Here is a 55,573-nt window from a genome sequence, read left to right as displayed (position 1 = left end):
GCACTGGCAACCGCGTCGAACAGGTCGGTCGCTTCGGGCTTCATCGGCAGCGCGCCCGCCTCGACGCGGGCCATGTCGAGCAGGTTGGCGACGAAGCGGTTGAGGCGCTGCGCCTCGGCATCGATGGTCTCGACGAGGTCGGGCGACGGGTGCGTCCTGAACTCCCGCGCCGCCGTCAGGATCGTGGTGAGCGGCGTGCGCAAGTCATGGCTGACCGACGAGAGCAACGCCGCGCGTAGCCGGTCGCGCTCGCCCACGGCTTGCGCCTTGAGGTTCTCCTCCTCCAGCGCCATGCGGTCAAAGGCGATCGAGGCCTGATCGAGCAGGCTCATCAGCAGCGGCACTTCGTCCGATCGCACCGGGTCGCCGGCATCCGCGCGCGCGATGCCGAGGACCGCCATCACGCCCCGGCCGGATGCGGCGGACGCACGCAGCGGGTGAAATAGCCAGTCGGAGGCGGTCAGCGTCGCCGAGCCGCGCCCGGCGGGCTGCTCATTATCGATCGCCCATTGTGCGGCGGCCAGTTCGATCTGATCCATCCGGTCCTCGGGCGGATAGGCGGCGGCAAGGTCCGGGCCTGCCAGCGAGGGCAGCAGCAGCACCGCGCGCACGTCGAGCAGACGGGCGACTTCGGCGCAGATCGCCTGCATCAGCTCGTCCTGCGTGGCCGCCGCCGTCAACTGGCGCGAGAAGCTGGCAAGCGCGGCGTTCTGGCGTGCGCTGGCGCCCGCGAGGTCGGCCTGCGCGCGGACCCGCGCGGCGAACTGGCTGGTGACCACCGCCACGCCCAGCAGCACCAGGATCGAGATCACGTTCTCGGGATTGGCGACGGTCAGCGTGCCGGTCGGCGGCAGGAAGAAGAAGTTGTAGGCGAGGCTGGAGGCCAGCCCCGCGAACAGCCCCGCCCGCAGCGAGAACGAGGCCGCCGCGAACATCACCGGGATCAGGTAGAGCAGCGCGATGTTGCCAAGGTCGATCACCTCGACCAGCAGACGGCCGAGCACGGTCATTGCCGCGACCATCAGCAGCGCCCCCAGGTAATGCGCCGGATGGCCCCATTGCCCCCATCGTTGACCTCGCCTCCTTTCGGGCTTGCGGCCACTGGCAACCGGCTCGCCCGAAGGCAGGACGTGCACGGCGACGTCGCCGATCGTGCGCACCAGCCGGTCCACCACCGAGCCGTGCCGCGCCTCGAACCACCATGAGCGGTGCGACTTGCCGATGACGATCTGCGTCGCGCGCGCATCCTTCGCAAAGCCGCCCAGCCCCTCGACCACGCCCGCCGCCGGAATGCTGGCGGTGGAGGCGCCGAGGCGCGAGGCCAGCGCGAGGGTATCGGCCAGCTGTCGGCGCTCGCGATCGGAGAAGTGCTGGTCGCGCCGCGTTTCGATGTGCACGGCGGTCCAAGGCGCGCGCAGGGCGTCGGCCATGCGCTTGCCCGCCCGCACCAGTCCGGCGGCATGGGGGTGCTCGCTGACGGCGACGACGATGCGTTCGCCCACCGCGAAGCTGCCCGCCAGCGCATGGGCGCGCACGTGCTCCAGCATCTGCGCGTCCACCGCCTGCGCCGCACGGCGCAGCGCCAGTTCGCGCAGCGCGGTGAGGTTGGACTTGGAGAAGAAGTGCCCCAGCGCGCGCGTCGCCTCGTGCGGCACGTAGACCTTGCCGTCCCTGAGCCGCTCGATCAGTTCGTCGGGCGGAATGTCGACGACTTCGATCTCGGCCTGTTCGAGTATCGAATCGGGCACCGTCTCGCGCACGCGAACGCGGGTGAAGGAGGCGACCACATCGTTCAGGCTCTCGACGTGCTGGATGTTGAGCGTGGAACAGACGTCGATCCCGGCGTCGAGCAATTCCTCGACGTCCTGATAGCGCTTGGGATGGCGGCTGCCGGGTACGTTGGTATGCGCGAGTTCATCGACCAGCACCAGGGCAGGCGCGCGGGCGAGGATGGCGTCGATGTCCATCTCGCCCAGCGAGTGACCGACGTGGTCCACCGTGCGGCGGGGGATCACCTCGTGCCCCTCCACCAGCGCCCCGGTCTCTCGCCGCCCGTGCGTTTCCACGACACCGACGACCACGTCCACCCCCGCCGCGCGGCGCTGGTGGCCTTCGGTCAACATCTCCCAGGTCTTGCCGACGCCGGGCGCGGCGCCGAGGAAGATCTTGAGACGGCCGCGACCCTCCCGCGCGGCGGCGCGCAGGAGGGCTTCGGGCGATGGGCGTTCAGGCTCGTTCACCGGACCGGCTTAGCGCGCAATGCATCCAGTCGTCGATTGAGTTCGAACACGTTGACGCGGCGTTCGCCGATGAAGCCGAGCACCGGCTCCTCGATGCTGCCCGCGACGAGGCGGCGCAGCGCTTCGGATTCGAGCCCACGCGCGCGGGCCACGCGGTCCACCTGATACAAGGCCGCCTCGGGGCTGATATCGGGGTCGAGCCCCGAGGCGGAGGTGGTCACCAGGTCGGACGGAACGGGACGCCCTGGTGTCGCAGCCTGCATGCGTTGAAGATCGGCCTGCACCCGGTCGTGCAGCGCCCGTGAGGCGGGGCCGAGGTTGGACCCGGAGGAGGCAAGGCCGTCGTAGCCCCCCTGATCGGAAGCGCCCGCCGCCGAGGGCCGGGTGTTGAAGTAGCGCTCCGAAGTGAAGGCCTGCCCGACCACGGTGGAGCCGATCACCCTGCCGCTTTCGGTGACGAGGCTGCCATTCGCCTGACGCGGGAACAGCGCTTGCCCGATCCCGGTCATCGCCAGCGGATAGGCAAGGCCGAGCAGAATGGCGAACAGCCCGGTCATCACGAGCGCGGGGCGCAGCGAGCTTGAAATATCGTTGGTCATTTGTCTGTCTCCTGTGAGCCTGCGCTTCGCCTCGGGGGCTTCGACAAGCTCAGCCTGAGCGGTGTTGAGAGGTTTACCCTTTTTTCCCGTCATCCCCGCGAAGGCGGGGTCCCATCTGATGGCCGTGCGATCGGCTACTTCAGGAGATGAGTTCCCGCCTTCGCGGGAATGACGGGAAAGAGAAGGTTCAGTTCGCCGTCATCCTCACGCCAGTCCCAGCCCGCCGACCGCAAGATCGATGAGCTTGATGCCGACGAACGGCGCGATCAGCCCGCCAAGGCCGTAGACCGCAAGGTTGCGCGCCAGCAGCGGTCCCGCGCTCATCGGCTTGTACGTGACGCCGCGCAGCGCCAGCGGCACGAGGCAGGGGATGATGAGCGCGTTGAAGATGATCGCCGAAAGGATCGCGCTCTGCGGGCTCGACAGCCCCATCACGTTGAGCACGCCGAGGCCGGGGTAGAGCGCCACGAACATTGCCGGGATGATCGCGAAGTACTTGGCCACGTCATTCGCCACCGAGAACGTCGTCAGCGCGCCGCGCGTCATCAGCAGTTGCTTGCCGAGGCCGACGACCTCGATCAGCTTGGTCGGATCGCTGTCGAGATCGACCATGTTGCCCGCCTCGCGCGCGGCCTGGGTGCCGGTGTTCATGGCGACGCCGACGTCCGCCTGCGCCAGCGCGGGGGCGTCGTTGGTGCCGTCGCCGCACATCGCGACGAGGCGGCCGCCCTGCTGTTCCTTGCGGATCAGCGCCAGCTTGTCCTCCGGCGTGGCTTCGGCGAGGAAGTCGTCCACCCCCGATTCCGCCGCGATCGAGGCCGCCGTCAGCGGGTTGTCGCCGGTGATCATGACAGTGCGGATGCCCATCGCGCGCAGTTCGCCGAAGCGCTCGCGAATGCCCGCCTTGACGATATCCTTGAGGAAGATCGCGCCCAGCAACCTGCCGTCGACGGCGACCGCCAGCGGCGTGCCGCCCGCGCGGCCGATCTCGTCGGCGATGCGGCGAAGTTCGGTGGCAGCGGCCGTCGCGCCCGCGCCGGGATTGGCGGCAAGGATCGCCTGCACCGCGCCCTTCTGGATCACGCGCCCGCCGGTGTTCACGCCGGAGATGCGGGTCTGCGCGGTGAAGGGGATGACCTCGGCCCCCTCGGGAAGCGCTGTCGCGGTCTGGCCGAACTTCTCGCGCGCCAGCACGACGATCGAGCGGCCCTCGGGCGTCTCGTCGGCAAGGCTGGCGACCAGCGCGGCTTCGGCAAGTTCGCTCATGCTCACGCCGCCCACCGTGCGGAATTCGCTGGCCTGACGGTCGCCGACGGTGATGGTGCCGGTCTTGTCGAGCAACAGCACGTCGATGTCGCCCGCCGCCTCCACCGCGCGGCCGGACTTCGCCAGCACGTTGAAGCGCACCAGCCGGTCCATGCCCGCGATGCCGATGGCCGAAAGCAGCGCCGCGATCGTCGTCGGGATCAGCGTGATGAGCAGCGCCGCAAGGATCGCCACCGGCACCGCGCCGCCCGCATAGCTGGCAAAGCCGGGGATGGTGGCGACGGCGATCAGGAAGATGATGGTCAGGCCCACCAGCAGCAGGGTCAGGGCGATCTCGTTGGGGGTCTTCTGGCGCTCGGCGCCTTCGACCAGCGTGATCATGCGGTCGAGGAAGCCCTGTCCCGGATTGACGGTGACGCGCACGCGGATCTCGTCGGAGATGACGCGGGTGCCCGCCGTCACAGCCGAGCGGTCGCCGCCCGCCTCGCGGATCACGGGCGCGCTCTCGCCGGTGATCGCGGCCTCGTTGACCGAGGCGACACCGGCGACGACTTCGCCGTCCGAGGGGATGAGATCGCCGGTCTGGACGAGGACGACGTCGTCCTTTTTCAGCAGGCTGGCGGGGACGGAGTCGTAGCGGCTACCGTCACCCTTCAGCCGCTTGGCAGTGAGTTCCGCCTTGGTGGCGCGCAAGCTGGCGGCCTGCGCCTTGCCGCGCCCTTCTGCCAGCGCCTCGGCGAACGTGCCGAACAGCACCGTCAACCAGAGCCACAGCACCAGCTGGATCTTGAACCCGGCGTCGAGGCCGTCGCGGCCGACGATGAGCAGCACCGTCAGCAGCACCGCGACGACGGCGGTGGTGAACATCACCGGGTTGCGGATCAGCTCCTTCGGATTGAGCTTGCGGAAGGCATCGCCGATCGCCGGAACGATCAGGTCTGCGGTGAAGAGGGATTTGGTTTGCGATCGGGACATCGTCGGGTCCTCAGAAAAGCTGGCCACGGATCATCGCGAGATGATCGGCGACAGGGCCAAGGGCGAGGCTGGGAAGAAAGGTCAGGCCGCCCACGATCAGGACGATGCCGATCAGCAGGCCCGTCCACAGCAGCCCGGTGGTGGGGAAACTGCCCGCCGTCTCCGGCGTGTACCTTTTGGCGGCGAGGCTGCCCGCGATCGCCAGCATCGGCACGATGACGAAGAACCGGCCGAGCCACATGGCGACGCCTAGCATGCCGTTGTAGAACGGCGTGCCCGCACTCAGCCCCGCGAAGGCCGAGCCGTTGTTGCCTACGGCGCTGGTGAAGGCGTAGAGGATCTCGGAGAACCCGTGCGGCCCCTTGTTGAGCGGCCCGGCAAGGCCCGCAGGCAGCACCGAGGCCACGGCGGTCATGCCCAGGATCACCAGCGGCAGCACCGCGATCGCCAGCACCGCCAGCTTGACCTCGCGGCTCTCGATCTTCTTGCCGACGTACTCGGGCGTTCGGCCCACCATCAGACCCGCGACGAAGACGGCAAGGATGGCGAACAGCAGGAAGCCGTAGATGCCTGCGCCGACCCCGCCGACGACGACTTCGCCGAGCTGCATGTTGAACAGCGGGATCATGCCGCCCAGCGCCGTAAAGCTGTCATGCATGGCATTGACCGCGCCGCAGCTCGCCGCCGTGGTGACGACCGAGAACAGCGCCGAGGCGACCACGCCGAAGCGGACTTCCTTGCCCTCCATGTTCCCCCCGCCCACGCCGAGGTGATGGAGCACCGGATTGCCCGCCGCTTCCTGCCAGTAGACCACGGCGGTGCCGATCAGGAAGATCGTCATCATCGCCGCCAGGATCGCCCAGCCCTGGCGGGTATTGCCCACCGCCTTGCCGAAGCACCAGGTCATGCCGGTGCCGATCACGAAGATCGACAGCATCTGGACGAAGTTGGTCAGCGCGTCCGGGTTCTCGAAGGGGTGAGCGGAATTGGCGTTGAAGAAGCCGCCACCATTGGTGCCCAGCATCTTGATCGCCTCCTGCGAGGCGACGGGGCCGAGCGCGAGGGTCTGCTTCACGCCTTCCAGCGTCGAGACGTCGACCGATGCCGCCAGCGTCTGCGGCACGCCCGCCGCAATCAGGTACAGCGTGTAGACCACGCAGGCGGGCAGCAGCAGGTAGAGCGTCACGCGCGTCATATCGGCCCAGTAATTGCCGATTCCGGTAGCGCTGCGGCGCGCGAACCCACGGAACAGCGCGAAGGCCAGCGCGATGCCGGTGGCCGCCGAAAGGAAGTTATGGATCGTCAGCGCGAACATCTGCGACAGGTTGCTCATCACCGCCTCGCCCACGTACCACTGCCAGTTGGTGTTGGTGGTGAAGCTGACGGCGGTGTTGAACGCCCCGTCCGCGCCAATGCCCGCATAGCCGAGGCCATTGAGCGACAGCACGCCTTGCAGGCGCAGCACTGCATAAGTCAGGAGCAGCAGCACGGCGTTGAACACCAGCATGTGCACCGCGTAGCGATGCCACGGCTGGTCCTCGTCCGGGTTAATGCCTGACAGCTTGTAGAACCCGCGCTCCACGGGTCCGAGCACACGATGAAGCGGCGTGCGGCGGCCCTCGTACAACGCGTGGAGCCACAGCCCCATCGGCTTCGTGAGCGCCAGCAGAACGCCGACGAAAGCTGCGATATACAGCCATCCCTGGAAGGTCATGACGGCGCCCCCTCAGAACCGCTCGGGCCGTGCGAGCACGGCAACGAGATAGACGAGAAGGCCGAGTGCGGTGAAACCCGCCAGCCACAGATCGATGGTCATGTCGGTCGCGCCCCTCACGCCTTGTTGCACAGGCCGACGTAGCCGAGACTGGCCGCCAGCAACGCGAGGGTCAGGCCGATCCAAAGGATGTCCTGCATGGGTAATGCTCCTGCAAGCTCGCCTCGCAAAGGCTGCGGGACGAGTCGAATGCAGCAGAGCCATTAGGATGGCGCGGCGTTGGAATTCGAGACGAACAAATCCGCGGCCGCATAGTATTTGCGTATGATCTGCGGATTTTCGCTGAAAAAGCGACGTCCGGAAGCGATAGCTCGCTCCCGGACGCCTTCCGATCATGCCATGTTCGAAGGATCAGAACCCGAAGCGCACGCGGATGCCGCCGTTGCGCTTGACCGGCATCGACAGCACCACCGCATTGCCGCCGAGCAGGCTCGTCGTCGTCTGGACGCCGGTGTAGCTCTTGTCGTTGAACACGTTGTTGACGAAGAACTGCACGTCGAGATGCTCGCTGCTAATACCGGTGCGCACGTTCACCTTGTTGGCATCGCCGATCCACGAGATGTTCTCGTACGTCGTGTAGATGCGGCTGCGGTGTGCATAGTCGCCGCGCAGGAACCAGCGGTAGCCGTCGCCGATGTCGACGCCGTATTCCGCGCCGACGTTGCTGGTGAACACCGGAGCCGCAGGGTTCTGCGCGCCCGCCGCCACCGTCGAGTTGCCGGTGATCGCCACGCACGAGGCGCAGGGGATCGAAGTGTCCAGCTCGACCTTGTTGTACCCGGCGTTGAAGTTGAGCGACAGCGCATGGGTCACCTTGAGGTTACCCTCGATCTCGGCGCCCTTCACCGTGCTCTTGCCGGTGTTCTGGGTCACGCCGACGCCGATGTCGCTGGCGCCCGGAGTGGCGTTGGGGACCTGGATGCTGTTGGTGATCGCCTGGTCCTTCCATTTGGCGTAGAAGACCGCCGCGCTGAAGGAGAACACATCCGCCACGGTGCCCTTCAGGCCCAGTTCGTAGTTGTCGATGACGGCCGGCTTGTAGATGTTGGTGACCGAGGCGCGTTCCTCAAGATAAGCGCGCTGCGCCGCCGTCAGCGGCAGGACCGAGAGGTTGAAGCCGCCCTTGTTCATCCCGCGCGAATAGGTCGCGTATCCCATGAGGTCCGGCGTGAACTTGTACTGCGCGGACACGCGGGGCACGAAGCGCTTGTACTTGCCGCTGGTGCGCAGGGTCTGCGGATCGCGGAAGTAGACTTTCAGCTCCTCCTCGATGTAGCGCCCTTCGGCGTTCAGCGTGAAGCGCGGCGAGAAGTCGTAGGACACGCTGCCGAACACGCTCTTGTCGACGAGCGTATTGAGCGAGCCGTCGCCGAACACCTGGATCGTATTGGGATAGAGCGCGACCGTATAGCTGCGGTTGCTGACCTTGAAGTAGTTGGCGCCCACCATCCAGCGCAGCGGCTGGTTCGCGCCGGAAGTGACCCGGAATTCCTGGCTGACGGCGCTTTCCTTGTACATCGCCATGGTCGGGTAGTTGATGAAGGGATCGCCCACGAAACCGGGGATCGTCGATACCGTGGTGTTGGGAATGCCGCTGGTATCGCGCCCGTCGAGGTCCTGATTGCTCTGGAAACGGGTCTTGTTGTAGCCGGTCAGCGACGAGAGCACGATGTCGGTGCCGGGGATCGTGAAGTCCACCGCAAGGTTCGTCACGATCTCGCGGCGCTCCAGACCCGCGTGGTCGTTGATCGCCTTGTAGGTCGGGTTCAGGCGTCCCAGCGAGTTGTTGACGACCTGGTCGATGAACGCGGGCGTCGCCGGGTTCTGGCCCATCTGGCTGGTTGGGAACTGCGGGATATTGCCGCAGTAGAAGTTGTTCACGTTGGTCGGCGCGGCGCCCGCGTTGCAGTTGAAGGTGTTGACCGGCAGACGGCTGGAGAAGCCCGCCGCGCCCGCGCCGTCATGGTCCTCCAGATACATGCCGAAAGCCTTGAGGCGCAGGCCGTCGAACGGCTTGATCACCAGCGTGCCGTTGATCGTCTCGGTCTGCTGCGCACCGAGGCGGCTGCCGTCGTAGGGGTTGGTGTACTGCCCGTCGAAGCCGTAGCGGCGCCCGCCGATGCGCAGGCCGATGGCGTCCTTGACGATCGGCAACTCGACGCTCGCCTTGATGTCATAGAGCGAATAGCTGCCCGCAGTGCCGTCGAAGTTCCACCGGAACGCATCGCCGGGATCGCGCGTCACCACGTTGATCGCGCCCGCGAAGGACTGGCGGCCGAAGGCGGCGCTCTGCGGACCTTTGAGCACTTCGACACGCGACACTTCGTTGCCGAGGTTGTTGATGACGTCGAAGTTTACCGGCGTGCCGTCGAGAAACACCGAGACGGTCGGGTTCAGCGGATCGGCGATGCCGCGGATGACGATCTGGCTGTAGCTGCGGTCGACGCGGCCCGAACTGGTCTGCTGCGCATAGAGGCCCGGCGTGAATGCCTGCAGGTCCAGTACGTTGTTGACGTTGAGCTTGGCGAGGTTGGCCGCCGTCATGACCGACAGCGTCACCGGGGTCTCCAGCAGCGACTCCTCGCGGCGACGGGCGGTGACCATGATCACCCCGCCGTCGGTGCCCGCTTCGGCCTGCGGAGCGGACGGCGCAACCGGGGTTTCCTGGGCCTGCGCGGCAGGCGCGGTAGCCATGACGAGCATGAGCGCGGTGCAGCATGCACCAAAGTCATAGCATTTCGATTTCGAACGCATCTTGGTATTCTCCCTGTTTTCGGAATTTGCGTCTCAATGAACTTCGATTCATCGCACGACTTCGGAACGGAATTTTTCAGGATAAAATCGGATATTCAATTGAATTTGGGTTGTCCGCCCATAACCATCAGTTATGAAACTGCAGAGGCCGGACCCCGGAGTCCCGCCGCCCGGAGAGCACGATGGACCTTCGCCAGCTGCGCCACCTGATCGCCATCATCGAGGAGCGTTCGTTCTCGGCCGCGGCCAAGGCGGTGCACCTCACCCAGCCTGCCCTGACGCGCAGCATGAACGCCCTCGAAGCGAGCGTCGGAACGCCGCTTCTGGTGCGCAGAAACAACGGAATTGAGCCGACTTCGGCAGGTTCCGTGCTCTACGAATACGCCAACCTGCTGACCGCCACAGCGGACAATGCCAGGGCCGACATCGCTCGGCTGGCGAAGGGTCTGGGGGGTGCGCTGAACGTCGGAATCGGCACACATCTGGCCGACCTCGCACTGCCGAAAATCCTCTCGGAGTTCGCGCGGCGCTATCCCCACCTGTCGATCAATCTGAAGATCGGGATGATCGAGGATCTGGTGCCGATGGTGCTGGAGGGCAGGGTCGAACTGATCGCCAGCATGGTCCCGACGGACCGCATGCAGGCAGGCATCGCCTATGAGCGACTTTTTACTACAACAACCCATCTATATGCAGCACAACTGCACCATCTATGCGCCATAGATGATGTCATTACTTTTGAACAATTGACGCGCGAGCGCTGGGTTTATTTAAACTGCCTCCACGCGGATCTCGACATGAATCGCTTCTTCGCCAATGGCGGCATGGGCTTTCCCGATCAGGTTTTCCGCACCGATTCCCCAAGGATGATGCGCGCAATGATCGAGGACGAAGGCTGCCTCGGCATCATGCCCGACGACTACATGAGCGGCGCCCGGGCGCAGGCGCTGCGAGTAGACGGCATGCCCGTCCCGCGCGCGACCGGGCTGCTCTACCGCCCCGATATTCCGCTGCGTCCGATCGTCATGGAATTCGCCAACCTGCTGCGCCGCGAACTTTCCAAACCTCCGGGATGAGTGCGCGCGCACCGGCTCAGGCGGCCAGCGCGGCGAAAGCGCGCAGGCGCGGCACCAGGTGCTCGCCAAGGTGCAGGACGTCGGCGATCGGATCGAAGCCGCTGATCAGGAAGCGGTTCACGCCAAGCCGGTGATAGGCGAGCAGGCTGGCGGCGACCGAGTCCGGCGTGCCGACGATCGTGCTGGCGGCCTTCTGGAACCCGGTGGCGCGGGCGATGCCCACCCAGAGCCGCTCGTCCAGCACGTCGCCTTCGCGGGCGCGCGCTTCGGCCAGTTCGTTCTTGCCGAGGACGCCGGGCTGACCGCCCTTTTGCGCCATGTCCTCGACGCCCCGGCGCACATCCTCCAGCACCGCCTGCGCCTTGTCCCATGCCTCGCCCTCGGTACGGCCGACGATGATCCGGGTGGACATGCAGAAATCGACTGTCCGACCGGCCTTACGCGCCTCTTGACGTACCGATGCGATCAGTGCGGCGCTGGGTTCCAGCCGGTCGATGCCGAAGGCGTAGACATCGGCGTGCTGCCCCGCGACTTCCAGTGCGCGCGGGGACTGGCCGCCGAAGAACACCGGGATGCCGCCCGCCTGCACCGGCACCACTTCGGAGCGCGCGCCGCGCAAGGTATAGAACGTGCCGTCGTGATCGAACCGCTCGCCGCTCCACGTCCTGCGCAGCAGCGGGATATATTCGGCACTGCGGGCGTGACGTTCGTCGCGAGTTAGGAAATCGCCGTCGGCCTGCGTCTCGGTGTCGCTGGGGGCGGAGATGACATGGACGCCCACCCGCCCCTCGCTCAGCCGGTCGAGCGTGGCGAACTGGCGCGCAGCCAGCGTCGGCGCGACGAAGCCGGGGCGGTGCGCGATCATGAACCTGAGCCGCCTGGTGATCCCGGCAAGGTGCGTGGCGAAGACCACGCCGTCGGGCCACGTCGCCGCCTGCGCGATCAGCACGCGGTCGAAGTCCGCCGCCTCAAACGCGGCGGCGAGGCGGGCGATGAAGTCGGGCTCGACGATGCCCATCGGACGCGGGCTCGCCTCCGAGGATTCGCGATGGTTGAAAGTCCCGATGATCTCGATCGACATGACGCGTCAGTTTTCCTCGTGCGGTGCGGGCGCCGGTTCAGCCAAATTCTCAGCAGGCATCCGGTAGAACAGGAGCAGGACGATACCGGCCACTTGCGCGACCGCCGGGATCAGCGCCATCGACAGGCGCACCGCCTCGCGCGCGGCCTCGCTCTGCACCAGCGCGGCGCCGGTCCCGGAACGGTAGCCGCTGGCCTGCAGGAACAGTCCGACGAGGAACGGCGCGAGGGCGAAGGCGGCCTTCTGGAAGAACTCGAAGAAGGCGGCGTAGAGCCCCTCCTTGCGCAGCCCGCTGCGGCGCACCCCGAAGGCGATGGTGTCCGGCAACATGGACAGCGTCATCAGCAGCGTTCCCGTCGTCGCGAAACCGGCAAAGCCGCCGCGCAGCAGGAACAGGGCATCGCCCTCGGCCGGGGAGGCCGCGAGCCAGCTCAGGCTGATCGCGGCCGAAAGCACCAGCGCCGCGGCGCAGATCACCGGCTTGGGCGCGAAGCGGGCGATCTGGCGCCAGAGGGGCACGCTCATGGTGCCGACCACGCCGCTCGCCAGCGCGAACTGCGCCATGCCGGTCTCTCCGCGCGCAAGGATGTCGCGCATGAAGAACAGCCCCGTCGCCCCCACCGCCGCCGAGGCGATGAAGCCGCAGAACTTGACGCCCAGCAGGACGATGAACGGGCGGTTGGCGAAAAGCTGCGCGAACCCGGCGAGTGCGGAGCCGCGCTCATGCTCGACAGGGTGCTCGCGCAGGCCACCGGTCGCGACGACCGCGACGGCCATGCTCACGAAGATGAAGGCGGCCATGCAATAGCCCATCCGCGCGAAGGCATCGGCGGAACTGCCGCCCCACGCGATCATCGCCGGAGCCAACGCTCCCCCCGCCAGCGCGGCAAGCTGGATGAAGAACGTCCGCCAGGCCATCAGCGAGGTCCGCTCCTGCGGGCTGTCGGTGATCTCGGCGGGCATGGCGGAAGAGGGAATCGCGAAAGCAGAATACCCGGTGAAGGTCAGCAGCAGTGCGCCCATCACCATGACCGCCTGCGAACCGCCCGCCCCGCTGCCCGAGAACAGCCAGGCCATGCCGAGGCCGCTCAGCAGCGCACCCGCCGCCATCCACGGTCGCCGCCGTCCCCAGCGGCTGCGGGTGCGGTCACTGCCCTGTCCGATCAGCAGGTCGGCGATGCCGTCGTAGATGCGCCCGGCCAGCATGAACGAGCCCGCGAGCGCGGGGTCCATCCCGGTCGCGGTCACCAGGTAATACATCAGGATGACATTGACGACGTAAAGCACGGTCGTGCTGCCCGCCGAACCGAACGCCCAGCCCACTTTGGTCGCAATCGGTATGCGCCCGGTGCGGTTAGGTACACTCTGGGTGCCGTTGAGTGCCGCTATTTCGGTCAAGAGCGCCCCCGCCTCGCAGGTCCGCCACGGACTGCCTACCAGCCGGAGACTACGGACACGGCGCTGGCCCGGGAAATCGAAAGCACGGCTTCTTCCATGCACAAAACGTATGCTCGGGGAATCGGAAGACCATGCAGATCCGGCAATTGCGCCACTTCCTGGCGGCGGTGGAGACAGGCTCGATGACCCTCGCCTCGACTGCGCAGAACATCACGCAACCCACGCTTTCGCGCAGTATCCGCACGCTGGAGGAGCAGCTCGGCGTCGACCTGTTCGAGCGCGGCCATCGCGGCGTCCTGCCCACCCGATACGGGGAATTGCTGGCGGCCCATGCCCGCTCGATCCTCCACGGCTTCGACCAGGCGATCGAGGATGTCGGCGCCATGCGGGCGGGCGGTTTGGGCCATGTCCGCCTCGGCATCGGCTCCACCGCGACCGACCCGCGCATCGCGCAGGCCTGCGCGGAAATGGCGGTTTCGGCGGAAAACATCACGCTTTCGCTGGACTTCGACGTGCCCGAGACGCAGTTCGCGCGGCTTCGGCGCGGGGAACTCGATGCGATCATCGACACTTTGCGCCCCGACCTCGACAGCGGCGACCTCAACTTCCGGCCGCTCACCCGGCTCGACCTGGTGCTCGTCGCGCGACGCAGGCACCCGATCCTCGAGTGCGGCGTGACGCCTGCGCGAGAACTCGCCCGGTGGCCCTGGGCGATCTTCAACCAGCCCAATGCCGAGGCATTCTACCGCGGACTTCTGGGGCTGGAGGACGAGGACCACAACATCCGCGTCCGCAGTTCCTCGCCCGCGATGCTGCGCCAGCTACTGCTCCACGCCGACCTCATCGGCCTGATGGCCCGTACCGAGATCGCCGACTGCCTAGCCGACGGGCGATTGCAGGAAGTCCCCGCCGACATGCGCCGCGTCGAGGCGACGCTTTGCGTCATCACCCGGCGGCGGACCTACATGAGCGGCGCCCTGCGCGTGGTGATCAAGCGGCTGCACGAGGCGCTGTGACGCCAGGCTCCCATACGGTTTGGACATGACTGCGCGCGCGCTTTCGATTGGGCGATGGCCGGTGCCCTCCGCATAGTCCGGGGCATGAAGGCGGGGAAACACGGGACATGCTGAAACGTCCGGTCATGGCCGGGATCGCGGCGCTGGCACTGCTTGCAGTGGGGTTCGGCGCCTTCGCCCTCGCTGCGCGGACCGGCGCCTTCGCTATTTCGCTGGAGGATTTGCGCCACCGCTACCAGACCGCGCATTCCCGCTACGTGACGCTGGGCGGCGTGCAACTTCACATCGACGACCGGGGCTCCGGGCCTGTCATCATGCTCATCCACGGGCACTACCAGTCGCTGCGTATCTGGGATGCCTGGGCGCAGCGGCTCGCCAGCGACCACCGCGTGATCCGCATCGACATGCCGCCTTACGGCCTCTCCGGCCCCGACCGCACCGGCCAGTACAGCCCCCGCCGCGTCGAGCAGCTGATCGCCCTCCTAGCCCGGCACGAACACCTGAAGCGCTTCAGTATCGGCGGCATCTCTACCGGCAGCGCGATCGCCATGCGCTATACGCTGGCGCATCCCGATCAGGTGGAAAGCCTTATCCTGGTGAACGCGCCGCTGGTGCCGATCCCACCCGGCTTGCAGCCGAAGACCTCGGCCATGCTGGGCTTTCTGGAGAACACCCTGTTCCGGCCGATTTACCGGCCCAAGGCGTTCTACCGCTACCTCCTGAACCGCCTGATCGCCAACAAGTCCGTCCTCACCGACGATCTGGTGCAGCAGACCTACGACATGCACCGCAAGCCCGGCAATGGGGCGACGCTGGACCAGTTCACCAGCGCCCTGCGCTTTGAAGCGAGCGATTACGGCAAGCGATCGCAGACGACCGCGCAGCAGCTGGGCTCGGTCCGCGTACCGACGCTCGTGCTTTGGGGCGGGGCCGGGTCCATGCTCCCGGTTTCGGTGGGCTGCGAGGTGACACGCACGGTCGGCGCCTCCCGCCGGCTAATGGTCAGTTTTCCCGGTGCAGGCCATTTCCTGCCGATCGAGGCCCCGCACGCCGCCGAGGACATCGCCTGGTTCCTCGATGCCGACAGCGGCAAGGCCGCCCGTCCGCCTGCCGGCACAGTACAGGACTGCACACGATGAAACACGCCGTGCTCGGCGCGTTCTGCGCGCTCTCGCTCACGATCGCCCCCGTCTGCGCGCAGGAAACCATCGCCAGCCCCGACCCGATCCCGGTCGCCGAACTGGAAAGCCGCTACCGCCTTCCGCAATCGAAGTTCATCGACCTGCTCGGCACGCGCATCCATTATGTCGATGTCGGCTCCGGCCCCGTACTGGTCCTCACGCATGGGTCGAGTTCGTCGCTGCGCACGTTCGCGCCCATGATCGAGCGTCTGAGCCGCCGCTACCGCGTGATCGCGTGGGATGAGCCGAACATGGGCCTGTCGGGCGCCCCGCCACGTGTACTCTACGACCGCCCGCTCTATCCCGTACTGGTGCTGGAGGCGCTGCTCGACACCCTCAAGGTCGAACGCGCCAACCTTGCCGGGGTATCGAGCGGCGGTGCAATCTCGTTCTACTACGCGGCGCGCAATCCGGCGCGGGTCGAGCGGCTGATCCTGTCCAACACGCCCACTGGCCGCGCGGACGGCAAAGGCATGGCGCTCAGCGCCGCGCTGGCGATGGAAATCGCCGCCTCCACTCCGGCCACCGGACGCAAGAGCAAGATCTTCCGCCCGCGCTCCTACTGGCGGGCCTACTTCGATTTCTACACCGGAGAGCCCGGCCGCGCGGACGACCGGCTCGTCGACGAATACTACGACATGAACCGCCGCCCCGCCGCGCCCGACAGGCTGGCCATCGTTGCAGCGCTCGACGATCCGGCGCTGACCGCCGACGCGTTGGCGAAGGTGACTGCGCCGGTGCTGCTTGTCTGGGGCGCCCGCGATCCGGTCCTGCCGGTCGAGAGTGCAGCGGTCCTCCGCGATGCTCTGGTCCATGCTCAGGTATCGACGCTGATCCTGCCGGACGTGGGACATTATCCGCCGCTGGAAGTGCCGGGTCGCTTCGCCGACATCCTCGACAGCTTCCTCTTCGACGTTACCCCCTACCGGCCAGTCGCGCCGGACCCTGCCAAGCGGTGAGGCGCGCACATCCATGACCGACGACACGACCGAATTCTTCGGCATCCTGCACTGGAACGACTATTCCGAAGCCAGGCCGAGGCCCTTCGACGAAGTGGATTCCGAGTTCATCGCAGCCTGCGCCCGCGCTCATGAGGACGCAGGGTTCGATCGCGTGCTCATCGCCAACTCGGCCCATCGGCCTGACAGCCTGCCCATAGCGACATGGGCAGCGGCAGCGACCTGCAGGCTCGGCTTCATGATCGCGCACCGACCCGGCTTCATCGCGCCGACAATGGCCGCGCGCATGTTCGCCATCCTCGACCGGATGAGCGGCGGGCGCTGCGGTGTCCACATCATCACCGGTGCCGACGATCAAGAACTCCACGCGGACGGCGATTACAGTACCAAGGACGACCGCTATCGCCGCAGCCACGAATACGTCGAAGTCATGCGCAAGGTCTGGTCGAGCGAGGCGCCTTTCGATCACGAGGGGGAATTCTACCAGGTGGAGGGCGCCTTCTCCCACGTTCGGCCGGACAAGGGCATCCCGGTCTTCTGGGGTGGCAGCTCGCCAGCCTCGATCGAGTACGGCACGCGCGCGGCGGACGTCTATGCGTTCCCCGGCTTCCCTGCCGCGGCCCTGAAGGAGCCCGCGCGCGACGTGCTGTCCCGCGCCCGCGCGATCGGCCGTTCACCGGCCCTGCTCACCTCCCTGCGCGTCCTCGTCGCCGACACCCCGGCGCAGGCGTGGGAACGCGCCCATGCCATTCAGGACCGGTTGATCGAGGAAGTCGTCGATAACGGCCGCTTCCCGACCAATCCGGGTGAAGGCCGCCGGGCGACAATCGACCGGGCTAGGCAAGCCGCCAACGAGAATGCGCTGGAGGGTTTGCTCTGGGCAGGCATCACCCGCGTTCCCACCGGTCGGCCGGCGTTGGGATGCCTGGTGGGCAGCCACGATCAGGTCGCGGATGCGCTGATGGAATACCGGGAAGCCGGGTTCTCCCGGTTCATCGTCAGCGGCTATGACCCGATCCCCGACGCCCGCCTGTTCGGCGCAGAACTGATCCCCCGGGTTTGCGCACGCGCAAAGGCGCGATAGCCGGAACAAAGGCCGATCCCGTCCCTTCCTCCTGCAAAGGAGACAGAAATATGCTCGGCAAGATTTTGGGTGCAGTCGCAGGCAGTCAGGTAGCGCAACACGTGCGCGGTATCGACGGCACCGGCGGTGCGGTCCTCGGCGTAGCCGCGACGAGCGTGCTGCGACGACTGGGGCCGGTCGGGCTCGTTGCCGCGGCGGTGGGCGGCTACGCGCTCAAGAAGCACATGGAAAAGCGGGAAGCCAGGAAAGCACCGGTCGCACCCAAGGCCGCACCCGGAAAATCCTAGGCCGGGCCGGCCGCGCGGTGGTACTCGCTCGCCGCCTGCGGGTCCTGCACGTCATAAGCGAACCACGCCTTCTGCCCGTAGTCATAGACCTGCACCAGCCCATCCTCGACCCGGGCTGCGAAGAACGTGGATGAGGCGCGATCGTAGCCTTTGACTTGCGCGCCATCGATCTCGACCGACACGAAATTCTTGTCCCCGGCGTCGTGGATTTCCGGCAGCGTCCCGCCGAATTTTACACTCCGGGCGCCGTCGAACCCCTGCAAACGGCCGTCGCGGAACTCGGCGGCGATCTCCAGGTCGCGGCCAAGAGAATGGTCGTAGAGTCCGGCGACTTTCTTGCCGGTCAGGACGGCGAAGGCGATCGCAGCGATCATCGAACGGGTATGTGCTAGCATGATGAATGCCTGACACGTCGCGGCTACTGAAATCAAGGTGGCCTGCGACAAGCCGATTGCGCGCCGGCGTCACCTTTGCGAAAGATCGCGCCGCTACGGCAGGAACCAGGGCCGGGCGATGCAGGAGCAAGTTGTGAAGCCGACGTCGATAGCGGGAATGCAGGTGCTGTTCGTCATGGCCATCGACCATGAGTACGGCCCGCATCTCAGGGCGCGGATGACGCCGCTGATGACCGGCGTTGGTCCCGTCGAGGCCGCCATCGCGGCGACCGCGTGCCTGCAGCGTCTGGAGGCCTCGGGGCAATTGCCCGATCTGGTCGTGACCCTGGGCTCTGCCGGATCGCGGCGCTGCCGGATGGGGGAAGTCTATCAGATCGAAAGCGTGTCATGGCGCGACATGGACGCATCACGCCTCGGCTTCGCAAGGGGCGTCACACCGTTCGCCGACCATCCGGCAGTTCTGCAGTTGCCCGTGCTGTTCCCCGACCTGCCCCGCGCCTCGCTGTCGACCGGCGGCGATGTCATAGGCGGCGAAGACTATGCGCGGATCGACGCCGACCTCGTCGACATGGAGACTTACGCAGTGCTGCGCGCATGCCAGCGGTTCGGCGTGCCGATGATCGGCCTGCGCGGTGTCTCGGACGGCGCGGACGAACTGGAGGGCATGTCGGGCTGGACCGAACTGCTCGCGCTGCTGGACGAGCGGCTGGCGATCGCGCTCGACAAGCTGGCGGAGGTGCTTGAGCGCGGATTGGCGGATAGCCTTACCCCCACCCCCTGATCGTCGCCGAACTTACCTTCGTCATTCCCGCCTTCGCGGGGATGACGAAAGTGTTTTATACGCTCAGTATCAATACGAACCCGAAGTGTCGGTCGCATCGACGACGCCGTCGCCGTTGGTGTCGAGCCGCTCGAACATCCGCTCGCCCGAGGCATTGAACTCTTCCAGCGTCAGGTTGCCGTCCTTGTCGGTATCGAGCACGCCGAAGCGCACGTGGGCCTGCTTAAGCTGGCCCTCGGGCACCTTGGCGTCCTTGCTGAAGCGGCCGGTGAACTCGCCGACGTAGTCCGCCTCGCTCACCTTGCCGTCGCCATCGAGGTCGAAGGTGCGGTACTTGGCAGCACGGGCAGCGGCGAATTCGGCGGCGGTGACGCGGCCGTCGTGATCGGCGTCGTTCTCGCGCAGGAAGGCTTCCTTGCCGTGGCCGGGCGCGGCGCGGCGCTCTTCGGTAGACTGGGCAAGCGCGCCCTGGCTGGCTGTGAGGGCGAGAACGAGCCCTGCGATAAAGTGAGTCTTGGTCATGGTCTTCTCCGTTGAACTGGAAATCGGGATCACTCTTCGACCTGGAACGTAAGCGAGGTCGTGTAGCTGCGCTCGTCGGTGCCGGAGCCGGCGGGCGCCTCGGCGCGGTGGCGGGTCATCAGGACGTACGTGCCGGGGCGGTCGAACTTGATGACGGCCTTGCCCTGCGCGTCGGTCCTGACCTGACGGTGGCTGACCGCCTCCTCATAGTCCGCGCCGCCCCGGTCCAGCTCCAGTTCCTGCGCGGCCATCGGCTTGCCGTCGAACAGTACTTTGAGCGTGAACGGGGTGTCGAGATAGAGTTCGCTGGGATGCGTCACCGGCTGGATGCGCAGGCGCCCGATCGCGACGTCGACGGGCGCGCGGGTCGGCTGCTTCTTGGAGACATAGGCGTCGGCGACGGTCTCGGTCTGGCTGGTGCGGACTTGTGCGGCCTCCTTGGGCACTTCGCCATGGACCGGCTGCCACTTGCCGCCGACCAGCGCGCTCTTGCCCACCCGGCCGAGACGCACGCCCGTGGTGAAGCGATAAGTCCCCTCGGCATCGAGCGCGCTTTCCAGCACCACCATCTGCTTGAGCGGGGTGATCGACTGGAAGCTGCCGCGCGATCCGTCCGGCAGGATGACGTGATAGTCGCTGGCATCGACCGGCACTTCGGGACGGAAGAACTTCTCGCCGAAAGCCGATTCCACCGTCACCATCTTCTCGGTATTGCCCGCGAAGAACTTGGGCAGGAGGTAGGAGGTGTGGGCGAGCGCGGCGCCGGGAGCGACGCTGACGGCGCACAACAGCGCGGCGATGCCTGGGGCAAGTCTGGTCATGGTCGAAGCAGTCCTCATCATTGTCCGGTGATCTCGAAAGTGAAGCTGTGCGCCTCGCCGTCCGGCGGGCGCGGGAAAGGCGATGCCCGGCGGACCAGAGCCATCGCCTCGTGATCGAAGCGCGAGGAGCCTGATGTGCGCGCCACGCGGATCGCGCGCGCGGCGCCGCCGGGCTCAACGGTAAACGCGATCAGTGCCTCACCCGCGCCGATGGTGTTGCCGCGCTGGTAGCGTTTCAGATGCTGGTAGACGCGGCCGCTGAAATTGCTGACGGCAGAGTTGCCCGCCTGGTCGGTATTGCCTCCGCCGCTGCCGCCCTTCCCCTGAGCCTCCGCCGCGCTTTCCGCCGCCCGCGCCTGCGGACCGGGTGCGGCGGCGGCCGGAGTGACGAACGCGGCTGCGGGGATCAGCTTGGCCACAGGCAACTGCCGCGTCGTCGTCGCGGCCGTACCTTCACCCGTGCGCCCCTGCCCGCCGCCGCCTGCCTGCGCCGCCGGTTGCGGCAGGGGCTGCGCAGCGGGCCGAGCCTCTGCGACTATCGCCGGCGACGGAACTTCGGCAGGCGGCGTCACCGCGCGTTCCTGAGGCTGTTGTGCCTCGGCCAGCGGCTGCATCTTCGGGCCTGGTCCGCCCTCGCGCATGGACAGATCGATGCTGACGAGGCGGGAGCGGGTGCCCCCTTCCACCAGCACCGTCTCACCCCAGGTGAAGACCAGCAGGGCCGCCACGATCGCGTGCGCGGTGACCGAGGCGGCCATGGCGTTCAGGTCGATCCGCGCAAACGGACCTGTCCCGAACTCGGATCTGCCCATCCAGTAAGCCATGTCCGCCTCGCCCCCCTTAGAACATTTTCGAGAGGGCAGCCTTGAAGTTGCGCCCCACCGCCGGGCGCGTGGACAGCGCCGACTGGTAATAGGTGTCGAAGATGTTCTCGACGCTCAGGCGCAGCGCGACGTTCTCGAAGATACCGCCGCTCGGCGTGATCGTGGCGCGCAGATTGTGGACGTCGAAGCCCTTGTGCTCGGTGCCGTTGATATCGAGATCTTCGGCGAGAGTCGTTTCCCAGCGCACGTCCAGCAGCTTTCCAAAGCGCTTGCCCGCCGAGAGCATGTAGGTCTTCTGCGGCAGGTTGGTCCAGTCGTCGATCACGCCGGTGGTGCGCAGGCGCTGGCCGTCCGGGATGGTGGCGTTGAAGTCGAAGTAGATCCCGCTGGCGGTGGCGTAGGACGCCTCGATCTCGAAGCCGTCGAGATAGACCTCGCGCACGCCCGAGTAGGCGGTGTTGTCGGTCAGTTCGGTGTCGTAGTAGTTGACCTTGACCGCAAGGTGATCGCCCTTGCCGAGCAGATCGGTGCGGTCGAACGAACCGCCCGCTTCCCAGGTCCGGCTCTTTTCCGGCTGGTTCATGTACGTGGCGTTGTCGAGGTCGTCGATGATCGGCAGGTTGCGCGTGCGCGCCCAGCTGCCGAACGCGGCGAGACCGAAAGGCAGCTCGTAGCGGGCGGAGACGCCGCCCATCCATGCCGTATTGTTGTAGGATACGGGCGTGCCGGTGCGGTTGGATTTGACGTTCGAGGTCTCCCAGCGGATCGCCGGGCTCAGCGTGAAGCCCTTGAACAGGCCGATCTCGTCCACCGCGAAGGCGGCCATGCGGTTGTCGGTGCCGCCCGGCGCGCTGCTGGCGTCGGCGCGCTTCTTGTGGATGTACTCGACGCCGAAGTGCAGGTTGTGATGGATCGGCCCGGTCGAGAACAGCGAGGCGTTCTTGAGCGTGATCTTCGAGGTCTCGTAGCGGTGGTCGGCATTGAGCACCGGCGAGATCGCGACGCCCACGGCGCTCTGGTCGATCTCCTGATTGGCGTACGTGTACAGCAGCTGGAGATTGACCGCGTCGTTGTCGACCGGCTTGTAGGCGTAGGACACCGTCAGCACCTGGCTCTTGGTGTCGCGGTCGACGTTGCCGAACACGCCCGCCGTAGTGCCGAAGCTGTCGTAGGGGACGTCCCGGTCGCTGGTGGTGGTCTGGTTGAAGCTGGCGGCGATGGTATGGGCGTTGTCGGCGCCGAAGTGGAATGCGCCTTTCACCAGGAAGCTGGGCAGCTTGAAGCTGCTGTTGCCGATGTCGTCGCCGTGGCCGTCCTGCTGCGTGCTCTGGGTGCGCCAGGTGTAGTTCGCGAGGAACTCGAACTGCTCGGTCGGCATTGCCGCGACGGTGGTGGAGGTCGCGAAGCCGTTGCCGTTGGTCTGGCCCGAAACCGTCTGGCTGGCGGTGATGCCGGTCTTGCCGTGGAGGACGGTGGCCGCATCGTTGGTTTCCAGCAGGACGACACCGCCGATGATGCCCGAGCCCCACTCGAAGCTGCCCACGGTGCCGCGGATCACTTGCGCGCGCTTGTAGAGCAGCGGGTCGGTGAACAGCTGGGTGCCGACGCGGTAGATTTCCTCAGATCCGGTGGTGGCGCCGTCGACGACGAAGGCGACCTTCTGGTCGGTGCCATAGGTGCCGTTGGCGCCGAAGCCGCGGATGTTGATGCCCGAGCCGATCGGGGTCGATCCGTTGATAAGCGTGACGCCGGGCACGGAGTCCAGCAGTTCGGCGATGGTGGAGGCCTGGCGGTCCTCGATCTCCTTGCGGTCGATCACGGTGATCGGCGTCGCGGTGTCGGTCTGGATGGCGCGGGTGCTCTCGCCGATATCGATGGTGCCGAGGAATTCACCGGCCTGCGTGTTCTTGTCGGTGGCGGCAGCGTCCTGCGCATGGGCCGGAGCGGCGACGAAGAAGGCAATGGCGGACACCCCGCCAAGCGCGCGGGCGGCAAAACTACGAAGCATAATTGTTTCCCCTTCGCTAATGCGACTCGTATGCATTAGCAGAAAGGCCAATTGCGCAGCTTGACTGTTACGTAAAGGACTTTTTTCGAATTTCGTCCGGCGGACCTCGAAAGATCGCGAATGACATGACGAAACCGCCCCGGAAGCGGCATGCTTCCGGGGCGGTTTGTAACAACTGCCAACTTCTCGCCGACGTGCGGCGAGAGATGGTCAGAACGGGATATCGTCGTCGAGGTCGTCGCCGAAGCCGCCGCCGGAACCGCCGGACGAGCCGCCCGAGGAACCGCCAGTGCGGCCCCATTCGCTGCCGCCCGAAGAACCACCGGAGGAACCGCCGCCCCATTCGTCACCGCCGCGCGATGCTCCGCCCGAGCGCTGGCCGCCGCCGAAGCCGCCGCCAGAGGAACCACCCTCGCTCCAGCCGCCACCGCCGCTGCGCTGGCCACCGCTGCCGCCGCCCGGCGCACCGTCGAGCATGGTCAGCACGCCGCCGACGCCGCCGACCGAGACTTCGGTGGTGTAGCGGTCGTTGCCGTTCTGGTCCTGCCACTTGCGGGTGCGCAGCTGGCCTTCGATGTAGACCTTCGAGCCCTTGCGCAGGAACCGCTCGGCGACGCCGACGAGGCCGTCGGACTGGAGTACGACCGAGTGCCATTCGGTACGCTCCTTGCGCTCGCCGGTGGCGCGGTCCTTCCAGCTTTCGGAGGTCGCGATGCGCAGATTGGCGATGCGGCCGCCGTTCTGGAACGACTTGACCTCGGGGTCGGCCCCTAGGTTGCCGACGATGATGACCTTGTTGACGCTGCCTGCCATGCGGGAATCGCTTTCCTTCGAAATCTGGCGGATGGGTTAGCCCAAGCCGGGGCACCGATGCGAGTCCGGCAGACCGCCTTTTCTACAATTGTAACCGTCATTGCGAGCGAAGCGAAGCGAAGCAATCCAAGGCGGTGTAAGGCTGCCCTGGATTGCTTCGCTCGCAATGACGCAGTGAAAGCGCGCTACAGCCCCGCCGCCACCGCGACCCAGTACGTCGCGCCCGCCGCGATGTAGGCGAGGCCGAACAGGTACGCGAGCATGAACGTCGGCCACTTCCAGCCGTTGGTCTCGCGCCGGGTCACCGCGATCGTCGACATGCACTGCGGCGCGAACACGAACCATGCCAGGAACGCCAGCGCCATCGGCAGGGTCCAGCGCCGCTTGAGCTGGTCCCCGAGTTCGAGCGCCTGCTCGTCCTCGTTATCGCCCGCATCGACCGCGTAGGTCGTCGCCAGCGAGGACACCGCCACCTCGCGCGCGGCCATTGCCGGGATCAGCGCGAGCGCCATGTCGCGATTGAAGCCGATCGGCTCGACCACGAAGGCGAGGCCGTTCGCCACCTTGCCCGCGATCGAGGCGTCGACCTGGCTCTCGCCCGGACCGGCCTTCGGGAAGTTGAGCATGACCCACAGCACGACCGTGACCATGAAGATGATCGTGCCCGCGCGGCGCAGGAAGATCCACGCGCGCTGCCACAGGCCGATCGCCATGTCCTTGAGGCGCGGCATCTGGTACTTGGGCAGCTCCATGATGAAGCCCGACGCCGCGCCCTTGGTCATCGAACTGCGCAGCGCCAGCGCCACCGCCATGGCCCCGACCACGCCCACGACATAGAGCGTGAACAGCACCAGCCCCTGCAGGCCGATCCCGCCCCACACGCTGGTATGCGGGATAAACGCGGCGATGATCACCGCATAGACCGGCAGGCGCGCCGAGCAGGTCATCAGCGGCGCGATCAGGATCGTCGTCAGCCGGTCCTTGGGGTCGGTGATCGAGCGCGTCGCCATGATGCCCGGAATGGCGCAGGCGAAGCTGGAGAGCAGCGGGATGAAGCTGCGGCCGGACAGGCCCACGCTCGCCATCATGCGGTCCATCAGGAACGCGGCGCGGGCCATGTAGCCCGATGCCTCCATGGCGAGGATGAAGGCGAAGAGGATGACGATCTGCGGCAGGAACACGATCACCGAGCCGACGCCCGCGATCACGCCGTCCGTCAGCAGATCGCGCAGCAGGCTGGGCGGAAGCGCGGCTTTGACGCCGTCGTGCAGCGCACTGACGCCCGCGTCCAGCGCGTCGGCGAACGGAGTCGCCCAGGCAAAGACCGCCTGGAACACCACGAAAAGGATCGCCAGCAGGATCACCGGCCCGACCCACGGGTTCAGCAGCAGTTGGTCCAGCTTGGCGTGAAGACGGTGGCGCTTGGATTCCGAAAGGATCGCCGCATCGGCCATGGCATGCGCGGCGACGCGGCGTTCGGTCTGTCCAAGGGCGGTCAGGCCCGGCCCCGGATGCCGCTCGCCCGCGTTCGCGATCGCCTCGCCCAGTTCGGCAAGGCCCCGGCGACGCACGGCGACGGTCGGGATGACGGGGACGCCCAGTTCTTCGGCTAGCACGGCGGCGTCGAGGACGAGACCGTCACGCTCCGCCAGATCGACCATGTTGAGCGCGACGACGGTGGGCTTGCCCAGCGCCAGCAGTTCCTGCGCGAAGACGAGATGCTGCTCGAGGTTCGATGCGTCGAGCACCACCACCAGCACGTCGGGCGCGGCCTCGCCGGGGAAGTGCCCGGCGATGACCTTGGCGGTCACTTCCTCGTCGGGACTCGTGAAATCGAGGCCGTAGGCGCCGGGAAGGTCGGTCATCTCGACCGGCTCGCCGGTGGGCAGCACGAAGCGGCCCGACTTGCGCTCAACGGTGACGCCAGGATAATTGGCGATCTTCTGGCGCGCGCCGGTCAGCGCGTTGAACAGCGCGCTCTTGCCCGCATTGGGGTTGCCGACGAGCGCGACCCGCCTGTTACCTTCAGGGCGTTGACGGCTCACAGTTCCTCGACCTCCATCGCGGCGGCATGGGCGCGACGCACGGCCACGGTCATGCGGCCCACGGTAATGGCGATGGGGTCGCGCCCGCCCAGGATGCCGCGGTGCGATACCGCGATCCTGGCGCCCTCCTCCAAGCCCAGGGCACGGAGCCGCCGCGCCTCTTCCTGGACGAGCGCGGGCCAGTGCACGGCGACGATGCGCGCGGACCGGCCGATAGGAAGCATATCGAGAGTCATGCTGGCGCGGTGCCAGATAACACCCTTAATTGCAACCGGATCGCAATAGCGAAATCAAGGGTTTTCGCGGGGGCAAGAATTTGAAACGATACCTGCAAATCCTCCCTGTCGCGAAGCGATGGGGAGGTGGCGCCGACGAAGTCGGTGACGGAGGGGGCTTTGTGTTGCCCTACCCCTCCACCACCCGCTGCGCGGGCGGTCCCCCTCCCCATCGCTGCGCGACAGGGAGGATGCAAAGGTCAGCGCGCCGGGTAGCGCATCCGGCCGAGCAGGCGGGTCATGCTGAACCGCTCGTCCGGTTTGCGCAGCAGCTGCGCCTTGGCCTTCTCGAAGCGCATGATCCCGGCGATGCGGCGGTCGAGGAAGGCGCGCGTCTCGGCCTTGTCCTCGCTGGTGTCACGCGCGAAGGCATGGAGCGTGGCCGCATAGATGCCGCCCAGGATCGCGCGCTTGGTGTAATGGTTGTAGTCGGTCGCGGTATCGCCCGCGAGCCGCCACATGGCATCGGCGCTGCGCCAGCCCAGCCGCGTCGAAGCGGCGATGTTCTGCGGCATCGCCATGATCGTCAGCGCCCGCAGCAGCGCTTCCTCGCGCCCCGCCACGGCCTCCAGCCGCGCCCAGACGAGGCGGCGGATACGCTCGCGGATCGAAAGGTTCGACAACGCGCCCCCTCCGACCGAGGCCGTCATCGTCGCATCGACATGCCCGATCCACGCCGAGATCATCGCCATCGCCCCGTCGCGGAAGGCATAGGCCGCCAGCGCCGGATCGACACCCGCCGAAGCCGCGGCCGAAGCGACCGCATCGGCAGTCCAGCCGTCGAACACGGCGGCATCGGCCACCAGCGGAGCCAGTTGCAGGCGCAGTTCGTCGAGTGAGGCGGCTTCTTGCGTCATTTCCAACGTCCTCAGAAGGTCGGGCCGTAGACCGGCTTGGCGGTCTTCGCGCCCTTCTTGCCATAAGTCTCGATGACCGACATCAGCTGCGCGCTGCCGCCTTCGATCTTGGCATAGTCCCGCGCGCTGCGGCCCGAATTGTCGGAGCGGTCGGGATTGGCGCCCGCTTCGAGCAGCGCCTTGGTCAGCTGCAGGTCCTTGCGGTGGACAGCAAAGATCAGCGGCGTCTCGCCCGCATCGTTCGAGGTGTCGGGGCTGGCCTTCTGATCAAGCAAAAGCTGCGCGCCCTCGCGCCAGCCGAGGTTCACCGCCAGTTCCAGTGCGCTGCGCCCGCGATCGTCGGTGGCATTGACGTTGGCGCCCTTGGCGATGAGGTAGTTGAGCCATGTCAGGTCGCGGCGCGCGGTGACGATGTGCAGCGCGCCCTCGCCGGTGGTGACGTCCTTGGCGTTGATGATCTGGGAGGACTTCATGATCGCCTCCTCGACCTTGTCGCCTTCCTTCTTCTTCACCGCTTCGAGGAACTTGTACCCTTCCGAGAAGTCGGCGCGGGCGGGCGAGGTCATCAGCAGGCTCATCGCGAACACGGGAACAGCCACCTTGAGGACCATGCGAGAAAGGCCCACAACGCGGCGTATCGTCATCTTCAGCACTTCTAACGTCCTTCCACCACAGGTCTTTACGCGCGCCCCGCCATCCGCGCCTTGCATGGAGGCGTCTAGCAGGTCATGAGCGTGGGCGCCATGACATACCTTGCACGTCGTCTCGCTCCCCTTGCACTCGTATTGCTGGCGGGGCTGCCGCTTTCCGCCTGCTCAAAGCAGCCTGCGGTCGAGCGTCCGCCGCTCGAAGGCGCGGCCATCGGCGGGCCGTTCACGCTGGTGGACAAGGACAACAAGCCGGTCACCTGGGACAGCTTCAAGGGCCGCTGGCGAATCGTCTACTTCGGCTACACCTTCTGCCCCGACGTCTGCCCGCTCGACATGCAGGAAACGATGCGCGGCTTCGCCGAATTTGCGAAGCGCGAACCGGCCAAGGCGGCGAAAGTGCAGCCGATCTTCATCACCGTCGATCCGCAGCGCGACACGCCCGAGATCGTCGGCCAGTGGACCTCGGCGTTCGGCCCGAAGCTGCTCGGCCTCACCGGCACGCCGCAGCAGATCGAAAGTGCTGCCAAGGCCTTCGCGATCTACTACAAGAAGGGCTCCGACACCCCCGGCGGCTACCTGATGGATCACGTTCGCATCACCTACCTGTTCGACCCCGACGGCAAGCCCATTGCAATGCTGCCCTCCGACCAGGGCCGCAAGGCGGTCGAGGCCGAGCTTGAAAAGTGGGTGAAGTGAGCGGCCAAAAGCCCTTCTGGGAACTGCCCCTCGACCGCCTGACCCGCGATGAGTGGGAGGCCCTGTGCGACGGCTGCGGCCAATGCTGCCTGCACAAGGTCGAGGATGAGGACACCGGCGAGATCTACCACACCAACGTCGCCTGCAAGCTGCTCAACCTCAAGACCGCGCAGTGCAGCGACTATGCCAACCGCCGCAGCTTCGTGCCCGACTGCCTGAAGCTGACGCCCGAGAGCGCGGGTCGCTACGCATGGCTGCCGCCGAGCTGCGCCTACCGCCTGCGTGCCGACGGCGACCCGCTGCCCGAATGGCACTACCTCGTCAGCGGCAGCCGCGACACGGTGCACGAGGCGGGCATCTCGGTCGCGGGCAAGGTGATCTCGGAGACGGTGGCCGGGCCGCTCGAACAGCACATCGTCTGGCCCTACGGCGACGAGGATGAGGAGGAGTGGGAGGTCGAGGACGGCAGCGCGCCGTGGGACGTCCTGCCGGAGCAAAAGCGCTGAATGCGATGCTCGACTGGCTGAGGCGCGATCCGCGCGAAGAGCTGGTCGTCGAGGTCGGCGACCGCGCCCTGCCGATCGTGGTCCGCCATCTCGAACGCGCCCGCCGCATGACCATGCGCCTCGCCCCGGACGGCAGCGAGGTGCGTATCTCCGTCCCCCGCTGGACCCGCACGGCCGAGGCGGTCGCTTTCGCCCAAAGCCGCCGCGACTGGCTGGCGAAGCAGCTCGCCGCCCTCCCCGCCGCCGCGCCGATGGCGGACGGAACAACGATCACCTTCCGGGGCGACGCCCTCGCCGTGGTCCACGACATCACCGCGCCGCGACGCCCGGTCATCGACGACGGCGAACTGCGCCTCGGCGGCCCTGCCGATTCGCTTGCCCCGCGCGTCCTGCGCTGGCTGCAGACGGAGGCGAAGGACCTCCTCGCCGCCGACCTCGCCGAATATTGCGAGCGCGCCGCCCAGCCCTGCCCCGCCCTCGGCCTGTCGAGCGCGCGGCGGCGCTGGGGTTCCTGTGCGCATGACGGGACGATCCGGATCAACTGGCGGCTGATCATGGCGCCCGATCCGGTGCGCCGCTCGGTAGTCGCACACGAGGTTGCCCACCTCGTCCACTTCGATCACTCGCCCGCGTTCCATCATGTCCTCAAGACGATCTTCGAGGGGTCGATTCATGAGGCCAATCGATGGCTGAAGGCGCATGGCCGGTCGCTCTATGTGCCGTTTGGGTAGCGTTGGGTGCCGTTTGGGTAGCGTTGGGTGCCGTTAGGGCCTACATGGGTGCCATGTTGAAGCGCAGTGGAATCTGGAAAGACGCAAACCCGACCGGGATGGTCGCGGATTTCAAGCTGGTCTGGAAGCAGGCCGGACACAACCGCTGGCGCATCGCGGCGGTGTCGGCCGCCTGCACTTTCGGCGTTTTCTATCTGATGTTTACGCAGGAAGGCAGCGCCCCGCACCCGCCGCCGAAGGTGACCTGGATCTCCGTCCTCAAGGAACACCGCACCGACGCCGAGATCGAGGCCGAGAACCTCGCCAACCAGAAGGCCAAGGAAGCCTACGCCCGCGAAATAGCGCGCCGCGACAAGGACGTACGCGAACTCTACAAGACGATCGGCCGCTATTCCGGCATGGACGTCGACAAGATCGCGCGCGAAGCCGACGCCGAGGAAGCCGCCAAGGCCAAGGCCGATCGCGAGCGGATCGAACAGAATCTGAAGGCAGGCGGCATCGCCAACCCCAAGCTGGCACCGGACGCCGCCCAGCAGTGAACGACAGGGGGGGGAGCGAAGACGCGCGCTGGCTCGCCGCCGCCGCGGCTCTCGCCGCGCGCGCACGCCCGCTGAGCAGGCCGAATCCGGGCGTCGGCGCGATCATCGTGAAGGCCGGCCGCGTGATTGCGCGCGGCTGGACGCAAGCCGGCGGCCGCCCTCATGCCGAAGCGATGGCGCTCGCCGCCGCCGGAGAGGCCGCGCACGGGGGCACCATCTACGTCACCCTCGAACCCTGCGCCCACAAGTCCGAGCGCGGCCCGGCCTGCGCCGACCTCGTCTCGCAATCCGGCCTCGCCCGCGTGGTGATCGGCTGCATGGACCCCGATCCGCGCACCTCGGGCGCCGGGATCGCCCGCATCCGCGCCGCTGGGATCGCGGCCGAATACCTGCCTTCGACGGCCTGCGAGCAGAGCCTTTCCGGCTATCTCACCACCAAGCGCCTCGGCCGCCCCGAAGTGACGCTCAAGCTCGCCCTGTCGCTCGACGGCTGCATCGCACTGGCGAGCGGCGAAAGCCAGTGGATCACCGGCGCCCAAGCCCGCGCCCACACCCACGCCATGCGCGCCCGTGCCGATGCGATCCTCGTCGGCGGCGGCACGTTGAGGGCCGACACCCCCCGCCTCGACGTACGCCTGCCGGGGCTGGAGGATCGCAGCCCGCAGCGCTGGGTACTGACACGCGGCTCCGCTCCCGAAGGCTGGCAGGCGCTACCCTCGCCCGAGGCCATCGCCGGGATGGAAGGCGTCTTGCACCTCTTCGTCGAGGGCGGCGCCCATGCGGCCACGGCGTTCCTTGCAGCGGGGCTCGTCGATCGCCTGCTGATCTACCGCGCACCGGTGCTGCTTGGCGGCAGGCCGGGCCTTGGCGACTTCGGCCTGTCCTCGCTGGCGCAGGCCCATGGCCGCTGGCGGATGATCGAGCGGCGGCAGCTTGGCAGCGACACGCTCGAAGTCTACGACGCGCGAAATTCTCACGAAGGCTAGCTCATGTTCACCGGAATCGTCACTGCCGTCGGCACCATCCGCGAAGCCCGCAAGACCGGCGACCTGCGCGCCGTCATCGCCTGCCCCTTTGATCCGGCGGGCATCGCGATGGGCGCCTCGATCGCCTGCTCGGGCGTATGCCTGACCGTGGTGGACAAGGGCGGCGTGGCCGGCGACGCCTGGTTCGCGGTGGATATTTCGGCCGAATCCGTGGCTCGCACCGTCTCCGACCGCTGGCAGGAAGGCCGCCACCTGAACCTCGAGCCGGCACTGAAGCTGGGCGACGAACTGGGCGGTCACATCGTCACCGGCCACGTCGACGGCGTCGGCACCGTGGTCAGCATCGAGCCGGTCGGCGATTCGCGCCGCTTCGTCATCGCCGCGCCCAGGGAACTGGCCCCTTACCTCGCCCCCAAGGGTTCGATCACCGTCGATGGCATCTCCCTCACCGTCAACGAAGTGAGCGACGAGCCGGACGGCACCTGCCACTTCGCCCTGAACATCATCCCCCACACCGCGGAAGTGACCACCATCGGCGCGATGCACGCAGGCGACGGCGTCAATCTGGAGATCGACGTGCTGGCCCGCTATCTCCAGCGCATGCAGTCGCTGCGGAGCTGATCGGCCTGCGGGTCGCTGCAAAGTCACCGCGTGTCGGTGACTTTGCGTCTTTCTCCCGATGATCCGCCGCCCTGCCCCTAGGCTGGCGGCTACGGCATCATTTGGAGACTACGGCATGCATGGAGCCGCGCCGCAAGGCGGCTTGCTTCGGACCCGGACCAAGGCGCTCTACAGCTTTGGCAACGTCGGGAACCAGTTGTTCCGCGACGCGCCGATGATCCTCCTGCTCTATTACCTCACCAGCATCGTCGGCATTCCGCCGGCGATCGCGGGCGCGGCGATCTTCGTGCCCAAGGTCATCGTCGGCGCGCTCAGCGACTTCACCGTCGGCGTCGTTTCAGACCGCAACCTCCATCGCTTCGCGCGGCGAAACTGGCTGCTGGTCGGCGCAGTGCTGGCCCCCTTCGCGATGATCGCCACGTTCTTCGTGCCCAATGCCGGGATGAGCACGCAAGTCGGCTACGTCGTCGTCGCCTTCAGCTTCTACATGGTGACCTTCGCCAGCTTCTCCGTGCCGTTCCTTGCGCATTTCTCGGAAATCAGCAGCGATCCGCAGGAGCGTACGGTGCTGATGGCGTGGAAGCACGCCTGGACCGGCGCGGGACTGCTGCTCGGCTCGGCGCTGGTGCCATGGCTCATCCACGAACTGGGTGCCGATCGCAGCGCCTACGTCACCGGCGCGGCGCTGCTGGGCGGGATCACCGCGATCAGCCTCGTCACCGCCTGGAACGCGGTGCGCAAGGTGAAGGTCGTCGCGCCTCTCGAGCGCGACCTGTCGCTGCGCGGCCTGCTGGCCACGCTGACCTTCCGCCCGTTCCGCGTCCTGTGCCTTTCCGCCGCCGCCATGACAGTGGCGGCAGGCACCTGCTCGGCGGCGATGGCGTTCTTCATCACCTACAACATGGGGCGGACCGACGCGCTGGTGCAACTCGGCATCCTTGTCGCCATTGCGGGCTGCGTCGTCATGGCCGTCTCGCCGCTCTGGGTGGCGGCGGCGAAAGTGCTGGGCAAGCGCAACGCGTACCTCGTCGGCGCGCTCGGCCATGTGATCACGCTGATCGTCTGGTCCAATGCCGGCGCCGGGCCGATCTGGGTGACCTATGTGTGCTCGGGCTGCGTCGGGCTGTTCAACTCGGGCTGGGGCCTGATCGCGCTCTCGCTCCTCACCGACGCCATGGCGCAGGCGCGAGAAGAGACCGGGCGCGATACCGCCGGCTCGTTCGCCGCGATCTGGTCGATCATCGAGAAGGCCGGGATCGCGCTCGGCGGCACGCTGATCGCGAGTTCGATCCTGGCGATCGGCGGCTTCGATTCAGCCGCCGCCAAGCGCGGCATCGCCCAGAGCGCCCAGGCCATCGACGCGATCCGCTACGCCTTCGGAATCGTCCCGGCCGCGCTGATGTGCATTGCCGCGCTGATCATCTGGCGCTGCGTCCCCGCACGCGGAGGCGCAGCGCTGGCGCGTTAGAGTATTTTGCAATCACATGGCGTTCCATGATCCGGAAGAATGCGGTAAACGCCGTGACCGCTGCAGGGCACGTGGACAAATCGAACGGCTGAGGTGGGTGGGGAGCGGACTGGTGGCTTGCAAGCGAGTTCCTGTTGAAACTAGACATTCGCAACGTAGCAGCTTCCGGGAAGTGACCGTCGTGACCACACATACTCTGTTTGTAATTGGTGGCGAGGACGACGAGACGATTTCGGTTGTTCAAACTGAGGTTGGTCGATCCTGCCGATTGGTATGCACTGTTCGTGGCGAAGCACATTTTGCCGAAGAAGCCGATTTCTTCGAAGCGCTGCGCACCATTCGTCGGCGTGCGTTAGAACCGCTGGGTCTCATCCCCTTCTGCTACGGAGCAAGCCTGAAAGTCTGGCCATCTGGCATGGCACGAGACATGGGTCAGGGGTTGAAAGCCTATAAAATCGAAAGTGGTGTTCAAGCATCTGAGCTTGTTGGAATTTTCGATAGCGGTGCGGATATCATTCCTGCGAAAGTGGACTTGCAAGAGCATTATGCTCGCGACTGGATCGCTTCTCTGCAACGCACATCGACTGAATCTCCATCATCCCCCCGTAGCTTTTGGGGGCGGCTCAGGAACGCTATTAGGATTGGACCGCAGGTCTAGCTCCATACGTCCGCTTTCCGGCAATATGAAATCTCGCAGCTACGTCAAAGTTGGGGCGCTTGCCGGAGGTCCGAATTGGTCCACGCAGCCTAGGACCTGATCGACTTCACCGGTATCATCGTCATCCCCGCCTTCGCGCGGATGACGAATGGCGTGTCAGTAGCTATCGTGTTGCGCCGCTGCCACGATCGCGCGATTGAGGCGGGTCTGGCGCAGGGCGGAGGGGTGCAGCACGCTGCGGTTCGGCAGCCCCCTCACCGCCAGAGCGAACTCGCGAACCTGCGTCGCGAAATAGTGCGTGATCCCGTCGTTGAAGAGCACATCGTCATCCACCGGCGCCCGCTCGGGCATGACGACGGGCTCGTCGTCGATCCAGAGTTCATCACCGTTCTCGACCCGCACGGTGGCGTTCTCGAAGTGCGCGACCTTGCGGTTCATCGTGCGCTTCTGGTTGTACGAAACGTGGATTGAGGCGAGCACGTCGTCAGGATAGCGCAGCAAAATCATCGCCTCGTCCTCTGCCGCCCAGTCGGGCTGGAAGCGCGCCGCCTCGACATGGATGCGCAGCGGATCGATCTCGCCGACGACGAGTTGCAGGAAATCGATCGCATGCGGGGCGAACAGGGTAAGGACTAGTCCTTCCTCGCGCGTGCGGGTCGCCCACCAGGGCGCCTGCGGGCCGTCCCAAAACACGCACATCGAGATGCTGACCGCTCGCAGACGGCCGAACCCGGCGCGGCGGTCCTGCAGGGTACGCACCGCCTCGACATGGCGAAAGGTGTGCCCGGCAGCAAGGACCAGCCCGGTTTCGTCCGCCAGTGCAGCGATCCGCTCGGCATCGGCGACGGTTTCGGAGAACGGCTTCTCGACCAGCACGTTGCGCCCGGCGCGCAGCACCTGCTCCACCTGATCCGCGTGCAATGCGTTAGGCGTGCACAGCACCGCTGCTTCGACAGCATCCAGCGCCAGCGCCTCTTCCAGCGAAGTACAGGCGTGTTCGACGCCATACTCTTGCGCGAACTCGGCGGCGCGGGCGGGATCGGGATCGACCACGGCGACCAGTCGGGCATGCTCCGGACTGCGGGCGATCGCCTTGAGATGCAGCGGCGCAATCCGGCCGCAGCCGACGAGGGCGATCCCGATGGGTCGATCGATTGTCATGCAGGCTCCACGTAACGTCAGGCGGGAAAGGCCTGACGAGGCCCATATCTTCACCCGCCGTCCATCACCGCCTGGGCGGTTGATCGACAGGCGGACGATACCCGGTCAGGCCAGCGGGCCTGCCGTGAAACTCTCGCGCGTGATTTCGAAGATGACGTGCTCGACCATCACGCCGCAGCGCTCGTAGCTGCGCGAACGGCCCTCGACCAGACGGCCGCCGATATTCGCCATCGCCTTGCGCGAGATGACGTTGTCCGCGCCCACCTGGAAGATGACACGCTCGAAATGCTGGAGTGCGTGCGCAAGCATCATGCGCTTGAATTCGGCGTTGTACCCGCCGCCCCAGTAGCGGCGTGCCAGGAACGTCCAGCCGATCTCGATTTCGCCGGGTTGCTCGACTTCGGGCGCTCCGTAGCGGGAGGAGCCGACGATTGCGCCGTTCTCCCGATCGAGGATCGCAAGGGCGCCGCCACCCGCCAACGCCTCGTCGAAGAAGGCGCGGAACACCGGCTCCTGCCAGCGATCGTGCGAGGGATGCACGGCCCAGATGTCGGGATCGGACGCGACTGCGAACAGCGCATCCCAATCCGCCTCGAGCAGGGGCCTGAGCGTCAGCCGGTCCCCCTCGAGAACCGGCTGACGGTTCATGATCAGGCCGTCACGGCCGCGACAGCGGCGATGAACTGATCGATGTTGCCGTCGGTCAGGCCCGCGACGTTGATGCGGCCGGAAGCGGCGAAGTAGATGCCGTATTCCGAACGCATCGCCTGCACCTGATCCGGGGTGAAGGGGATGATCGAGAACAGGCCGTTCTGCGAACCCACCGGAGTCAGATCGACGCCGCCGGTCTTGCCGGCCACCTGCAGCTTGGCGCGCACGCCGCGCATACGCTCACGCATCTCGTCGAGTTCGGCCAGCCACTGCGCGGTCAGGGCCTCGTCCTCGAGGATCACGCGAACCGCCGCGCCGCCGTGATCTGGCGGCTGCGACCAGTTGGCGCGCGCCAGCGAGTGACCGTTCGACATCACCTTGGCGAGATCGGCGGGGTCGGCGACCATTGCGTAGAGCGCACCGACGCGGTCACGATAGAGGCCGAAGTTCTTGTCGCACGAATAGCAGATCAGCGCTTCGGGCACCGATGCCAGAACGCGGCGCAGGCCGTAGGCATCTTCTTCCATGCCCTGGCCGAGGCCCTGGTAGGCAAGGTCGAGGACGGGCAGGATGGTCGAAGCGGCCAGCAGTCCGGCGATCTCGTCCCACTCTGCACGGGTGTAGTCGATCCCTGTCGGGTTGTGGCAGCAGCCGTGCAGCAGGATCGCGTCGCCTTCCTGCGCCGAGGCGATCACGCCGCGCAGGGCGTCCATGTCGGCGCCGGCGCCGGTCGCGTGGTTGAACTCGAGGACTTCGAGGCCGAGATCGGCGCAGATCTGGTTATGGTTCGGCCAGCTGGGCTTGCCGACTATGACGCGCTTGTAGCCCGCACGCTTCACCATCGCGAGCGCGAGGCGCAGCGAACCGGTGCCGCCGGGTGTCTGCATGCCCTCGATCCGGCCGCCCATGGTCGGGTTGGCCTTGCCGAACACGTAGGGCATCAGCTTCTCGACGAAGCCCATGTCACCCTCGGGGCCGAGGTAGGCCTTGGAGTCCTGCTCCTCGACCAGCTTCTTCTCGGCCGCCTTGATCGCGGCGAAGACCGGCGTGTCGCCGTCGGCGGTCTTGTAGACGCCGACACCGAGGTCGATCTTGTCCGCGCGCGGATCGTTGTTGTGGAGCTTGATCAGCGCAAGGAGCGCGTCAGCGGGCTGTTGCTTGAGATCGTTGAGCATGGCGGGCGGCCCTTAACCCCGCCCGCCGCTTGACGCAACCACCTAGTTGGACGGCTGCGTCGATGCGCAATATCGTTGCGTCAGAAGGGCAGCCAGCTCTGCTTTTCGGAGAACTTCATGTAGCCGATATTGGCGCCCAGACGCAGTCCCGCGCCCGCGCGTACGGGAATCAGTACGGTGTTTCCGCGGCGCAGGTAGCTGACGGTAAAGCCGCCCACGAGATAGGCCTGGCCTTCGCCCGCGCCGAACCGATGGAACAGGTCCTGGCTGTCGTAGAGGTTGTAGACCAGCACGAAGGCATTGCCGGCATTCGCGCCGGCGTCGAAGCCGATCGACGGCCCGGTCCAGTAGACCGGGCGCTCGCCTTCCACCTTGTGATGGAGCGTGCCCGAACCGTAGCGCAGGCCCACGGCAAGGGCGCCGCCTGCCTCGCGCCCGATGATGTATGCGTTGGGCTCGCCCTGCTTGGCGAGCAGGTCCTTGATGATGTCCGCGAGGCCCTTGGCGCCTTTGCCGAATACACCTTCGGCTGCGCCGATCAGGTCGTCCTCGCGGTAGGTCGAACCATTGTCCTGCGTCGCGACGGCCGGTGCGGCGGGATAGGTCGGCGCGGGCGTGGGAGCAGGATAGGCCGGCTGCCCGCCGTTCCAGTCGGTGGCGGGTGGCCCTTCGACAGGCGTGCCGTTGCCCGGATCGGTTGCGGGCGGCACCGGCGAATAAGTCGTGCCGCGATTGAGGTCGCCGTCGATCGCCGCATCGGGATCGACGGTCGTGACCTGCGCGAATGCCGGGGCGGCCGAGGTGGCGAGCGCCAGCAACGCCGCCGCCAGCCCGATGACCGACCTGCGACGCGCCCCCCGAACAGTTTGCGTGCGATCTTGCATAGAATGACCCTTCATGGCGTGATTACCTTGCGTTCTCCACGCCGCTCCCGGCGCTTCCCACGTCCCCCGCGCCCCATGCACGGTCAAAACTGGTATCATCGCACAAGAATCCACCGCGCCTGACCTAGCAATGAACGGGCGACGATCCGAGTCGGTTTTGCGGCAGGTCGAACTTGAAACTCGCGGTGAAGCGAGTGTTGAATAAATCTGCATTCTTGCACGCTTGCCCCCTTGCCGCCCCCGAATGCTCCCGTTATAGGCACCGCTCCAAGCCGCATCCGGAGACGTGGGTGAGTGGCTGAAACCAGCGGTTTGCTAAACCGTCGTGCCCTTAAGGGGGCACCCCGGGTTCGAATCCCGGCGTCTCCGCCACCGGCTTGTCCAGCCACATTCGCGACCATCCGATAAGGCCCTGAGAAATCAGGTCTTTCGGGTGATTCGCGTCCACCCGCATTCATCCCTGTTCGCCTGCAACCGATTCGTCGTGTGGGAAAAAATGTGGGAAGATTTGTGGCATGGGTAAGCTGTCCGCGACCGCTGTGAGAAACGCCACCAAGCCGGGCGCATGAGCGATGGTGATGGACTTTTTCTCATCATTCAACCCAGCGGCACCAAGAGTTGGATGTGCCGGGTTCAGAAGGCCGGCAGCCGCCGCGACTTTGGCATCGGCAGCGCGGCGAAGGTGTCGCTCGCCCAGGCAAGGGAGCGCGCTCGGGAGATTCGAAGCTGGGTGGAGCTGGGCCTCGACCCCGTTTTCGAACGGCGTAAGGCCGAAGGCGTGCCTACCTTCAAGGAGGCCACTGCCAAGGTCCTAGCAGCCCAGCGCAAAACCTGGCGCAATGAGAAGCATGAAGGTCAGTGGCTTCGTACGCTGGAGACCTATGTCTTCCCAAAACTAGGCAATGTCCAGGTCTCGGAAATCACCGGCCCGATGATCCGCAATGTCCTGGCCGCAATCTGGCTATCCAAGCCTGAGACCGCACGGCGGGTCCGACAGCGTTCCCTCCCACGGCGCCGTCATTTTCGAGAAGGATAGATTATCGGTATGAAGACGATCACGCGCAGCCTCATCCTCATGTCAGGCACAATGCTCGGTTTAGGGATACCCGGTTTGGTCCAGGCTCAGACGCCCGCAGCGAAGACCGCTAGCGAGCCGTCGCGCGCGCAGCAACTGATGGGCGACATCGATCCCAAGCTGGCTCAGCTGACGGACGAAGTCCTGCTCGGCGACGTTTGGGAACGGCCCGGCCTCGCCAAGCAGGACCGTAGCCTCGTCACCGTCGCGGCGCTGATCGCCCTCAATCGCCCCGAGCAGTTGCGCTCACACATGCAACTCGCACGCAGCAATGGCGTCACCGAGACGGAGATCGTCGAGGCTATCACGCAGCTCGCCTTCTATGCGGGCTGGCCCAATGCCATCAACGCGGTCGGCGTCGCGCGTGAAGTGTTCCATCCCAAGAGCGAGACTGAGTGATGCGCGGACTGAGCAAGGCAGCGATGACCATCGGCGCGGCATTTCTGCCGATGCCTGCCATGGCAGGGGACGATTATAGCACGGGGCCGGGCGTTTCGGTCATCCGGGAAGGCTCGACCGATAAATCCATTGGCGCGGCCGCCAACTTCACGGGGACCGCGCAAGTCGAGGGCCGCTTCCAGCGCGAGGCGCCGGCACGTATCGGCGGCGGGACTGTAACCTTCGCTCCCGGCGCGCATACCGCGTGGCACACGCATCCGCTCGGCCAGACCCTCGTGGTTACGCGCGGTCACGGTTTCGTGCAGCAATGGGGGCAGCCGGTCGAGCGGTTCGGACCGGGCGATGTCGTCTGGATCGGCCCCGGCATCAAGCATTGGCACGGCGCAGGGCCCGACGAAGCAATGACCCACGTTGCGTTGACGGAGAGCAGCAATGGCCAGTCCGTCGCATGGGATGAGCTTGTCAGCGATGCCCAGTACGCGGACGCGGTCGGCCATCAGCCCCGATAGCGCAAGGTCTCCACAAACAGCGCGAAAGCCGGCGATGCGTGGCGACGGCTGGGATAATAGAGGTGGTAGCCGGGAAAGGGGTCGCACCAGTCTTCCATCACCCGGAGGAGCTCTCCACGCTCAATGTAGGGCATCACCTGATCCTCAGGAAGATAGGCAAGACCCAGCCCGTCGAGTGCCGAGTTCAGTCGCAGACTGATGTTGTTGAAGACCAACTGCCCCTCGATCCGGACATTGACCTCATGGCCGTCCTTGTCGAGATCCCAGGGGAAGATGCCGCCATAGGTCGGCAGCCGGATGCCGATGCAGTTATGAGCGGTCAGATCCTGGGGTGAACGCGGCGCGGGATAGCGGGTGAAATAGTCGGGCGAGCCGACGACGGCCATGCGCAGGTCTGGACCGATGCGTACCGCGATCATGTCCTTGGCCAGCTGGTCGCCCAGGCGCACCCCGGCATCGAACCCCCCGGCGACGATATCGGTCAGTCCATAATCGACGACGATCTCTACGCTGATATCGGGATTGTCAGGCAGCAACTTGCGCAACGCCGGCTGCAGAACGGACACTGCGGGATGCTCTCCCGCGTTGATGCGGATCTTGCCGGAGGGCTTGTCGCGTAATTGGCTGAGCGAGGCCAGTTCCTGTGCGATCTCCTCAAAACGCGGCGCCACAGTATCGAACAGGCGGTGACCCGCTTCGGTTGGTGAGACGCTGCGGGTCGTTCGGGTCAGCAGGCGCAGGCCCAGTCTTTCCTCGAGCCCCCTAATCGTCTGGCTGAGCGCCGATTGAGAAACACCCAACTGAGCCGCCGCGCGCGTGAAGCTGCGTTCGCGAGCTACCATCACGAAAGCCGCCAGCTCATTGTAGTTCTCGCCTGCCATTGATTAGACCACCTTATGGCGACATGCCGATTATGGCGCCTAATCGCATTCCGGTGCTGAGGCTATATCCAAACCGACAATTCCCCGTGCTGCCTGTGCCGGATTGCCGGGCAGCCTGACGAACCTTCGGATCGACCTCACAATGACGCAGCGCCTTCAACCTTCCGGCGAACCGCACAAGAGCGCCATTCTGGCGATCATCCTCGTGAGCTACGTGATGATCGTTCTCGACATCTCGGTCGTGCTAACCGGCTTGCCCAAGATCCACGACCAGCTTGGCTTCAGCGAGGCCAACCTCGCCTGGGTGCAGAGCGCCTACACGCTGACTTTCGGGGGCTTCATGCTGCTGGGCGCGCGCGCGGGAGACATCCTCGGACGGCGGCGGATGTTCGTGACGGGCCTTGCCATCTTCACGCTGGCTTCATTGGCGATCGGCACGTCGCCTTCGGTCACATGGATGCTGTCATGGCGCGCGATCCAGGGCTTTGGCGCCGCCGTGCTGGCCCCATCGACGCTGGCCCTGCTGCAGACCAATTTCGCGGAAGGTCATGAACGCACTCGCGCCGTTTCCTACTATGCAGCAGCGGCAGGCGCCTCAGCTACAGTCGGGCTGGTCCTTGGCGGTGTGCTCGCCGAATGGGTGTCTTGGCGTGCAGGATTTTACGTCAACCTGCCGGTCGGCATCGGCCTGATCATCGCGTCCTATCGCTATATCCAGGAGACCCCGAAGCACACGGGTCGCTTCGATCTGCTTGGAGCCCTGACCTCGACGCTAGGCATTGGCTGCCTCGTCTTCGGCTTCATCCGGTCTGCGCAAAACGGATGGAGTGACCCGATCACGATCGTGTCGATTGCTTCAGCGGCTGCGCTCATCGCCGTGTTCATGATGATTGAACGTCGCGCTGCCCAACCGATCCTGCCGCTTGACCTGTTTTCCAGCCGGGTGCGTTCGGGCGCTTATGCTGCCCGGATACTCTATCTGGCCGCGATGGTCGGGTTCTTCTTCTTCACGACCCTCTACCTGCAGGATGTGAAGGGCTACGGCCCGGCAAAAAGCGGTCTCGCGTTCATCCCGGCGACCATCCTCCATGTACCGTTCGCCATCGCATTTCCCAGACTGGTCAAGACATTCAGTGCCAACCGCCTGATGGTTGCGGGTATCGTGATCGGAATCACGGGCATGGCGTGGCTAAGCTTCGCGGACGCGGGCTCGCCCTACATCATTGCGGTCGCGCTGCCGATGCTGCTGATCGGCGTGAGCCAGGGCCTGACGCTCAGCCCGCTGACGTCCGCTGGTGTGGCCGGAGTGGATAAGGCGAATGCAGGCGCTGCCTCGGGAGCCGTCAACGTCGCGCACCAGATCGGCAGTTCCGTTGGCTTAAGCGTCCTCGTCGCGGTCGCGGGCATCGCAAGCGCTGGGCTTCAGGGACAGGCTTTCGCCGTCAGGCGCATTGGCGTTGCGTTCGAAACCGGCACGATGATGCTGGTTCTCGCCTTGCTGGTGGTGATCTCCACAATCGTTGCTGCGGACAAAGTCTCACAAACCAGACCCTTGGGCGCCACCGGCGCCGCTTGAACAAAGGACAGTTCCCATGAAAACACGTGAACTCGGCCGTACTGGCCTCGAAGTTTCGGAAATCGGCTTTGGCTGCATGGGTCTCAGCTTCGGCTATGGCCCCCCAATGGAGCGCAGCGCAGCAGTAACGCTGATCCGCGATGCCCACGCGCGAGGGGTGACCTTCTTCGACACGGCAGAAGCCTATGGCCCCGGCCTCAACGAGGAAGTGGTGGGCGAGGCGCTGGAGCCAATCCGCGACGAGGTGGTGATCGCAACCAAGTTCGGCTTCGTGAACGGCGTTCCGGCGCAGGGCCTCGACAGCCGCCCGGAGCGTATCCGCCAGGTTGCCGACGAGGCGCTCAAGCGCCTGCGCACCGACAGCATCGATCTGTTCTATCAGCACCGCGTCGATCCCAACGTGCCGATCGAGGATGTGGCAGGCACCCTGAAAGACCTGATCGCAGCGGGCAAGGTCAAGCATTTCGGTATGTCCGAGGCCGGGATAGATGCGATCCGCCGTGCCCATACCGTGCAGCCGGTGGCAGCGCTGCAGAGCGAATATTCGATGTTCTGGCGCGAGCCGGAGAATGCACTGCTGCCGGTGCTCGATGAACTCGGGATCGGCTTCGTCCCGTTCGCTCCGCTGGGCAAAGGCTTCCTGACGGGCAAGATGAGCGCCGATACGGTGTTCGCCAAGGATGACTTCCGCAGCACGGTTCCGCGCTTCCAGACCGACGCCCTTGAGGCCAACCGGGCTCTCGTCGAACTGGTCACGAGCCTCGCGGCCGAGAAGAACGCAACCCCCGCCCAGGTGGCTTTGGCCTGGCTGCTGGCCCAGCGCTCCTCGATCGTGCCGATTCCCGGCACGACCAAGCTGCACCGGCTTGAAGAAAACCTCGGTGCTGTCGCCCTGGAACTGAGCGAGCCTGATCTGGCCCGTATTCGCGACGCACTGACCGCTATCGAACTGGTGGGCGAGCGCTATCCGGCATCCGCGCAGAGCCTCGTCAATCGCTGATTTGAAACTAAGGATTTCCCATGTCCCAATCCGTTCCCAGCGTCACGTTGAACAACGGCGTGGAAATGCCCAGCCTCGGCTTTGGCGTTTTCCAGGTTCCCGATCCGTCAGAATGCGAGCGCAGCGTGCGTGACGCCATAGATGTCGGCTACCGCCTGCTCGATACCGCCACGTCCTATGGCAATGAAGAAGCCGTCGGGTACGCCATCCGTAGGCACGGCATCGACCGCCGCGAGCTGTTCGTCACCACCAAGCTGTGGATCGAGGACGCCAGCTATGACGGCGCGAGGGCGGCCTTCGAGCGTTCGCTCAACAAGCTGCAGCTCGACTATCTTGACCTCTGGCTGATCCATCAGCCCTACGGCGACGTTTACGGCGCATGGCGGGCCATGCAGGACCTGCACCGCGAAGGCCGCATCCGGGCCATCGGTGTGAGCAACTTCTATCCCGATCGCCTTCTGGATTTCGTGCTGCACAACGAGATCGCGCCCGCTGTCAACCAGATCGAGATTCACCCCTTCCACCAGCAGGACGAGGCGCATGCCTTGCTCGAGGAATACAAGGTTCAGGCGGAGGCCTGGGGACCTTTCGCCGAAGGCAAGAACGGACTGTTCAGCAACGAGTTGCTCGCCTCGATCGGTGCTAAGCACGGCAAAAGCACCGCCCAGGTCGTCCTGCGCTGGCTGAACCAGCGCGGTATCGTCGCGATCCCCAAGTCGGTCCGTAAGGAGCGCATGGCCGAGAACTTCGCGATCTTCGACTTTACCCTCGATGAAGAGGACATCGCCGCGATCGCCACGCTCGACCAGAAGGCCAGCAGCTTCTTCGACCATCGCGATCCGGCGATGGTGAAATGGCTCGGCACCCGCAAGCTCTGATCGAAAGGCGAAACCATGTCAGATGAAGCAGCATCAGCACAGGTCGGCCGGCGTGGCCGGTACGGGCGTTGCCCTCGCAGCGCTCGGCGCGGGTACAGGCAGGGTAGCCAGCGCCACCGCAGCAACGGCCCCAGGCAAGGCGGACCAGGCCGGCGATCGTCGCAAACTGGGCTCGCTTGAGGTCTCCGCCGTCGGTCTCGGTGCCCAGAACATGCACCGGACCTATCAGACGACCATTCCAGACCGTGCGGAGATGATTCGCGTCATACGCGCGGCTTATGATAGCGGCGTCACCCTGTTCGACACGGCGGAAGTTTCTTGATTGCCCATGGTATGGCAGCCGCCAGATGGCCCGACTTCTGAAGCGAATAGGTCATGATGTCGGTCGCCGGCGGGTGCGGCGGCTGATGGGGAAGATGGGCCTGACACCGATCTACCAGGGATCCGCATCCACAACACCGGATCTATACGTACCTGCTGCACAAGCTGGCGATTGAGCGGCCCAATCATGTGTGGTGCGCCGACGGGACCTACATCCCGATGCGGCATGGGTTCCTATACCTGGTAGCGATCATGGATTGGGCGACCCGCAAAGTGCTGGCCTGGCGCCTGTCGAACACGATGGGTGCTGGCTTCTGCGTCGCGGCGCCTGACTCGACGACGGGGCCAGCACAACAACCGCCATCTTGGATTCCACCGCATAAATCAACAAATGACAATAACTTTTATCAATGTTTAATTTTGGGATGTCCGTGTATGCGATGAGGATGCGAACAGGTTCGTGAACAAACTCAGTAAACTGGTCGAGCTGGCGCCCGATGATGTCGCAATGTTGGAAGCAGTCACGGCGCGAAGTCGGAAATATGCTGCTCGGCAAGATGTAATCCGCGAAGGTGACAGACCCGGCCCGGTGTTCGTATTGCTTGAAGGCTGGGCTTGCCGCTACAAGATTCTGCCAAGTGGGGCGCGGCGGGTGATGGCATTCCCGATGCCTGGCGATTCGTGCGATCTTCACGTGAATATTCTGGCGGAGATGGACTACAGCATCCAGGGCAATTTCCCCGGCGATGATCGCCACTATCTCGCGATCCGAAATGCAGGAAATACTGGATGATTATCCGAACATCGCGCGGGCCATGTACGCAGCGCAGCCCATCGACGAGGCGACAATGCGGGCCTGGATCGTCAGCATGGGACGCCGCAGCAACATCGAGCGCGCGGCGTACCTGATGTGCGAACTCTATGTCCGCGCAAGGAGTATCGGCTTGGCTGACGGCGACAGTTTTGCATTTCCCTTATCCCAGCTGATACTTGCGGATGCGCTCGGAATGACGGCTGTGCACATTAACAGGGTACTCAAGGAATTGCGGCTGCGCGGAGCGATGGAGCTAAATCGCGGCAGTCTGAACATTATTGATCCGACAAAACGCGTTCAGATAGCCGGGTTTGACGAGAACTACCTTCATCGACGTTTGAATAATACGTTTTGAACTACGGCAGAAAAGTGCGCCTTGGGTTCCCATGGCCGCGCAATCACAAGGTGCCGATGGGTATTGCTATCGTTACGCCCAGCCCCGGCATTTTATCTTCCAGTCCGATTTCACCGCCATGGGCACTCGCAACCGCCGCCGCCAGGCTCAACCCAAGACCGTTACCCGGCGTCGTCCGGCTCGCTTCGCCACGGTAGAAGCGGCGGACCAGGGCCGATCGTTCCTTGTCGGAAACGCCAGGACCATTGTCCGCTATCTCAACCAGGGCGAAACTGGCCGATTGCCGTAACGAGAGGCGGATTTGTGTTCCTCGCGGCGTATGAATGCGCGCATTGTCGAGAATGTTGCTGGCCGCCTGCGCGAGAAGTTCACGGTCGCCAGCCACGTGAATATCGGGCTCGATCGCCCATATCAACTCTTGCCCGCAGTCCAGTAAAGCGGGCTGGAAACCATCGGCGACAACTTCGACGAGCGCGGACAAATCGATCCGCGCAAACCCTCTACTCAGGCCGCCGCCTTCCACTTCGGTTATGCGTAATATGGCGCTGAAGAGTCGAAGAAGATGGTCGCCCTGCGCCATAGCCCGTTCAACGGCTCCTTCGGTTTGCCCGACCTGATCGAGTTCGCCGCGCAGCCGTAGCAGCGGGGTGCGAAGGTCATGGGCCACATCGCTGGATACCTGGCGCAAGTTCTCCATCAATCCTGCGATGCGATCGAGCATGGCGTTGAGTGCACAAGCGACCCTGTCGAACTCATCTTGTCGGCCGCTGACGGCAATGCGACGGGTTAGATCGCCGGCGACGACGGCGTTGGCGGTTTCGGTCACGACCGACAGCCGATGCACCAGATAACGGCCAAGCAGCACGGCGCCGATGGCTCCGGTCGCAAGTACCAGTACGAATGCACCGCCGAACAGAGCGAGGATGGTGCGATCGATCGCCGCGATCGCCACTGAATCGAGCCCCACCGCCAACCTGCTGCCGTCGGAAAGCGTAACCGCCTTGATGCGGATCGTGCCATCCTCATCGCGCATTCCCGGCAATCGGGCGGTCGTGAAACCAACCGCCGGCTTGGCGAACGCAGCATGCCCTCCCAGCCGTCGGCCTGTGGCTGCGAACAGCGCGTAGCTGAAGGCATGCCGGGTTCGCCACGCTTCGCGTCGCTCGATCTCGCGGATAAGAGCGGCATCCAGTCCTTCCTGCGCAAGATCTTCGAGTTCTTCGGCGATCACTCCGTCGCGCTGATGCCGGAATTGCGCATCGGCGGCGAAATAGACGGCCGTGCCCAAGACCAGGATCGCAGCCGCGAATGCCCCGGCGTAGGAGAATGCAATCCGATATGCGGCGCTTGAGCGAATGTCAGGCATCGATGCGCATGCGATATCCCACGCCCCGGACGGTCTCGATCAAATCGCAATGGAACCCTTCGCGAAGCTTGGAACGCATCCGACTGAGATGGCTTTCGACGATGTTCGTCTCAGGGTCGAAATGAAATCCCCATACGTGCTCGAGTATCATGGTCCGGGTCACCGCCTTGCCGGCGTTGCGCATCAGCACTTCCAAGATACCGAACTCGCGCGGCTGCAAGTGGATGGGACGCCGTCCACGCGTCACTTCCCGGCGCAGCATGTCGATCACGACATCGCCCACTTCCAGACGGGTCACCGCGGAGTTGATCGGCGGGCGACGCAGCAGGGCATTCACTCTCGCGACCAGTTCTGCCAGAGCAAAAGGCTTCACGAGATAATCGTCCGCGCCTGCATCCAGCCCGGCTACGCGATCCGCGATGCCGCCCTTGGCCGTGAGCACCAGGACAGGTGCCAATACCCCCGCCTCGCGCAGTTTTCTGAGGACATCCAGCCCCTCCAGCCCTGGAAGCATGCGGTCGAGGATTACGATGTCGAAACTCTCGCCGGTTCCGGCCTCGATTGCTTCCAGGCCGCTTTCGACCATATGGACCGCAATGCTGCAGGCGGCGAGGCCGCGTTTGACAAAAACGGCCGTTGCCGGATCGTCTTCAGCCAGAAGTGCGCGCACGATAGCAAACTCCTGCAGTTTCACCCTGCGGCGGTGATTAACCGGGGCCCCGCACGCCAGCTCCGTGTGCCAACAACGAGGCCGTACGAAAAGAGCGTTTACCCCCGTCGAATACGCTTGCCCTGAAAGTAGTGCAGCAGGAACATCGGCAAGGCGAGGATCCCCACGATCCAGTGTGCGGTGCTCGTCACCCCTCGCCAATCCTCGTCCCCCACATAATAGAGCATGAAGCCGCTGACGATGAGCAGCCCGGCCACGCTCAGCAACGAAATGCCCAGCGCCCGCTGGCTCCTGTATGTCCAGCCGCGCCAGACGTGCACGACCAACAAGCTTCCGAGCCCCAGCAGCACGATCTGCACGGCGGCGCCGTGAATGCGCAGCATCCACGGTTCCAGTGGGTTGGCTTCGGGGCCAAAGTCGCTCTGCACCTGGATGAAGTTGTGCAGCAGCAGCCACGCTACGCCACTGAGCCAGAGGGCAGCGCAGCCCCAGCACAAGAGGCGGACTTGCCAGCGTGCGAGCTTGGCGGTCTTGAGATGCAGCATCAGTGGAGCACCCTCAAGGCGCGTCGGTCGATCAGTTCGGCATTCAAGTCGGCAAGAACGCGCTCGGCCATCACCGGGGATGCGAGAGCGACTTTGGTCATGGCGTCGGCGATGACGCACCGTTCGGCGATGACAGTCACGGCATTGTCGGCCAGTACCGGGGCTTGCCGCAGGACATGGGGACTGGTTGCACCTGCGTGATGCCGGCGGCGGTCGTGAAGATTGCTCGAACTCGCCAGGGCCGCATTCCGAACGGCAAGAGAGCCGCCAATCGTTTCATCGGCTTCCCTCAGGTGCACGATTTCCTCCCATTCCCCGAAGACCCGCAGATCGCCCCCGGCATTGACGGTTCCAGACGAGGCCCCAGCTTCCATCAAAGCATCCACGGCGCAATCGACCGCATATCCCTTGGCGATGCCGCCAAGGTCCAACAAAACGCGCCGGGAAACTGACACGTGTGTTTCGTCGAGGATTTCCACGTCGAGCATGCCGCCGTCCCATTCCTTGTCCCGATACCCGTTGGGTTCGGGCAGGAAGCCCCATTCTACCAGTCGGGTGCCCACGGCCGCATCAAACACGCCATCAGTGCGACGATAGAGGTCCTGCGCAAGCCGCAGGACCTCTATCGTCGCCATGTCAACCGCCACGCTGGCGCCGGAGCGTGCTTTACGCAATGCGGCCAGATCGCTGCCTTCCGAATGGAAGGACATCCGCGCGTGGATGTGCTCGATCCGGGCGAATGCGGAATCGATTGCCGCTGCCGCCACTTTCGGGACGGCGATCTCGACGAAAGTTCCCAGGATCGGTCGGCACCGCCGGGCATTTTCTTCACGCATGTGCAAGAACGATGGCATAAGTCGCCAGCACGCGCCTCACTCCGTCGGTGATATGCTTGCAGGAAAGGGTCGCTCCGGAGACATTCTTGATGTCGCCGCCGAGCTTCAACGACTGACCCGACCGCTTGCCGACGAACTGCTGTCGCCATCGCGGATCGCGGACCTGACCACCATACGCTTCGCGGTAGTCGAGTATCTCGACATCGCGCACCGCCCCGCTGCCGTCCAACGACACAGCATAGGTGATGAACTCGTGCTTGCCCACCACTTCATCGACGATGAACCAGCCGCCGTCCGCCGCGCGCCAGGCGCGAAGATTGTGCGACAGGGGATTTTCCCCCGATGCCTTGCGGATCGCTGCGACCTGTTCGGCAGTCAACGTGCGGAATTGCGGCGTTAAGGCCTGGCGCGGGAACATCTGGTTCTGCGCCTGCTCGACCGTCAGGTATACGGTCGCCTGCGCCGGTGCAGCCAGGGCGAGCGTCGCCAGCGGAAGGATGCGATAGGAAAAATGTGCCATGGCGCGGTCCTAGAAATAATATCCAACCTTGAGACGGAAACGATACTTTTCGAAGTCGTCGGCATTCGTGATACCGTTGACGACAAAGCTCTCGGCAGCAGGATTAGCGTAGTCCTTCGCCCACGGCATCTGGAACAGCGTCGTGAACGTCGCAAAGAAGTGCCGGCCGCCGTAATGCATCGTCGGTCCAAGGTACCAGGCCTGGTTGGTGCGGTTGGAGGCCTTGAATGGATTGAGCCCTGCCCATTCGCGCTCGTTCTGCAATTCGCCGCCGACCGACCAGTTCGACGTGAAACGATAACTTCCAGCGAAACCGAAATTGACGTCGGTTTCCTTGTCCCAATGCGTAACGAATTCTTCCGAGGTGGGATCTGCGCTTGAATCGCCGAGCAGCTTGCGCCACTCGTAGCCCAGCGTTGCATTGGCCGCGAAGACCAGTTTGTCGTCCAGGAAATTCTTTTGAAGAATCAATCGCGCCTCCATCTCGCGCGTGCGCGGACCGATCGAGGGTTCCAGATAGAGCGCGACCCCGACGCCGTTCGTGTAGGGGCTTGAAATCCGGTAAATTCCTTCGACGGAAACGGATTCCAGACGTGCCTTGCTGAAGCGTCGAGCCGGGTCCGAGGCGAAGTCGGCAAACACTTCGGGCGGCACTGTATCGCCGCTGGGCGTGTTGCCCTTCACGTTCGCGTAAGCCAGGTTGGCGTAACCGGACAACTGGAAATTGTCCGTGACGCCGTGCGAAACTTCCGTGCGCGTCTGCAGCAGGTGAAAGTCCCCCTGCGAACGACCCTCGCGCAGCGTAACCCACTGCTCTACCTCCGATTGGTCTTTCGGCAGGGTATCGGTCGTGTAGATGTAACCGAACAGGGGTTCATCCGCGCAAGCGGGCGCCGCCACGAGGGTGCTTGCTACAAAAATTCCCCAAGCGCTCGTTTTCCAGTACGTCACGTCGTCCTCCCTGATGCGATTAATTCGCATTACCGAGAAGCCCGACTTCGGGTGGTTATAAAGTCCCAATGTTCCTGAACAGCCGAGGGTAAGCGCGGCGTGCATGCCGATGCCGAGATCGTGGCGGGCGTGACGAAAGCGACCGCCGGGCTAGTCGCGCTTGTGGGCCATTCCTACGGCGGATCGGTGATCAGCGAGGTTGCGGAAGGCGCGGCTAACGTGAAGGGGCTGGTCTACGTCGCCGCTTTCGCTCCGGAGGCGGACGAGACCGCACTCGGCCTGACCGGCAAGTTCCCCGGCAGCACGCTGCCGGGCGGAGCCAACGACCTGGACATTCAGCAGAAGCTCTTCCCTGCCCAGTTCGCCGCCGACCTGCCTGCGGCGCAGGCTCGACTGATGGCCGCCGGGCAGTTTCCCGTGATGGATGCGGTACTTTCCGAACCCTCTGCCCAACCGGCATGGAAGCATGTGCCGTCATGGTTCGTCTATGGCGATGCCGACCGAAACATTCCCCCGGCCGCCATGCACTTCATGGCGCAACTGATCGAGCGCGCCGATGCGGTGCCCCATCCCGCCCAGCGGCGCGTCAATCGCCCACGGCTTGCCGGACCGCAGCGCGAGATACCGTAAAGACCCAATCGGCGCCCGCGTCGGGCTTTGCATGACAAGCGGCGCAGGAACAGATCAGAGCTTCATTGGAGTTAGGCATGTCATTGTCGAACTGGCCGTAACCCCATCCACCACTAGCTGCGCAGCGGCGCGCATCCTTGACGCCAACCTGCACATTGGTGGGTTCACCCGCTACGAAGGATTGCGGCGCAGGAAACACGGCATCGTTGCGCGGCGAAGATTCGTGACGCCACGCCGGCCTGACGATCACCGCGCCATCGGGGAACGAGCGGATGCCCTTGCGATAGGCGCGCACCGCGATGGCGTTTCCAAGGGTGGCCCGGATATCATCGTTCTTCCCCGCCTCGTGCGCAACGCTGATGAGCTTCCAGTCGCGGCATCCGGCGGGAAGGCACGCCATAAACCGGCGCGGCATCGGCTTCCCACCGCACAGTTCCGGCCGCCCCGGAGGCACCCAGCAAGACGAATGAGGCGCCAAGAATGCAGCACGAGATACGGATCATGCGCCCATCCTGCCGGCATCGAGGACTGCCTTGGCAAATGCCACCGGCGCTTCCCGCGGCAGGTTGTGACCGACGCCACTCGCGATCAGCCGGTGCTCATAGGGTCCTGCAAACTTCGCGCGGTAGGTAGCCGGATCGGGATGCGGCGCACCATTGGCATCGCCCTCCACGGTGATGGCAAGGATTGTGACGAGCGGCCGGCACTTGAGAAAGCCACATCGTGCTTCATCGCAACCTCCGTTGATGAATGACAGGCAGGATTGTGGCTGCGGTCATTGCGGAACGCCCGTTATCGTTCGTTAGCGCGCGCACGCTGCACGAAGGGCCACTTACCGGGAGAGCACCACCCGACGTTCCATGCCAATCTCACGGAGCAAATGGCTCGTCGTGGCTCCCATCAACAGTGCCCTCGCCGGAACCGAGCCGCCTGAAATTTTCAAGAATGGTCGCTTCCTGATCGAGCAACGCGGATTCTTGCCCAGAAGGATTACCGCCCAGTGTAGCCTCATTGTGCCGCTTTGCATCGATGAGTGCGCGTAGATTCGTGAAAGCCTCAAGAGGCTCATCGCCTCGACAGATCATAGGTGTAGAGAGCACCCTGTCTGATACCATCTCAGTTGCATCATCATACGTCCGATTGCAGGAATCGGCATCCAAAGTGCGCGCACTGATGGTGATAACAGGTCATTTTTGCATTTTCGTTCTGGCTAGGTTCAGACGGCCTCCAAGCTGCTTATGACACTTTTTGTATTTATGTTGTAAAATTGCAACTTAACTGCAACATTAAGCAATCATTGGGAAATGTTCTTTGAAAGCGTTGGCGAGCCGGGGCTAGAGGGCTCCCCATGAGCGTAAACACGCGCGCTCTGAGCGGCATCGACCGCACTTCCGGCGAGCTTGGTCACACATCTTGCCGGGGTAAAGGACAAGGAACGTAGACTTGAAGACACCCCCCCAGAAGGCCGTGCTGCGCAGCGCGACTTGCCTGACCGCATTCGCGTTGCTGTGCGGTACTGCTTATGCCCAGGACGCCGCCCCCCAGGCTGCCGACGCAGGCGAAGAGAACACCATCGTCGTCACCGGTTCGATCACCCGTAATCCGGCCGCCGCCACTGCCTCGCCGGTAGTATCGGTCACCGCCGACGATCTGAGCAAGCGCGGCATCACCACGGTATCGGACGCACTGCAGTCGCTGACCGCCAACAATGCGGGCACGATCCCCGCCAGTTGGTCGGCAAACGGTTTCACCACCGGCGCCACCGCCCCTTCGCTTCGCGGCTTCAACAACGCCTACACGCTGACCCTGTTCGACGGCATGCGCACCGCGTACTACCCGCTGGCGGACGACACCCAGCGCAACATCGTCGACATCAACTCGATCCCCAGCAGCTCGGTGCAGAGCATCGACACCCTACTTGACGGCGCCTCGGCGACTTACGGTTCGGACGCGATCGCCGGTGTGGTCAACGTCATCACCAAGCGCCAGGTCCAGGGCCTGCATCTCGACGGTTCGATGGGCATCTCGCAGCGCGGCGACGGCGGCGAGCAGCGCATCAACGCGACCTACGGCTATGGCGACCTGAACGATCAGGGCTTCAACATCTATGCCAGCGCCGAGTACCAGCACAACGACTCGCTGTATCTGCGCGACCGCAGCGGGCCCTGGAGCACTGCCGACCAAAGCAGCATCTGCGGCACCGCCGAACAGGGCTGCCTGACCAACTCGATCCGCAACGGCATCCAGGCCGACGGCAGCTACAATGGCTTCCAGTCGACCACTGTCAACTTCGGCCAGTCCACCCAGACCACGATCGACGCCAATGGCAACTACGTTCCGGTCTACAGCACCGGCGACAAGCCCGCGATCCTCTACAATGGCTCGTATCAGTTGCTCAACGCAGGCGCCGGCTGCGGTGGCCTGACCGCGCAGACGCTGACCCCCGGCCAGCAGGCTTCGACCGCGAACGCGAACAACGGCGTCAACAACGCGCCGTCGGTGGTCTGCCAGCAGGACCTCGTCAACGACTACAGCATGTACACGGCCGCAACGACCCGCAAGGGCGCGTCGCTGCGCGGCACCGTGAAGGTCGGCAGCAATGCCGAGGCGTTCATCGCGCTCAACTACTACAACGTGAAGACCGCCAACGAGAACGTGAACTCGTCTTGGGCGGGCCAGACCGCAGCGGGCGGCACCCAGATCGCCGCGACCAACGTATTCCTGCCGGTCTACGTCTGCCCCACCGGCACCGCGTCGGTCGTTGGCGGCAACCTGCTGGCGACGGGCTGCAACGCCTCGAACGGCACGCTGAACCCGAACAACCCCTACGCCGCGCAGGGCCAGCTCGCTCGTCTGAGCGGCATGCCCGACCAGCCGCGCCGCACCTACACCGACGCCAAGACCTATCGCATCGCGGCGGGCATCAACGGCAGCTTCGGTGACGGCTGGAACTACTCGGTCGGCGCGACGGCTTCGGAAGTCACGCTGGACGTCAAGAACACCGGCTACATCTACCTGCAGGGCCTGGCCGACGCCATCGCCCAGGGCACCTACAACTTCGTCGATCCTTCGGCGAATTCGGCTGAAGCTCGCCAGCAGATCTTCCCCGACCAGAACAAGCGCGCCACCTCCAAGCTGGCGCAGGTCATCGGCACGCTCAGCAAGGACGTATTCGAACTGCCGGGCGGCATGGTCAACATCGCCGTCGCGGGCCAGTACCGCTACGAGTCGATCAACAACCCCAGCTCGAACGCCCCGGACAACGAAAATCCCTACGCGCGCTACTACGGCATCAATGCCGTGGGCGTGAAGGGCAACCGCGATATCTGGTCGACCTCGTACGAAATCTCCGTGCCGATCGTGGACCAGTTCCGCATGAAGTTCGACGGATCGTATGACCACTACTCGACCGGCCAGAAGAACTTCTCGCCCAAGTTCGAGGCGGAGTTCAAACCCGTCGACCAGCTCAAGCTGCGCGGCACGTTCTCTAAGGGCTTCCGTGCCCCGAACCTGAACGAATCGTTCCAGCTGCCCGCTACCGGCTACCAGAGCTCGCAAATCAACTGCACGCAGGCGCTCTATGCCGCCTTCTGCGACGCTCACAAGAGCAACCCCGCCTATTATGCAGGTACATATTCGCCGGGTTCGACCAATTCGGGCAACCCCGACCTGAAGGCGGAGAAGTCGACCTCGTACACGCTGGGCGCAGTGCTGCAGCCGACCCGCAACATCACGTTCACGCTCGATTACTGGCACACCAAGATCAAGAACCTGATCACCTCGGTCAGCATCGGCGACGCGATCCAGGAATACTACGCCAACAACGGCGTCGTGAACCTGCCGGGCGTCACCGTGCTTCCGGGGCAGGCGGATCCGCAAAACCCGGATGCGCTGCCGCTGCTGGGCCAGGTCGTCAGCTCGTTCAAGAACCAGAACGCGATGATGGGTTCGGGCATCGACTTCTCGGCCGATGCGCGCATCTACCTCAGCGACAAGATCACCTGGCAGAGCAAGGCCAACGCCTCGTATCTGATCCGTCTCCAGCAGGAGAACCAGGAGGCCGACGGCAGCACCACGATTTGGCGCTATGACGGTTCGCTGGGCGGCTGCAACCTGACCTCGTGCTCGGGCGCCCCGCGCTTCCGCGTGACCTGGCAGAATACGCTGGACTTCAACAACAAGGCCAGCCTGACCCTGACAGCAAACTACACCAGCGGCTATTCGTCGACTTCGGCGGATGCCGGCGGCGTCTACAAGAACTGCGCGGAAAGCGGCGATAACGGTCAGCTGCTGACGTACGGCAACGGCGATCCGGTGCAGTGCCACGGCCCGAGCACCTTCGATCTCGACGCACACGGCGAAGTCAAGGTCGCCGACCGCTTCAAGCTGTACTTCGACGTGCTGAACGTTCTTGACGGCAAGCCCAAGTACGATCCGAACGCGGGCTATGGCCTCTACCAGTTCAACCCGGCCTGGCAGGACCGTCTCTT

At 65.1% G+C, this 55,573-nt stretch carries 57 protein-coding genes, 1 tRNA gene and 1 pseudogene (1 of these 59 cut by a window edge); 29 read left to right on the top strand and 30 right to left on the bottom strand.

The window, feature by feature from the left end:
• The 6 genes from ACYPYD_RS20580 to ACYPYD_RS20555 all read right to left on the bottom strand — a co-directional run.
• A protein-coding gene (locus ACYPYD_RS20580; RefSeq protein WP_459665209.1) for a DUF4118 domain-containing protein crosses the window boundary here: on the bottom strand, window positions 1-2,240 show its 5' portion. It extends 451 nt beyond the left edge of the window; 2,240 of the gene's 2,691 nt are visible here — the first part of the coding sequence; the start codon lies at window positions 2,238-2,240; its stop codon lies beyond the left edge, outside the window.
• On the bottom strand, window positions 2,237-2,839 hold the full coding sequence (gene kdpC / locus ACYPYD_RS20575) for a potassium-transporting ATPase subunit KdpC (RefSeq protein ID WP_459665207.1): 603 nt from the start codon (window positions 2,837-2,839) through the stop codon (window positions 2,237-2,239). The genes ACYPYD_RS20580 and kdpC overlap by 4 nt, the downstream gene beginning before the upstream one ends.
• Before the next feature lie 204 nt (window positions 2,840-3,043).
• The gene (gene kdpB, locus ACYPYD_RS20570; protein WP_459665205.1) at window positions 3,044-5,080 is read right to left on the bottom strand and encodes a potassium-transporting ATPase subunit KdpB; all 2,037 of its coding nucleotides are present in this window, start codon (window positions 5,078-5,080) and stop codon (window positions 3,044-3,046) included.
• A gap of 10 nt (window positions 5,081-5,090) precedes the next feature.
• Window positions 5,091-6,794 (bottom strand): potassium-transporting ATPase subunit KdpA, encoded by a 1,704-nt coding sequence (gene kdpA, locus ACYPYD_RS20565; RefSeq protein ID WP_459665204.1) that lies wholly within the window; start codon window positions 6,792-6,794, stop codon window positions 5,091-5,093.
• 12 nt (window positions 6,795-6,806) lie between these two features.
• The gene (locus ACYPYD_RS20560; protein WP_008829858.1) at window positions 6,807-6,896 is read right to left on the bottom strand and encodes a potassium-transporting ATPase subunit F; all 90 of its coding nucleotides are present in this window, start codon (window positions 6,894-6,896) and stop codon (window positions 6,807-6,809) included.
• 309 nt (window positions 6,897-7,205) lie between these two features.
• A complete protein-coding gene (locus tag ACYPYD_RS20555; RefSeq protein WP_459665202.1) occupies window positions 7,206-9,557 on the bottom strand; it encodes a TonB-dependent receptor in 2,352 nt (783 codons plus the stop codon).
• A gap of 233 nt (window positions 9,558-9,790) precedes the next feature.
• Here ACYPYD_RS20555 and ACYPYD_RS20550 point away from each other — a divergent pair, with 233 nt between their 5' ends.
• On the top strand, window positions 9,791-10,684 hold the full coding sequence (locus ACYPYD_RS20550; protein ID WP_459665200.1) for a LysR family transcriptional regulator: 894 nt from the start codon (window positions 9,791-9,793) through the stop codon (window positions 10,682-10,684).
• Between the two features lie 16 nt (window positions 10,685-10,700).
• Here ACYPYD_RS20550 and ACYPYD_RS20545 read toward each other — a convergent pair whose 3' ends face one another.
• On the bottom strand, window positions 10,701-11,765 hold the full coding sequence (locus ACYPYD_RS20545; RefSeq protein ID WP_459665198.1) for an LLM class flavin-dependent oxidoreductase: 1,065 nt from the start codon (window positions 11,763-11,765) through the stop codon (window positions 10,701-10,703).
• 6 nt (window positions 11,766-11,771) lie between these two features.
• Window positions 11,772-13,163 carry an MFS transporter gene (locus tag ACYPYD_RS20540; RefSeq protein ID WP_459665197.1) on the bottom strand — a complete coding sequence of 464 codons (1,392 nt, stop codon included), beginning with the start codon at window positions 13,161-13,163 and terminating at the stop codon, window positions 11,772-11,774.
• A gap of 131 nt (window positions 13,164-13,294) precedes the next feature.
• On the opposite strand from ACYPYD_RS20540, the gene ACYPYD_RS20535 reads away from it, so the two are divergent.
• The 5 genes from ACYPYD_RS20535 (at window position 13,295) to ACYPYD_RS20515 (ending at window position 17,690) form a co-directional block, all read left to right on the top strand.
• Window positions 13,295-14,179, top strand: a complete 885-nt coding sequence (locus ACYPYD_RS20535) for a LysR family transcriptional regulator (RefSeq protein WP_459665195.1) — start codon at window positions 13,295-13,297, stop codon at window positions 14,177-14,179.
• Window positions 14,180-14,286: 107 nt separating this feature from the next.
• The gene (locus ACYPYD_RS20530) at window positions 14,287-15,318 is read left to right on the top strand and encodes an alpha/beta fold hydrolase (protein ID WP_036527922.1); all 1,032 of its coding nucleotides are present in this window, start codon (window positions 14,287-14,289) and stop codon (window positions 15,316-15,318) included.
• Complete coding sequence (locus tag ACYPYD_RS20525; RefSeq protein WP_459665193.1) at window positions 15,315-16,319, top strand: alpha/beta fold hydrolase; 1,005 nt, start codon at window positions 15,315-15,317, stop codon at window positions 16,317-16,319. The genes ACYPYD_RS20530 and ACYPYD_RS20525 overlap by 4 nt, the downstream gene beginning before the upstream one ends.
• A 13-nt stretch (window positions 16,320-16,332) precedes the next feature.
• A complete protein-coding gene (locus ACYPYD_RS20520; RefSeq protein WP_459665191.1) occupies window positions 16,333-17,403 on the top strand; it encodes an LLM class flavin-dependent oxidoreductase in 1,071 nt (356 codons plus the stop codon).
• A gap of 50 nt (window positions 17,404-17,453) precedes the next feature.
• Entirely contained in the window at window positions 17,454-17,690 is a 237-nt protein-coding gene (locus ACYPYD_RS20515; protein ID WP_036527928.1) for a hypothetical protein, read from the top strand.
• Here ACYPYD_RS20515 and ACYPYD_RS20510 read toward each other — a convergent pair.
• Window positions 17,687-18,136 carry a hypothetical protein gene (locus ACYPYD_RS20510; RefSeq protein WP_459665189.1) on the bottom strand — a complete coding sequence of 150 codons (450 nt, stop codon included), beginning with the start codon at window positions 18,134-18,136 and terminating at the stop codon, window positions 17,687-17,689. The genes ACYPYD_RS20515 and ACYPYD_RS20510 overlap by 4 nt on opposite strands.
• Window positions 18,137-18,203: 67 nt before the next feature.
• On the opposite strand from ACYPYD_RS20510, the gene ACYPYD_RS20505 reads away from it, so the two are divergent.
• On the top strand, window positions 18,204-18,866 hold the full coding sequence (locus ACYPYD_RS20505; protein WP_459665188.1) for a 5'-methylthioadenosine/S-adenosylhomocysteine nucleosidase: 663 nt from the start codon (window positions 18,204-18,206) through the stop codon (window positions 18,864-18,866).
• Window positions 18,867-18,935: 69 nt separating this feature from the next.
• On the opposite strand, the gene ACYPYD_RS20500 is transcribed toward ACYPYD_RS20505, so the two are convergent.
• The 9 genes from ACYPYD_RS20500 to ACYPYD_RS20460 form a co-directional block, all read right to left on the bottom strand.
• Window positions 18,936-19,388 carry an EF-hand domain-containing protein gene (locus tag ACYPYD_RS20500; protein ID WP_459665186.1) on the bottom strand — a complete coding sequence of 151 codons (453 nt, stop codon included), beginning with the start codon at window positions 19,386-19,388 and terminating at the stop codon, window positions 18,936-18,938.
• A 29-nt stretch (window positions 19,389-19,417) separates the two neighbouring features.
• A complete protein-coding gene (locus tag ACYPYD_RS20495) occupies window positions 19,418-20,209 on the bottom strand; it encodes a DUF4198 domain-containing protein (protein ID WP_459665185.1) in 792 nt (263 codons plus the stop codon).
• A 17-nt stretch (window positions 20,210-20,226) separates the two neighbouring features.
• Window positions 20,227-21,021, bottom strand: coding sequence for a TonB family protein (locus ACYPYD_RS20490; protein WP_459665183.1), 795 nt, complete (start codon window positions 21,019-21,021; stop codon window positions 20,227-20,229).
• A gap of 28 nt (window positions 21,022-21,049) precedes the next feature.
• Window positions 21,050-23,041, bottom strand: a complete 1,992-nt coding sequence (locus tag ACYPYD_RS20485; RefSeq protein ID WP_459665181.1) for a TonB-dependent receptor plug domain-containing protein — start codon at window positions 23,039-23,041, stop codon at window positions 21,050-21,052.
• 210 nt (window positions 23,042-23,251) lie between these two features.
• Window positions 23,252-23,854, bottom strand: a complete 603-nt coding sequence (ssb, locus tag ACYPYD_RS20480) for a single-stranded DNA-binding protein (protein ID WP_008829842.1) — start codon at window positions 23,852-23,854, stop codon at window positions 23,252-23,254.
• A 185-nt stretch (window positions 23,855-24,039) separates the two neighbouring features.
• Window positions 24,040-25,899 carry a ferrous iron transporter B gene (feoB, locus tag ACYPYD_RS20475; RefSeq protein ID WP_459665179.1) on the bottom strand — a complete coding sequence of 620 codons (1,860 nt, stop codon included), beginning with the start codon at window positions 25,897-25,899 and terminating at the stop codon, window positions 24,040-24,042.
• Window positions 25,896-26,135, bottom strand: coding sequence for a FeoA family protein (locus ACYPYD_RS20470; RefSeq protein WP_008829840.1), 240 nt, complete (start codon window positions 26,133-26,135; stop codon window positions 25,896-25,898). The genes feoB and ACYPYD_RS20470 overlap by 4 nt, the downstream gene beginning before the upstream one ends.
• A 239-nt stretch (window positions 26,136-26,374) precedes the next feature.
• Complete coding sequence (locus ACYPYD_RS20465) at window positions 26,375-27,031, bottom strand: COQ9 family protein (RefSeq protein WP_459665177.1); 657 nt, start codon at window positions 27,029-27,031, stop codon at window positions 26,375-26,377.
• A gap of 11 nt (window positions 27,032-27,042) precedes the next feature.
• Complete coding sequence (locus tag ACYPYD_RS20460; RefSeq protein WP_459665175.1) at window positions 27,043-27,684, bottom strand: ankyrin repeat domain-containing protein; 642 nt, start codon at window positions 27,682-27,684, stop codon at window positions 27,043-27,045.
• Window positions 27,685-27,759: 75 nt separating this feature from the next.
• Here ACYPYD_RS20460 and ACYPYD_RS20455 point away from each other — a divergent pair, with 75 nt between their 5' ends.
• From ACYPYD_RS20455 to ACYPYD_RS20420, 8 genes are all read left to right on the top strand, one after another.
• Window positions 27,760-28,377, top strand: a complete 618-nt coding sequence (locus ACYPYD_RS20455) for an SCO family protein (RefSeq protein ID WP_008832898.1) — start codon at window positions 27,760-27,762, stop codon at window positions 28,375-28,377.
• On the top strand, window positions 28,365-28,883 hold the full coding sequence (locus tag ACYPYD_RS20450) for a YcgN family cysteine cluster protein (protein WP_036527947.1): 519 nt from the start codon (window positions 28,365-28,367) through the stop codon (window positions 28,881-28,883). The genes ACYPYD_RS20455 and ACYPYD_RS20450 overlap by 13 nt, the downstream gene beginning before the upstream one ends.
• 5 nt (window positions 28,884-28,888) lie before the next feature.
• On the top strand, window positions 28,889-29,614 hold the full coding sequence (locus tag ACYPYD_RS20445; protein WP_459665220.1) for a M48 family metallopeptidase: 726 nt from the start codon (window positions 28,889-28,891) through the stop codon (window positions 29,612-29,614).
• Window positions 29,615-29,712: 98 nt separating this feature from the next.
• A complete protein-coding gene (locus ACYPYD_RS20440; RefSeq protein ID WP_036527951.1) occupies window positions 29,713-30,153 on the top strand; it encodes a hypothetical protein in 441 nt (146 codons plus the stop codon).
• Window positions 30,150-31,139 carry a bifunctional diaminohydroxyphosphoribosylaminopyrimidine deaminase/5-amino-6-(5-phosphoribosylamino)uracil reductase RibD gene (ribD, locus tag ACYPYD_RS20435; protein ID WP_459665173.1) on the top strand — a complete coding sequence of 330 codons (990 nt, stop codon included), beginning with the start codon at window positions 30,150-30,152 and terminating at the stop codon, window positions 31,137-31,139. Before ACYPYD_RS20440 ends, ribD begins: the two co-directional genes overlap by 4 nt.
• A 3-nt stretch (window positions 31,140-31,142) precedes the next feature.
• Window positions 31,143-31,760: a riboflavin synthase gene (locus ACYPYD_RS20430; protein ID WP_036527955.1), complete on the top strand. Its 618-nt coding sequence runs from the start codon at window positions 31,143-31,145 to the stop codon at window positions 31,758-31,760.
• Between the two features lie 142 nt (window positions 31,761-31,902).
• Complete coding sequence (locus tag ACYPYD_RS20425) at window positions 31,903-33,228, top strand: MFS transporter (RefSeq protein WP_459665171.1); 1,326 nt, start codon at window positions 31,903-31,905, stop codon at window positions 33,226-33,228.
• Window positions 33,229-33,409: 181 nt separating this feature from the next.
• Entirely contained in the window at window positions 33,410-33,886 is a 477-nt protein-coding gene (locus ACYPYD_RS20420; protein WP_459665169.1) for a hypothetical protein, read from the top strand.
• A 156-nt stretch (window positions 33,887-34,042) separates the two neighbouring features.
• On the opposite strand, the gene ACYPYD_RS20415 is transcribed toward ACYPYD_RS20420, so the two are convergent.
• From ACYPYD_RS20415 to ACYPYD_RS20400, 4 genes are all read right to left on the bottom strand, one after another.
• Entirely contained in the window at window positions 34,043-35,047 is a 1,005-nt protein-coding gene (locus ACYPYD_RS20415; protein ID WP_459665167.1) for a Gfo/Idh/MocA family protein, read from the bottom strand.
• 105 nt (window positions 35,048-35,152) lie between these two features.
• Entirely contained in the window at window positions 35,153-35,695 is a 543-nt protein-coding gene (locus tag ACYPYD_RS20410) for a GNAT family N-acetyltransferase (protein ID WP_459665164.1), read from the bottom strand.
• 2 nt (window positions 35,696-35,697) lie between these two features.
• The gene (locus ACYPYD_RS20405; RefSeq protein ID WP_459665161.1) at window positions 35,698-36,873 is read right to left on the bottom strand and encodes an amino acid aminotransferase; all 1,176 of its coding nucleotides are present in this window, start codon (window positions 36,871-36,873) and stop codon (window positions 35,698-35,700) included.
• 80 nt (window positions 36,874-36,953) lie between these two features.
• Window positions 36,954-37,757: a DUF1134 domain-containing protein gene (locus ACYPYD_RS20400; RefSeq protein ID WP_051587005.1), complete on the bottom strand. Its 804-nt coding sequence runs from the start codon at window positions 37,755-37,757 to the stop codon at window positions 36,954-36,956.
• Between the two features lie 280 nt (window positions 37,758-38,037).
• Between ACYPYD_RS20400 and ACYPYD_RS20395 the strand changes: the two genes are divergently transcribed.
• The 4 genes from ACYPYD_RS20395 to ACYPYD_RS20380 all read left to right on the top strand — a co-directional run bounded on the left by ACYPYD_RS20395 (window position 38,038) and on the right by ACYPYD_RS20380 (window position 39,740).
• Window positions 38,038-38,129: transfer RNA gene (locus ACYPYD_RS20395), tRNA-Ser, on the top strand.
• 193 nt (window positions 38,130-38,322) lie between these two features.
• Window positions 38,323-38,793: a tyrosine-type recombinase/integrase gene (locus tag ACYPYD_RS20390; RefSeq protein WP_459665159.1), complete on the top strand. Its 471-nt coding sequence runs from the start codon at window positions 38,323-38,325 to the stop codon at window positions 38,791-38,793.
• A gap of 75 nt (window positions 38,794-38,868) precedes the next feature.
• Complete coding sequence (locus ACYPYD_RS20385; protein ID WP_459665157.1) at window positions 38,869-39,231, top strand: carboxymuconolactone decarboxylase family protein; 363 nt, start codon at window positions 38,869-38,871, stop codon at window positions 39,229-39,231.
• Window positions 39,232-39,254: 23 nt separating this feature from the next.
• Entirely contained in the window at window positions 39,255-39,740 is a 486-nt protein-coding gene (locus tag ACYPYD_RS20380) for a (R)-mandelonitrile lyase (RefSeq protein WP_459665154.1), read from the top strand.
• Here ACYPYD_RS20380 and ACYPYD_RS20375 read toward each other — a convergent pair.
• Window positions 39,728-40,621, bottom strand: a complete 894-nt coding sequence (locus tag ACYPYD_RS20375) for a LysR family transcriptional regulator (RefSeq protein ID WP_459665152.1) — start codon at window positions 40,619-40,621, stop codon at window positions 39,728-39,730. The genes ACYPYD_RS20380 and ACYPYD_RS20375 overlap by 13 nt on opposite strands.
• Before the next feature lie 142 nt (window positions 40,622-40,763).
• On the opposite strand from ACYPYD_RS20375, the gene ACYPYD_RS20370 reads away from it, so the two are divergent.
• From ACYPYD_RS20370 to ACYPYD_RS20340, 7 genes and pseudogenes are all read left to right on the top strand, one after another.
• The gene (locus ACYPYD_RS20370) at window positions 40,764-42,197 is read left to right on the top strand and encodes an MFS transporter (protein ID WP_459665150.1); all 1,434 of its coding nucleotides are present in this window, start codon (window positions 40,764-40,766) and stop codon (window positions 42,195-42,197) included.
• Window positions 42,198-42,213: 16 nt separating this feature from the next.
• Window positions 42,214-43,197 (top strand): aldo/keto reductase, encoded by a 984-nt coding sequence (locus tag ACYPYD_RS20365; RefSeq protein WP_459665148.1) that lies wholly within the window; start codon window positions 42,214-42,216, stop codon window positions 43,195-43,197.
• Window positions 43,198-43,217: 20 nt separating this feature from the next.
• A complete protein-coding gene (locus ACYPYD_RS20360; protein ID WP_459665146.1) occupies window positions 43,218-44,075 on the top strand; it encodes an aldo/keto reductase in 858 nt (285 codons plus the stop codon).
• A gap of 22 nt (window positions 44,076-44,097) precedes the next feature.
• On the top strand, window positions 44,098-44,397 hold the full coding sequence (locus ACYPYD_RS20355) for a hypothetical protein (RefSeq protein ID WP_459665143.1): 300 nt from the start codon (window positions 44,098-44,100) through the stop codon (window positions 44,395-44,397).
• Window positions 44,387-44,723, top strand: a pseudogene (locus ACYPYD_RS20350) (DDE-type integrase/transposase/recombinase); the annotation flags it as partial. The gene ACYPYD_RS20355 and the pseudogene ACYPYD_RS20350, both read left to right, overlap by 11 nt.
• Window positions 44,724-44,856: 133 nt before the next feature.
• Window positions 44,857-45,189, top strand: a complete 333-nt coding sequence (locus ACYPYD_RS20345; protein ID WP_459665141.1) for a cyclic nucleotide-binding domain-containing protein — start codon at window positions 44,857-44,859, stop codon at window positions 45,187-45,189.
• Window positions 45,143-45,565: a Crp/Fnr family transcriptional regulator gene (locus ACYPYD_RS20340; RefSeq protein WP_459665139.1), complete on the top strand. Its 423-nt coding sequence runs from the start codon at window positions 45,143-45,145 to the stop codon at window positions 45,563-45,565. The genes ACYPYD_RS20345 and ACYPYD_RS20340 overlap by 47 nt, the downstream gene beginning before the upstream one ends.
• A 43-nt stretch (window positions 45,566-45,608) precedes the next feature.
• On the opposite strand, the gene ACYPYD_RS20335 is transcribed toward ACYPYD_RS20340, so the two are convergent.
• The 6 genes from ACYPYD_RS20335 to ACYPYD_RS20310 all read right to left on the bottom strand — a co-directional run bounded on the left by ACYPYD_RS20335 (window position 45,609) and on the right by ACYPYD_RS20310 (window position 50,558).
• Window positions 45,609-46,931 carry a HAMP domain-containing sensor histidine kinase gene (locus tag ACYPYD_RS20335; protein WP_459665138.1) on the bottom strand — a complete coding sequence of 441 codons (1,323 nt, stop codon included), beginning with the start codon at window positions 46,929-46,931 and terminating at the stop codon, window positions 45,609-45,611.
• On the bottom strand, window positions 46,924-47,601 hold the full coding sequence (locus ACYPYD_RS20330) for a response regulator transcription factor (RefSeq protein ID WP_459665136.1): 678 nt from the start codon (window positions 47,599-47,601) through the stop codon (window positions 46,924-46,926). The genes ACYPYD_RS20335 and ACYPYD_RS20330 overlap by 8 nt, the downstream gene beginning before the upstream one ends.
• A gap of 98 nt (window positions 47,602-47,699) precedes the next feature.
• Window positions 47,700-48,146, bottom strand: a complete 447-nt coding sequence (locus ACYPYD_RS20325) for a hypothetical protein (protein WP_459665134.1) — start codon at window positions 48,144-48,146, stop codon at window positions 47,700-47,702.
• Window positions 48,146-48,982, bottom strand: a complete 837-nt coding sequence (locus tag ACYPYD_RS20320; protein ID WP_459665132.1) for an FAD:protein FMN transferase — start codon at window positions 48,980-48,982, stop codon at window positions 48,146-48,148. Before ACYPYD_RS20320 ends, ACYPYD_RS20325 begins: the two co-directional genes overlap by 1 nt.
• A complete protein-coding gene (locus tag ACYPYD_RS20315) occupies window positions 48,975-49,502 on the bottom strand; it encodes an FMN-binding protein (protein WP_036527974.1) in 528 nt (175 codons plus the stop codon). Before ACYPYD_RS20315 ends, ACYPYD_RS20320 begins: the two co-directional genes overlap by 8 nt.
• 9 nt (window positions 49,503-49,511) lie before the next feature.
• Window positions 49,512-50,558, bottom strand: coding sequence for a DUF6662 family protein (locus tag ACYPYD_RS20310; RefSeq protein ID WP_459665131.1), 1,047 nt, complete (start codon window positions 50,556-50,558; stop codon window positions 49,512-49,514).
• Here ACYPYD_RS20310 and ACYPYD_RS20305 point away from each other — a divergent pair.
• Window positions 50,553-51,083: an alpha/beta fold hydrolase gene (locus ACYPYD_RS20305; RefSeq protein WP_459665130.1), complete on the top strand. Its 531-nt coding sequence runs from the start codon at window positions 50,553-50,555 to the stop codon at window positions 51,081-51,083. The two genes, ACYPYD_RS20310 and ACYPYD_RS20305, sit on opposite strands and share 6 nt — an antisense overlap.
• Here ACYPYD_RS20305 and ACYPYD_RS20300 read toward each other — a convergent pair.
• Window positions 51,040-51,498, bottom strand: a complete 459-nt coding sequence (locus tag ACYPYD_RS20300; RefSeq protein ID WP_236727411.1) for a cytochrome P460 family protein — start codon at window positions 51,496-51,498, stop codon at window positions 51,040-51,042. The two genes, ACYPYD_RS20305 and ACYPYD_RS20300, sit on opposite strands and share 44 nt — an antisense overlap.
• Before the next feature lie 153 nt (window positions 51,499-51,651).
• On the opposite strand from ACYPYD_RS20300, the gene ACYPYD_RS20295 reads away from it, so the two are divergent.
• The gene (locus ACYPYD_RS20295) at window positions 51,652-51,837 is read left to right on the top strand and encodes a hypothetical protein (protein WP_459665128.1); all 186 of its coding nucleotides are present in this window, start codon (window positions 51,652-51,654) and stop codon (window positions 51,835-51,837) included.
• Between the two features lie 689 nt (window positions 51,838-52,526).
• Window positions 52,527-55,573: TonB-dependent receptor plug domain-containing protein (locus tag ACYPYD_RS20290; RefSeq protein WP_459665126.1), on the top strand; the 3,047-nt coding region annotated here is incomplete at its 3' end.

This window comes from Novosphingobium sp. 11B (genome assembly GCF_054589055.1).
Note: the sequence above shows the minus strand (reverse complement) of the source record. Positions and strands in the feature narration are given on the sequence as shown.

What these genes read in the sequence shown, in the direction of transcription:
- ACYPYD_RS20410 (WP_459665164.1), bottom strand. Translation starts at nt 35,695, where the DNA reads ATGAACCGTCAGCCGGTTCTCGAGGGGGACCGGCTGACGCTCAGGCCC.
- ACYPYD_RS20550 (WP_459665200.1), top strand. Translation starts at nt 9,791, where the DNA reads ATGGACCTTCGCCAGCTGCGCCACCTGATCGCCATCATCGAGGAGCGT.
- ACYPYD_RS20465 (WP_459665177.1), bottom strand. Translation starts at nt 27,031, where the DNA reads ATGACGCAAGAAGCCGCCTCACTCGACGAACTGCGCCTGCAACTGGCT.
- ACYPYD_RS20485 (WP_459665181.1), bottom strand. Translation starts at nt 23,041, where the DNA reads ATGCTTCGTAGTTTTGCCGCCCGCGCGCTTGGCGGGGTGTCCGCCATT.
- ACYPYD_RS20445 (WP_459665220.1), top strand. Translation starts at nt 28,889, where the DNA reads ATGCTCGACTGGCTGAGGCGCGATCCGCGCGAAGAGCTGGTCGTCGAG.
- ACYPYD_RS20315 (WP_036527974.1), bottom strand. Translation starts at nt 49,502, where the DNA reads ATGGCACATTTTTCCTATCGCATCCTTCCGCTGGCGACGCTCGCCCTG.
- ACYPYD_RS20455 (WP_008832898.1), top strand. Translation starts at nt 27,760, where the DNA reads ATGAGCGTGGGCGCCATGACATACCTTGCACGTCGTCTCGCTCCCCTT.
- ACYPYD_RS20545 (WP_459665198.1), bottom strand. Translation starts at nt 11,765, where the DNA reads ATGTCGATCGAGATCATCGGGACTTTCAACCATCGCGAATCCTCGGAG.
- ACYPYD_RS20325 (WP_459665134.1), bottom strand. Translation starts at nt 48,146, where the DNA reads ATGCTGCATCTCAAGACCGCCAAGCTCGCACGCTGGCAAGTCCGCCTC.
- ACYPYD_RS20490 (WP_459665183.1), bottom strand. Translation starts at nt 21,021, where the DNA reads ATGGGCAGATCCGAGTTCGGGACAGGTCCGTTTGCGCGGATCGACCTG.
- ACYPYD_RS20530 (WP_036527922.1), top strand. Translation starts at nt 14,287, where the DNA reads ATGCTGAAACGTCCGGTCATGGCCGGGATCGCGGCGCTGGCACTGCTT.
- ACYPYD_RS20555 (WP_459665202.1), bottom strand. Translation starts at nt 9,557, where the DNA reads ATGCTCGTCATGGCTACCGCGCCTGCCGCGCAGGCCCAGGAAACCCCG.
- ACYPYD_RS20375 (WP_459665152.1), bottom strand. Translation starts at nt 40,621, where the DNA reads ATGGCAGGCGAGAACTACAATGAGCTGGCGGCTTTCGTGATGGTAGCT.
- ACYPYD_RS20365 (WP_459665148.1), top strand. Translation starts at nt 42,214, where the DNA reads ATGAAAACACGTGAACTCGGCCGTACTGGCCTCGAAGTTTCGGAAATC.
- ACYPYD_RS20355 (WP_459665143.1), top strand. Translation starts at nt 44,098, where the DNA reads ATGAAGCAGCATCAGCACAGGTCGGCCGGCGTGGCCGGTACGGGCGTT.
- kdpB (WP_459665205.1), bottom strand. Translation starts at nt 5,080, where the DNA reads ATGTCCCGATCGCAAACCAAATCCCTCTTCACCGCAGACCTGATCGTT.
- ACYPYD_RS20380 (WP_459665154.1), top strand. Translation starts at nt 39,255, where the DNA reads ATGACCATCGGCGCGGCATTTCTGCCGATGCCTGCCATGGCAGGGGAC.
- ACYPYD_RS20495 (WP_459665185.1), bottom strand. Translation starts at nt 20,209, where the DNA reads ATGACCAGACTTGCCCCAGGCATCGCCGCGCTGTTGTGCGCCGTCAGC.
- ACYPYD_RS20340 (WP_459665139.1), top strand. Translation starts at nt 45,143, where the DNA reads ATGATCGCCACTATCTCGCGATCCGAAATGCAGGAAATACTGGATGAT.
- ACYPYD_RS20520 (WP_459665191.1), top strand. Translation starts at nt 16,333, where the DNA reads ATGACCGACGACACGACCGAATTCTTCGGCATCCTGCACTGGAACGAC.
- ACYPYD_RS20505 (WP_459665188.1), top strand. Translation starts at nt 18,204, where the DNA reads ATGCAGGAGCAAGTTGTGAAGCCGACGTCGATAGCGGGAATGCAGGTG.
- ACYPYD_RS20500 (WP_459665186.1), bottom strand. Translation starts at nt 19,388, where the DNA reads ATGACCAAGACTCACTTTATCGCAGGGCTCGTTCTCGCCCTCACAGCC.
- ACYPYD_RS20335 (WP_459665138.1), bottom strand. Translation starts at nt 46,931, where the DNA reads ATGCCTGACATTCGCTCAAGCGCCGCATATCGGATTGCATTCTCCTAC.
- ACYPYD_RS20560 (WP_008829858.1), bottom strand. Translation starts at nt 6,896, where the DNA reads ATGACCATCGATCTGTGGCTGGCGGGTTTCACCGCACTCGGCCTTCTC.
- ACYPYD_RS20370 (WP_459665150.1), top strand. Translation starts at nt 40,764, where the DNA reads ATGACGCAGCGCCTTCAACCTTCCGGCGAACCGCACAAGAGCGCCATT.
- ACYPYD_RS20405 (WP_459665161.1), bottom strand. Translation starts at nt 36,873, where the DNA reads ATGCTCAACGATCTCAAGCAACAGCCCGCTGACGCGCTCCTTGCGCTG.
- kdpC (WP_459665207.1), bottom strand. Translation starts at nt 2,839, where the DNA reads ATGACCAACGATATTTCAAGCTCGCTGCGCCCCGCGCTCGTGATGACC.
- ACYPYD_RS20300 (WP_236727411.1), bottom strand. Translation starts at nt 51,498, where the DNA reads ATGCCGCGCCGGTTTATGGCGTGCCTTCCCGCCGGATGCCGCGACTGG.
- ACYPYD_RS20390 (WP_459665159.1), top strand. Translation starts at nt 38,323, where the DNA reads ATGAGCGATGGTGATGGACTTTTTCTCATCATTCAACCCAGCGGCACC.
- ACYPYD_RS20515 (WP_036527928.1), top strand. Translation starts at nt 17,454, where the DNA reads ATGCTCGGCAAGATTTTGGGTGCAGTCGCAGGCAGTCAGGTAGCGCAA.
- ACYPYD_RS20400 (WP_051587005.1), bottom strand. Translation starts at nt 37,757, where the DNA reads ATGCAAGATCGCACGCAAACTGTTCGGGGGGCGCGTCGCAGGTCGGTC.
- ACYPYD_RS20310 (WP_459665131.1), bottom strand. Translation starts at nt 50,558, where the DNA reads ATGCACGCCGCGCTTACCCTCGGCTGTTCAGGAACATTGGGACTTTAT.
- ACYPYD_RS20320 (WP_459665132.1), bottom strand. Translation starts at nt 48,982, where the DNA reads ATGCGTGAAGAAAATGCCCGGCGGTGCCGACCGATCCTGGGAACTTTC.
- ssb (WP_008829842.1), bottom strand. Translation starts at nt 23,854, where the DNA reads ATGGCAGGCAGCGTCAACAAGGTCATCATCGTCGGCAACCTAGGGGCC.
- ACYPYD_RS20440 (WP_036527951.1), top strand. Translation starts at nt 29,713, where the DNA reads ATGGTCGCGGATTTCAAGCTGGTCTGGAAGCAGGCCGGACACAACCGC.
- ACYPYD_RS20430 (WP_036527955.1), top strand. Translation starts at nt 31,143, where the DNA reads ATGTTCACCGGAATCGTCACTGCCGTCGGCACCATCCGCGAAGCCCGC.
- ACYPYD_RS20360 (WP_459665146.1), top strand. Translation starts at nt 43,218, where the DNA reads ATGTCCCAATCCGTTCCCAGCGTCACGTTGAACAACGGCGTGGAAATG.
- ACYPYD_RS20535 (WP_459665195.1), top strand. Translation starts at nt 13,295, where the DNA reads ATGCAGATCCGGCAATTGCGCCACTTCCTGGCGGCGGTGGAGACAGGC.
- kdpA (WP_459665204.1), bottom strand. Translation starts at nt 6,794, where the DNA reads ATGACCTTCCAGGGATGGCTGTATATCGCAGCTTTCGTCGGCGTTCTG.
- ACYPYD_RS20415 (WP_459665167.1), bottom strand. Translation starts at nt 35,047, where the DNA reads ATGACAATCGATCGACCCATCGGGATCGCCCTCGTCGGCTGCGGCCGG.
- ACYPYD_RS20525 (WP_459665193.1), top strand. Translation starts at nt 15,315, where the DNA reads ATGAAACACGCCGTGCTCGGCGCGTTCTGCGCGCTCTCGCTCACGATC.
- ACYPYD_RS20470 (WP_008829840.1), bottom strand. Translation starts at nt 26,135, where the DNA reads ATGACTCTCGATATGCTTCCTATCGGCCGGTCCGCGCGCATCGTCGCC.